Here is a 57,671-nt window from a genome sequence, read left to right as displayed (position 1 = left end):
CTACTAACGATACGAAGCCCGTTGAACGTATTAAAATGTCAAGACGTCGACAGACGATCGCGAAACGTCTAGTGGAGTCTCAGCAAACGGCTGCCATGTTAACAACTTTTAATGAAGTTGATATGTCAGCCGTGATGGATGTTCGTAAAAGACGCAAGGATGCATTTTATGATAAACATGGAGTGAAATTAGGGTTTATGTCTTTTTTCACAAAAGCAGTTATTGGAGCATTAAAAGAATTCCCTTTATTAAACGCAGAAATTCAAGGTGACGAAATTGTTAAAAAGAATTTTTATGATATTGGGGTTGCGGTTTCAACAGATGATGGGCTCGTCGTTCCGGTTGTTCGTGACGCAGATAAGCTTGGCTTCGCTGGTATTGAAAGTGAGATTTCAGAGCTGGGTAAGAAAGCACGCGATAACAAATTAGGACTTTCTGATTTACAAGGTGGTACTTTTACGATAACAAATGGTGGGGTTTTCGGTTCATTATGGTCGACACCAATCTTAAATGCACCTCAAGTCGGAATATTGGGTATGCACAAGATCCAATGGCGTCCAGTCGCGATTGATCAAGAAAACTTCGAAAATCGTCCAATGATGTATATTGCATTGTCTTATGACCACAGAATTGTTGACGGTAAAGAGGCTGTTAGTTTCCTTGTTCGTATTAAGGAAATGCTTGAAGACCCTGAGACGTTATTACTTGAAGGTTAATGTACATGAACAAGGATGCCTTAAACGGCATCCTTGTTTTATGAATATTATAGCGTGGGTGGTGCCACCTTTTCCCATTCATGTTATACTATCGTTGAAACTACGTAAGAAGGAAGTGAAGGTATGATTCATGTGAATTGGTCAGAACGAAAAACGATTAGAAATGTAGAATGTATTCATACGAATGCTAAGAAATATATGGTTGATCGTGCGTTAACAAAAGGGAAAACGTATGAGCTTAAAAATGAAACGGATGAATTTTATTTTGTGATTGATAATACAGGTTCTGTAGGTGGCTATTATAAAGATTATTTCAAAGGTTAGGTTTAAAATGAGAAGGGGGAAATAATATGGGAGAAGATCTCGATATTTGGATAACATTTATTCGACAATGTGGGTACCTTGCCTTATTTATCACACTAATTATCGGGCTTTTCTTGTTCCCTGTTCCTAATGAAGTTTTACTAATGAGCACCGGGTTACTAGCTACTACAACATTACTTTCTCCTCTTCCGACCTTCGCGGTTGTCTTTTCTAGTATTCTCTTTCATGGAAGCTTGTTATATATGATCGGTACGAAGATTCAAAAGGTTTCAACTACGACCCCAGATGAAAAAGCGCAATCGGTTTGGAGGGTAAGGGCTAATAAAGGGAAGGTGTTATTAGATCGGTATGGTTTAAAAGCAGCAAGCTTTAGCTATTTTTTCCCATTTATCCGTCATGCTGTACCACTTGGTATGGGAATGTCTAAAGTGAAATATCGTTGGTTTGCAATAGTTTCGTTTTCGTCAGCATTGATCTGGCAAAGCTGTTACTTTTTAATTGGCTTTTATTTTGGACGAACGATTACCGATTGGACTACTTTCGTTTATACGGTTATCATTGCATTAGCTTCTATATTATTTATCGTTATTGTTATTCGGTTTGGTAAATACCGCTTCAGAAAAAAAAGTCAAAGCCCTAGCTAAATAACTAGAGCTTTACGTCAGAATGATCATTTTTTATGAGAATCTAAATATTCATTATAACTCATTTCCTTGTCAATGAGCCCTTCATCGGTTAATTCAATGATCCGGTTTGCAATGGATTCATTAAATTGGTGGTCATGTGAATTAAAGATCATGGCTCCTTTGAAATTGATCAATCCATTATTTACTGCTGTAATTGATTCTAAATCAAGATGGTTCGTAGGTTCATCTAGCAGGAGAACATTTGCTCCACTTAGCATCATTTTAGAGAGCATACAACGAACTTTTTCTCCTCCAGATAAAACGCTCGCTTTTTTCTTAACTTCATCTCCTGAGAATAGCATTCTTCCGAGAAAGCCTCTTAAGAATGTATCACTATCATCATCAGGTGAGTATTGTCTGAGCCAATCAACTAAGTTTAAGTCGCTTCCTTCGAAATACTCTGAGTTGTCCTTTGGAAAATAGGCTTGTGAAGTTGTAATCCCCCATTTGAATGAACCACTATCAGGATCCATTTCACCTGTTAAAATTTTAAAAAGTGCTGTTTTTGCTAATTCATGATCTCCAACAAGTGCAATTTTATCCTCACGGTTCATCGTGAAGCTGACATTATTTAAAACGCGTTCACCATCAATCGTTTTACTAATTCCTTCAACCATTAATACATCATTACCAATTTCACGTTCAGCTGAAAAGTGAACATATGGGTACTTTCTTGAAGATGGACGGATATCATCAAGTTCAATTTTATCTAAAAGCTTTTTACGCGAAGTCGCTTGTTTGGATTTAGAAGCGTTCGCACTAAATCGTGCAATGAAGCCTTGTAGCTCTTTAATTTTTTCTTCTTTTTTCTTGTTTTGATCTTGAGCCATCTTCAATGCAAGTTGACTTGATTCATACCAAAAATCATAATTTCCGACATAAATTTGAATTTTCCCGAAATCTAAATCGGCGATATGTGTACACACCTTATTTAAGAAGTGTCGATCATGTGAAACGACAATGACGGTATTTTCAAATTGAATCAGGAATTCTTCAAGCCATTCTATAGCTGCTAAATCAAGATGGTTCGTCGGCTCATCTAATAAAAGAACATCTGGTTCTCCAAATAAGGCTTGAGCAAGTAAAACTTTGACCTTTTCGGAACCGGTTAAATCAGCCATTTTCTTTGTGTGTAATTCTTCCTTAATGCCAAGCCCCTTTAAAAGCACGGCTGCTTCTGATTCAGCTTCCCAACCATTTAATTCAGCGAATTCTCCTTCAAGCTCTGCTGCTTTCATACCATCCTCGTCTGAGAAATCTTCCTTCATATAGATCGCATCTTTTTCTTGCATGACTTTATACAAGCGTTGATGGCCCATTATAACGGTAGTTAATACTTCGATTTCTTCATATTCAAAATGGTTTTGTTTCAAAACAGCTAAGCGCTGCCCTGGCTTCAGGTGCACGTCACCCTTTTGTGCTTCAATTTCTCCTGATAAAATTTTCAAAAAAGTTGATTTTCCAGCCCCATTAGCTCCAATTAATCCGTAACAATTTCCAGGGGTGAACTTAATGTTTACATCTTCAAATAACTTTCGATCTCCAAATTGCAATCCAACATTCGTTACTGTAATCATTTATTACGTATCCTCCAATGTCTATATATCGAATGCATTATACCATTCAAAGCGCTAAAGTGATAGTACTTAACAACAATTTAATAAAGATTTCTTGATAATAGAAAATATCGATTGGAGAATTGATGGATGAACGTATCGAACAATGGACGAATATATGCTACGATCTTTACTATAGAAGGTAATAAACGATTAAACTAGCGATTGCTACTCCCATTATCGTTATTAATAGCTTTGACGATTTAATGGTGTAATTAACAATAACCGCTCCTAATAAAATGGCAAAAAATAGTGATAAATCAAGTGGGAATAGTTGATAGGATTCAATAAAAGATGTTCCAGTGAAAAGCCAAATAAAAACAGGAAAGAGCATGAAAAAGCTTAAAACAATAATACAGATTGTATTTAACCGCTGTAAAGATTCATTCATTATGCCACCTCTGTTTTAATTCTTTATAAAGCCTGTTCAAATGGATCCGTTCGCACCGCGTCTACAATACTTTCAAAAAATGTAGTAACTACGCTCATTACTTCGAGGTCATTCAAAAAAGGAATACCAATCCTTTTTGAATAACCTCTTATAAATAAGATAACCAAAAAAATAGAAGCAAATACAAGTTAGATGAAAAAGGAGATAATGATGGAAGCTCTAATGGAATCTGCAAAAAAGAAATTAAAGTTAATATATGGATATGATCAATTCCGTAAAGGACAAGAGGCGATTATCAAATCGGTCTTATCGAAGCAACGCACAATCGGTATCATGCCGACAGGTGGAGGGAAATCCATTTGCTATCAAATACCAGCATATATTTTACCTGGAGTGACAATCGTTATTTCTCCCTTAATATCTCTTATGAAGGATCAGGTGGATGCGTTAGTTGAACTCAATATGGCTGCAACGTATATTAATAGTTCATTGTCTACTCATGAAGAAAGGCTAAGGTATGAAGACATTCGAAACGGTACGTATAAGCTCGTATATGTTGCTCCAGAAAGAATGGAGCATTCCAGCTTTCAAGCACTTGTTGAGCAAGTAGAAGTATCGTTAATTGCTATTGATGAAGCTCATTGTTTGTCTCAATGGGGACATGATTTTCGACCAAGCTATTTATCCATTCCGGAATGGGTGAATGCCTTAAAAGGATCTCCCGCTGTACTTGCTTTGACGGCAACAGCTACAAAGCAAGTACAGGAGGATTTACAGTCATATTTGTCTGTTACGGATGAACATACTGTTATTACAGGGTTTGCTCGTCATAATTTGCGTTTTCAAGTAAAGAAAGGTATCGATAAGAAAGCGTTTCTCCTGTCATATTTGAAAAGCAGGCAAAGTGAATCGGGAATTATATACACATCTACTCGAAAAGAAGTTGAATCCATTTCCGAATGGCTTAGAATGAAGCAGATCAATGTGGCTGCATACCATGGTGGGATGTCTGAGAAACAGCGAATAAAAGCTCAAGAAGATTTTACGTATGACCGATCACCAGTCATAGTAGCAACAAATGCATTTGGAATGGGTATTGATAAATCGAATGTACGGTATGTGATTCATTACAATATGCCACGAACGATAGAGGCTTACTATCAAGAAGCTGGACGTGCTGGACGTGACGGGGAACTAAGCGAATGTATTCTTTTATTTTCTCCACAAGACATTCGGACGCAATCCTTTCTTATTGAACAATCATTATTAAATGAGGAACGAATGAAACATGAGTATGAAAAATTACAACAAATGACGAGTTTTTGCCATACGGAACGATGCCTTCAGCAATATTTGTTAGACTATTTTGGCGATAGTTCAATTGAAACATGTGGACGCTGTTCAAATTGTCTAAAGGAAGGAGAAAAGCTAGATCGGACAAAAGAGGCGCAAATGATTTTTTCATGCATTAAAAGGGTTAGAGAGAAATTTGGGAAAACGATCATTTCACAAATATTAATTGGCTCCTCTAATCAAAAGATTAAGCAATTTCAATTCCAAGAACTACCTACATATGGATTACTAAATAAGTGGAGCCAGAAGCAAGTAGCTCAATTAATTGATTTATTAATTGCTGAAGGGTATATTGCACCAACTGGTAGCTCTTATCCAACATTGAGCTTGACAGAAAAAGTAATACCTGTGTTGAAAGGTGAGAGGAACATTTATGTTTTCGAAGCAAAAGGGAATGATAAGCCTGAAGAACAAAATGATGTGTTTGAAGCAATGCGAGCATTAAGAAAAGCGCTAGCATCAGAACAGAATATTCCTCCATATATGATCTTTTCAGACCGTACGTTAAGGGAAATGAGTCAGTATATCCCGCAAACAAAAGAGGAATTAATGGGTATTAATGGTGTAGGTGAACAAAAGTGGGGAAAGTACGGGCTTGTTTTTTTAGATGAGTTAAAACAATTTGTGGATCGAAAGCCAGATCAGTCCCCTTTGAAAACAAAAGCGAATTCAGGGAAATTAAAGACGAATTATTTAGATACAGCTAATCGTTTCAAGGAACAACCGTCTGTCCCCGATGTAGCTGCCTATTTCTCCTTAACGGAAATGACGATAATCAAACATTTGATTCGTGCGGAACAGGAAGGGGTCCATTTAGAATTAGTTCAGTATGTAGACGATCACAAGCAGAAGCTTATTAGAAAAGCAGCTGAAGAAGTAGGGACTGAAAGGTTGAAACCGATTAAAGAGGTATTACCTGAGTCAATTTCTTATCAAGATATACGTTTCACATTACTGATATAATTTTCATCCGATTTGATGGGTGTCTTATGGTATAGTAATAGTGAGATTATTTGTAAGGAGAGCTTTTATGACGATTAAAATAGTAACAGATTCAACTTGTGATTTAACTAATGATGTTATTCAGACTTATGACATTACGGTTGTACCGTTATCAATTACGTTTCAATCAGAAACTTTTCTCGATGGTGTCGATCTAACGAAGCAGCAGTTCCTCAACAAGCTCAAGGCATCTGAGGAATTACCAAAAACATCGCAACCATCAATGGGTTCATTTTCCGAAGTGTATGAACGGTTATTAAGTGACCCATCAACAACACATGTCATTTCGATTCACATTACCGAAGGCATGAGTGGCACGTATCAATCTGCACGAGCTGCTGCGCAAGAATTTAATGGTGAAGTGACAGTCGTTAATTCATCGTTTATTTCACAAGCGCTTGGTTTTCAAGTCATAGAAGCGGCAGAAAAAGCGAAGCAAGGCTTTTCTGTGAAAGATATAGTCACTCATTTGAATACGATACGTGAACAAACGTCTTTATATATGATGGTTGATACGTTAGACTATTTAGTAAAGGGTGGCAGAATTGGGCGTGGAAGAGCGCTTATAGGCTCATTATTGAAAATTAAACCGATAGCTTCTCTAGATGATGGTGTGTATACTCCTGTTGCTAAAGTAAGAACAGAGCAAAAGATATTAGCATTTTTTAAAAAGAAATTTGAGCAAGAGACTGCAGGGAAAAAAGTGAAAAGAATTGGAATTTCTCAAGTAGATGCTGAAAAACTAGCTATAAAAGTCCGCGATATGATACATTTATTAACAGATGCACCTGTATCAATTGCAGAGACATCACCTATTATAAGTACACACACTGGACCTGGTGCATTAGCATTTATGTATTATTTTAAATAAAAGAGGTGTTTTAGATGAGTGAGAAAGTAAGGGACATACAATCGATGGATGAATGGAAAGAGTTGTTAGCTAGTCATACACCGACGTTAGTTTTGAAGCATAGTACAACATGTCCAATTAGTGCAGAAGCGTATAATCAATTTACTGCTTATGTAAACGATCAAAAAAATGATGAAATCAAGTATGCATTAGTAAAGGTGATTGAACAACGTCCTATATCAAATCAAATCGCTGAAGATTTAAATTTGAAGCATGAATCACCTCAATGTATTTTTGTGAAAGATCAACAGGTCATATGGTCAGCTACACATTGGGCCGTTACGAAAGAGGCTATAACTGAGCAAATAACGTAACAATAAAAGAGTGGTATTTGAAGGTTAGGGAACCTTTAAATACCACTTTTTGTTGCAATAAGATAGACTTGGTGAAAGAATGTACTAATCGTTACCTAAAAGAAATGATTTTGAAACCATTTTCAGTCAACACTCGTTTCATTTATAAAAAAAGAAACGGGGTTGTCAATGATGAAAAATATATTTCTGTTACTCATTACTAGTTTGTTCGTAACCGTTGCTGGTTGTCAAAGCGCTGGAGAGGAATTAGTTGCTGAAGATACTTTAAGCATTGAATATGCTGTTGAGCAGGAAAGCAGTCGTTCTGATAGTGTTGATCAAGTAGAAAGTGCACCTGATGTTGTATCAGGTGAAGGCGCGGCATTTGCAAAGGAACGAATGATTTCTTACCAATCATATATGTCTGTTGATGTAGAAAGCTTAATGGAAAGCATGGGTCATTTACAAGAGAGAGCTACAGAATACAATGGTTATGTAGTTGAATCCACTTTTTTTGAATCAGAAACAAACCCATACGGTACAATGGCCTTTCGTATACCGGAAGAATCATTTGTCCTATTTATGGAAGAGGTGAGTGAGCATGCTCAAAAGGTGAACCATCACGAGACAATTGCTCAGGATGTGACAGAGGAATATGTTGATTTAGAATCGCGCTTATCTTCAAAACAAGCGGTTGAAGAGCGGCTTCTACAATTTCTTGAGGAAGCAGAGAATACAGAGAACTTACTAGCGATTTCACAGGATTTAGCGAATACGCAGGAAGAAATAGAGCAACTCACTGGTCGTATGCAATACCTTGAAAATCAAGTGAGCTATTCTAGCGTTAGTATCGATTTAAAAGAAGATACTGTAAGAGTGGGAACGATTCAAGGTGAGGAAGACTTAAATACTTGGGAAGAGGCCAAGAAATTATTTATCGATACAGTTAATTTCTTAATTACTTCCGTTTCAGCTATAATTGTATGGTTAATAGGCTTAAGTCCACTCTTTATTCCTATTATCGTTATAGCTTTTGTTATTTCGTATAGATTGAGACGTATGAAGAAAAAGAAGACCACTATAGACTAAATGAAGGCATTGAAAATCGAAGTGATTCTGACTATACGATTTATATTTTAGAAGGTTTTCTGTTTTCAGGCGAAGAACTACAGCGTAATGTTATTGTTTGGGTTATGATGGAGACTATTTTACTCGAATTATTATACATGACTCAAAGGTGAACTCTAATGAGCTAAAAGAAACAATTCTTAATCATTCTGAAAATGAGATAAATGAAGTGAATGTTGAAATAGATGGTGCTGATTTTGGACTACGAGAAGAATATATTGCTGAAAATGGGGATGTGACTGCGACCTATCATGCTCTAAAAACGTATGATAATGAAAAATAACTACAATTTACCTTTTTTTACCATTATAAGAATCCTTTCTGAAGGTTATTTTTTCGGAGTATAACCTTATCAGAAATGGGTTCTTTTTTCATTTATTTTATGCATGATGATTTAAAGAAATTGTCCATTTAATAGACGATGTATACGATCATCGATTTTACATGAATAATTCAGGTTTAAATACTTTACACGTTTAAACGAAATCCCTTCTCTGTTCGTAATAAGACATATGCCCTCTAATTCTCATCAACACGATTTATTTCACAACATTATTTTTTAGTTTGAATTAAACTAATCATTTTGTTTCCTTTTTACCCAACCAGACATAATCTAATGATAAAGTGATAAAGGAGATGATAACTGTGTCAAATTTTGGAAAACCATATAAAGGATGCTGTCCGATATATCCGGTTCGAAAACAGCCTCGGAAAAAATGCATCTGTCCACCTGGACCACGGGGCCCAGCCGGCCCAGCGGGAGCAACCGGCCCAGAGGGTCCAGCGGGAGCAACCGGCCCAGAGGGTCCAGCGGGAGCAACCGGCCCAGAGGGTCCAGCGGGAGCAACCGGCCCAGAGGGTCCAGCGGGAGCAACCGGCCCAGAGGGTCCAGCGGGCCCAGCCGGCCCAGAGGGTCCAGCGGGAGCAACCGGCCCAGCGGGTCCAGCGGGCCCAGCCGGCCCAGAGGGTCCAGCGGGAGCAACCGGTCCAGCGGGCCCAGCGGGAGCAACCGGCCCAGAGGGTCCAGAGGGCCCAGCCGGCCCGGCAGGAGGAGTATTAGCCTTTGCAGATTTTTATGCATTGATGCCACCTGATAATGCAGCAACAGTTGCTCCCGGTACAGACGTAAGTTTTCCGCAAGACGGACCTATTAGTGGGACTGATATAACCCGTACTGGTCCTAGTACATTTAACTTGTCTGAAATTGGCACTTATCAGGTCTTGTTTCAGGTAAGTGTAAGCGAAACGGGACAACTGATTTTAACTCTCGATGGAGCTGACCTAGACTATACGGTGGTTGGGCGAGCAACCGGTACTACCCAGATAGTAGGAATGGCTCTTGTAACAACAACAAGCATCAATTCAATACTCACTGTACAAAATCCAGCTGGCAATGCCGCAGCACTAATCATCACTCCTCTCGCTGGAGGAACAAGGCCTGTTTCAGCACACCTTGTTATCACACGACTCCAATAGAGTGGGAAAATAAAATGGTCTATACCAAATTATGAAGTAGACTGGTCTGTTAGGTAGCTTTAGAGCCTCCTAATAACTCATAATTCAATATAAGAAATCATGTTAGGTCTCTGCCGATTGAGTCAATCGGTCATTTGTAGGATTGTAAAGAAAAACTACACCTCGAATGTTAGACATAGTGGAAAAATCGAGGTGTAGTTCAACTGATGTTGACTCTTTTAATAGTTAACTTAAATGTTACGTGTGTACTCCTTTAGTAATATGTTGAGCTCACCATTAACGACATACTCATGCAACAATTTTATTCAGCAAAATGTGAACATGAAACTAATATCTGAATGTTTAGGAGATATCACTAACCAGTCTGTAAAATGAGGTTATCAAGTACTTGATTGGTAGGGACAGAACAAATTAAAAGAACAAAATAACCGGCTGATCAATTTAGTAATATATAGATATTAAGCTTTAATAATACAACAAGAAGCAGTCAAACTTTTGATACCAACTTTTAAGTTAATATTATGACCCAAATTATGATCAGCTAAAATACAAAGAGGCTGGGACAAAAGTGGTTTAACTAAAAGAAAAGCCGAACAATGATAGATGGTGGACGTAAACCGCTCCTGAAATATACTTCGCTTTCCGCGTGAAGCCGGTGAGCCTCCTCGTGCTTCGCACTGCGGGGTCTCACCCTTGGCTTTTCATCCCGCAGGAGTCTACGTATATTTCATCCGCTACGTTCATCTTTTGTTCGGGTTTCCAGATAGACACTTTAGTTATGTCCCAGCCTCTGACAAACAATTGATCCATTTTGATTTTCATAATCAACCTCAACATCAAAATCATGCTTCTCGTAAAAATGGATGAGTCTATCAAGATGGCCCCAATCTCGTTTAGCAAGGTCGCCTTTAATACTATGAATATTCTGTTCTTTGGCATGCTCCTTTAAATAATCCATACAGATAGAACCGAAACCTTTATTTTCTTCTCCTTTTATATCGCCTATAAAAAGGCTGAAATCATCTGTATATTTAGCCTGGAGCATAAAGTCCCAATGTCCGCGGTAGGCAGAGTTGCACTCATGGATCATAATATGACATGAATGCCCATCATCTATCATGGATACAATCACCCATTTTTCGTTTTTGGATTGTTCAATTCCAATCACTTGCTTGCCTTTTGCTATTTCTTTTACATTTTGTTGTAATCGAAATAGTTGAAATTCTACGTCATCACATGTCGATTGCTTTTCATCCGTGCGTGGCTCGGTTAAAAGCACATAACCACTCCTTTTCTTTTTTTCTATGAAAATGCCTCTTTACAAATATCATAGTATACAAGAGAAAGGATGAATGTTCAAGTTGAGTTTATAGTCATAAAAAATGTCCATCTATTGCATGAAATAGATGGACATATGTAGTACTAATATATAGAATATTAAAATGCAAACCGGTATGTCCAGAAACGTTCTGTTTGTAACCAAGCCAATGCTTCAGGATCTCCCTTTTTCCATTTGGGTTCCATTTCTTCTAACATCCAAGCCGTTTGTGAAAGGTGTGCTCGTAATGCGTTTCGTTTCACTTCTGCAAAGGGTTCAATGTTAACAATAATATCAGGTTCACCGATATCATTAAGGTGATTGTTGGAAAAAGCAATACAATGGACTTTCGGCCGATCAGCTACTGGTAGGGACTGTACAGCTTGAGTAACAGCACGTCCAGTAGCATCATGATCTGGATGAACAGAATGGCCAGGATAAAAGGTAATGACCAATGAAGGCTTCAACTCAGCAATTAAATGAAGGACAACGGCTTGTAATTCTTCCTCTGGTTCAAATTCAATCGTTTTATCACGATAGCCTAACATACGTAAATCGTCTATGCCCATTACTTCTGCCGCTTGCTCTAATTCTTTCTTTCTTATAAGTGGTAATGATTCACGTGTTGCGAAAGGTGGGTTTCCTAAATTTCGTCCCATTTCACCTAATGTTAAACATGCGTACGTAATGGGGGTACCTTGCTTAGCGTGCATGGCAATCGTTCCTGCTGCTCCAAATGTTTCATCATCCGGGTGAGGGAATACGACTAATACATGTCTTTCTGTTTCCATAATTATTCTCTCCTTTCTTATGTAAATGGGTTTTCACTAATTTGTAGAGCTACTGCTAATTTCCCATCAGCCCCATGCCCCGCAAGTAACAAGCGATTTTCTGCATCAATTTCATAATGCGTTAACCCTTCAGCATAAATCCATCCGATTTCTAGTTTTAATCCTACTCGATACGGACCTTCTCCAGCTACTTTTCCATGTGAATAGATAACTTGTGCATTACGAATGAATGCTCCCGCAGAAAAAAAAGATTCGTCATTATGGGAAGCATAGGCACCATTCGTCGTTTCTAAATGGATGTATACAGGTTTGTTGCAATTTGAGTTTAATGTATGTTGAACTTCTTCAACGAGAATGCTTTCCATGAGTAAACCTCCTAAACTTACTAACTTATTCTATTATATAGTAAATGCCACATAGCAAACAATCAAACCGTCTACAGATTTACGTTATCGCTTTTTTTTTGATAAAATAAAGTGATGAAGCTACAAAGAAGAGTAGGTGAGCAGTAGATGAAGAAATTGGATAAGTCAGGTGAAGATTCATTTGAAGAGCCATCCGCTGAAGATTTTCTGATGGAAGAACAAGAAACAGAAGAAGAGAAAAAAGGAAAGAAACGTAGGAAACGCCTTTTTCAATTCATTGGATTATTCGTTGCTTTATTGTTAGTCGCTCAAATATTTAATATATGGCTCGATTTATTTTCACCTCAATCAAGAGAATTAGCGCGAGTTTCGGAAGAGTTGAGCACGATTGAACATATGGAATCCTATAAGGAGGCTGTAGCAGTCATTGTTGGAAGCGACAGCCGGGGAACAGGGTTTATCATATCTCCTGATGGGTACATGCTAACAAATCATCATGTGATTGAACAAAATGAGCCGTTTTATGTGAGCTTACCAAATGGAGAAGTGTACGAAGCAGAAGTAATCAAGTCAATTGAAACGCCAGATCTCGCATTGTTAAAAGTAGAAGGAGATCAACTACCATTTTTATCGTTAAGAGAGTATGGAGCTACAGAGCATGAGGAAATATACGTGATTGGGAACCCCGGATTACAATCTTCTATTGTGAATGAAGGGGAAATTGAAAGCTCAGAGGGTACATACCAACGTATGAAGATTACAAACACTATTTTACCTGGTCATAGTGGGAGTCCAGTATTATCGAAAGAAGGGGAAGTTGTGGGCGTTGTGTACGCACGAACAATCGGAAGTGAAGCTGGTTATGGATTAGCCATACCTCTTGAACGCGTGTACGAACACTTTCCAGAGTTAAAAGAACTTTAAGATAATATAGAAAGTTAAGTCTTTTCAGTGTGCTAGTCGTTGGAAATTTGACGAATTAGACAGTATACCTCGCTTCCCACAGGAGACTGGTATCCTGTGGGAAGCTACCTTCATGTAGAGAAAACAAATTCTTTAACAAATGAGATGATTCGTTTTTACTTATTCAGGCAGGACTTCTTCTAAATCCTTTTCGTAAAATAATCGGAATAGAATATCTTGGTTGTAATTTCCAAATCCTGATCCAAAAAGTGTTACTCCACCAATATGTTCTGCATCATCATGAATAGCAATTCTAAACGTCCACTGTTTTGCTTCAATATCGATGTCATTAATCGAGTAGCCTGATAATTTTATCCCATCAAGAAATGTTCCGTTTTCAGTTACTCGAATACATTTCAATAATCCGTATTGATTTATGACTCTTGGCCACCAGTCTGGTGTATACTTGCCTAGGCTATCACCGAAATCACCAGGGCTTGTCCAAGTTCCAAGCTCAATTCCATTAAAAATGAAGGAAATGTCAGAAGGCCAATGTTCATTCGTTAAAGGTGCTTCAGACGAAAGTTCCATTGATATTTCTAATGCTTTCGGTGTTTCATTTGATAAAAGGAAATTGGGTGCTTTGTATTCAATAAATCCTTTTCCAAACCAAAGAATTTTGGCATTAAAACGTTCAGGGTCTAAAAAATATCGAATATCGTCAAATTGTCCAATGATCATTTTTTCAGTAGCAAGGCCACAAGTAGGCTCGATCGAAAAATCAGTGAAATGTCCGACTGATAGTGTTGTTTGATGAAAAGCAAGAGATTGACTTTGCTTAACTGGAAAAATAATATCAATTTCATCTACATTTAAGATACATAGCTTTTGTATACCTGCTCGACCAGGTACCATTTCAGTGCGGATAATTCCTGCTTTTTCAAGCTTCTTAATATGCATCGTCATAATAGCACTACTTAACCCAACTGCTTCAGCTAATTCTCGTATATTTGAAGATTTCTTTGATAGAATTTGAATAATAGAAAGGCGTACATTACTTGCAAGAGCTTCAAAGACGGGCAATGATTTGTTTGAAATATCGAGTTGCATCTCGTTCCTCCAACTTTTTATTGATTGCGTTTACATGAAATATTTTCTTTTTAATTATACATATAAGGTTTCTTTTAATCAAATAGAGCTCATTTACAGTAGTTGAAGATTGTCATTGTATTCATTGCTTTTTATTTATAAAATAAGAACATGGTGATTTGAAAGGAGAAAAAGATGAAAGAATTACATATTGAACAAGCAGATACAAGAAAAGAAATCCCTAAAACAGATGAACTAGTATTTGGTCGACACTATTCAGATCATATGTTTGTCATGGATTATAAAGATGGAAAAGGTTGGTTTAATCCTCGGATTGTTCCATATAACCCAATTACTTTAGACCCTGCTGCGATGATTTTTCATTACGGACAAACTGTGTTTGAAGGCTTAAAAGCTTATCGTACTTCGGATGATCAAGTTTTGATGTTTCGACCGGAAGAAAATTTCAAAAGGCTCAATCGATCTAGTGAGCGCTTGAGCATGCCAAAGGTTCATGTAGATGAGATGATTGAATACTTAAAACAGTTACTTAAGGTAGATAAAGAGTGGATTCCAAAAGAAGCGGGCTATTCGTTATATATACGTCCATTTATTATCTCGACCGAATCTAATTTAAGTTTAGCCCCTTCAAAAACGTACACATGTATGATGATTTTATCTCCAGTTGGTTCCTATTATAAAGAGGGGATCAAACCAGTCGGGATACATGTGGAGGAAAATTACACACGTGCTGTAAAAGGAGGAACGGGCACAGCCAAAACAGCAGGGAATTACTCTGCAGCATACAAAGCTCAAGAGAAGGCAACAGAAGAAGGCTACTCTCAAGTGTTATGGCTAGATGGGATTGAAAAGAAATATATTGAGGAAGTTGGAAGTATGAATGTCTTTTTTAAGATAAATGGAGAAGTTGTTACACCTAAGTTAAATGGGAGTATTCTTGAAGGGATTACACGTAAATCTATTATTGAACTATTACACAGATGGGGAATAGTTGTGAACGAACGCCAAATCTCTATCGATGAGCTATTTGCAGCATACGAGCGTGGAGAACTTGAGGAGGCATTTGGTACAGGTACTGCTGCGGTCATCTCTCCGGTTGGAGAATTGAAATGGAATGACCGTCAAATGGTGATTAATAATCGTGAAACGGGTCATTTAGCGCAAAAGCTATATACAACTTTAACAAGTATTCAAACGGGTAAAGAAGAGGATCCGTTTGGATGGGTTGTGCATGTATAAGAGTAACGATATAAATGATGAAATAGATTGGGATCAATAAGACTAAAGCTTGCAATAACACTATTGGCGTGTAAAAGAAAAACGGTTTACATCTTCTGAACCAAACGGTAATCTATATGTAGAATATTAATGATGAAGTAGCTAGGGGGAGCAAGGATGTTAAAGGCGATTTTTTTTGACTTAGATGATACGCTTCTTTGGGATCAAAAAAGTGTTGCAAAGGCGTTTGAAGAGACGTGTAAGGTAGCGCAAGATCAATACGGTGTCAATGCAAAAGCATTAGAAGAGGCTGTTAGAGAAGAAGCAAGAAAGTTATATTCTTCATACGAAACGCATGAGTTTACTCAAATGATTGGAATTAACCCTTTTGAAGGCTTATGGGGGAACTTTTTAGATGATCATGAACATTTTAAAAAGATGAGTGAAATTGTCCCAGCCTATCGAAGGGATGCGTGGACGAACGGTTTGAAATCGTTGGGGATAGATAAACCAAAACTTGGACAGAAGCTTGCCGAACGTTTTCCAGAGGAACGTCGTAAACACCCTTTCGTTTACGAAGAAACTTTTTCAGTGTTAGATAAATTGAAAGGCTCATATAAGCTATTATTACTAACGAACGGATCGCCTGATTTACAGCAAACGAAATTATCTATTACACCAGAGATTGCTCCATATTTTGATGAAATTATTATTTCTGGTGGCTTCGGTAAAGGCAAACCAGATCCATCCATTTTTGAACATGCACTTGCACGAGTAAATGCTCAAAAGAATGAAGCAATAATGGTAGGAGATAACTTAATGACGGATATTTTAGGAGCGAATCGAGTAGGAATTCCTTCAGTTTGGATTAACCGACACGAAAAAGAACGTAACGAAGTCACTCCTTCTTATGAAATTACGCACCTAAATGATTTAATCACACTAATTGAACAAATTGAAAAAAAATAATTGATCATAATGGAGAGGCTGGGCAAAAGAGTTTGATAAATGAACGTCCGAACCAATATATGTGTCGCCCAATGTTCGGATTCTTAGTTAATCACTTTCGTTTTGTTCCAGACTCCTTCTGCGTAAATAAATTTCGATATCGAAATACTTTACATTGAAATAAAAAATTTGTACAATATATGTATGGAATGAGACTACACTAAAGAATGAATAACCGAATGAAATAAATACTAGGAGTGAATACTGATGGAATTAAAACCATTAAAAGGTCAACACCATGTTTCAGCTATCACTGGACAAGCAGAAAAAAACTATCGTTTCTATACAGACATAATGGGTATGAGGTTAGTTAAGAAAACGGTGAATCAAGATGATACGTCAGTATATCATTTGTTTTATGCCGATGAACGAGGAAATCCAGGAACTGATTTAACATTTTTTGAGTTACCTTATGCTGGACAAACACATCGTGGTACGAATAGTATCTCATTAACGAGCTTACGAGTACCTTCAGATGAGTCTCTCTCCTACTGGAAGGATCGTTTCGAACAATTTAATATTACTCATGATGAGGTAGAAAATTATACAGGAAGAAAGACATTGAAATTTGAGGATTTTGAAGGGCAACGCTTGCAGTTAGTATCAGATGAAACGAACAGTGGTGTTGCAGGAGGGACTCCTTGGGAAGAAAGTCCTGTACCTGAAAGCTATGCGATTTTAGGATTAGGGCCAGTGCAATTAACAGTCTCAACATTCGAGCATACAGCAATGATATTAACGGATGTCATGGGCTACCGAGAAACACGATCATATCCGTCACCAGTTGAAGGTCAAAAGGATATTCGCGTTTTTGAAACGGGTGAAGGGGGCTCAGGTGCGGAAGTGCATGTAGAAGAGCGTTCTGATTTGCCGCGTGAACGCCCAGGGCGTGGAAGTGTTCACCATGTAGCTTTTCGTGTTGAAAGTGAAGAGGAATTAAAAAAGTGGGTTGAACGCTTGAAACAACTTCGACTACCTAGTTCAGGCTTTGTGGAACGTTATTACTTCCGTTCTTTATATTTTCGTGAACCGAACGGCATCTTATTCGAATTAGCAACGGACGGTCCTGGGTTTGAGGGGGATGAATCTTTTGAAACGTTAGGTGAAACGTTAGCCCTCCCTCCGTACTTAGAGAGTCAACGAGAACAAATTGAAGCAACGATTAAGCCATTAAATACGAAACGTTAGGAGAATGCTTTATGAAGTATCTATTCCGAGAAGGAAAAGGTAGTAACGGATTGACCTTTTTATTGTTGCATGGAACTGGAGGAAACGAAGAGGACCTGTTACCGATTGCTGCTTTAATTGACTCTGAAGCGAATATATTAAGTGTTAGAGGGAATGTGTTGGAAAATGGTATGCCTCGTTTTTTTAGAAGAGTAGCTGAAGGAGTGTTTGATGAAGAGGATTTAATCTTTCGAACGAAAGAACTATATTCATTTGTGAAAGAGAAAGCTGATGAATACGGTTTTGATGCACAGAAAGTCGTTGCTATTGGTTATTCCAATGGGGCAAATATTGCTGCAAGCTTACTGTTTCATTACGAAAATGCGTTAAAAGGGGCAATTTTATATCATGCGATGGTACCTCTTAAAGGATTAACACTACCTGATTTGTCTAACAGCTCTATTTTTATAGGTGCTGGTAAACAAGATCCGCTAATTCCGGCAGCGGAAACCGAAGAGCTGATTACATTACTACAAGGTTCCCACGCTAATGTCACAAGCTTTTGGCAGGAAGGTGGCCATCAACTGACACGCGATGAGGTTGAAGAGAGTAAGCGTTGGTTCATCCAAACATTTAAATAATCGGTATAAAAAAAGAGAGTTAGCAAGCGTTATATTGCTAGAATCCTTAAGCCTGTCGACTGTCTCGCTATTGCGAGACAGTCGACAGGCTCATTGTGATTAAAGAGCATCGTCATGGTAAGTCTCATCGAATCTGCTCCCGGGATAGGGGGCACGCTTTCCGCGGAAAGCGAAGTATATTTCAGGAGCGGTTTATTTGCACCGCTTGTCCTAGCTTCTTTTTTTAGAAATGATGAAGTTAAATGGATTTAAACTTTCTCTTTGTTTAGTAAAATGCTCACTAAGGTATAGATTTTACAGGTGTGATATATGATAATGAAAGCTACCGGTTAATAAGGAGTGACGTGTCTAAATGAATATTAGTCAGACAGACATAGTATATGAGCAAAAAAGAGTAAATAAAGTGATTGCATATATAGAACAACACATGAATCAATTAGAAGGTCAAATTGCAACAAGAGGTAACGATGTAACCTTTATAAAAAAGAATTTTTGGGAGGATGTTACTGTAAACCTGGATAATGATGAAGAGGCTGCTGAAACGTTTTCCAGTATCAAACAACAAGCAGAATTATTATCGGAACGTGAACGTTCACAAATGCATGATACGAGTCAATTAAAAAAGCTGGAACGTTTAAAGGATTCACCATATTTTGGGCGCATTGATTTTGTCGAAAAAGGTGAGTCTGATGTGGGTCAAATTTATATTGGGATTGCTTCACTTACGAATGAAGAAGGCTATGATTTTTACATCTATGATTGGCGTGCCCCTATAGCAAGTATGTATTATGATTTTGGTCCTGGTGAAGCATTCTATGAAACCCCTTTAGAGAAGGTTACGGGAGAGATAACTTTAAAGAAACAAATGCTTATTAGACAAGGGACAGTTAGACATGTCTTTGAAACAGGAATGACGATTGGAGATGATGTCTTACAGGAAGTATTGGGAAGTCAATCATCTGCGCAAATGAAAAGTATCGTATCCACGATTCAGCAGGAACAAAATCAAATCATTCGTAATGAGAGAAGTAAAATTTTGATTGTGAATGGTGTAGCAGGCAGTGGCAAAACATCGGTTGCAATGCAACGTGTCGCTTATCTTCTATATCGCTATCGTGAACAGATAAATGCTGACCAAGTTATCTTATTTTCACCAAATGCTTTGTTCAATCAATATGTGTCAGAAGTATTGCCAGAGCTCGGTGAGGAAAATATGCAACAAACGACATTTCAAGCGTATTTACATCATCGGTTAGGAAAACGCTGGAAGATAGAAGACCCCTATGACCAACTTGAATATGTTTTAACGAAGAAGGATGAAAACGATTATCTTCAAAGACTAGAATCTATTGACATGAAATCATCATACACATTCATGAAGGAAATGGACCGATTTATTCATACATTACGATCAGTTGGATTACCATTTCATCATGTTTATTTTCGCGGGGAGGTTCTATTTCAATCGAAATGGATTAGTGAACATTTTGATAAAACCGATTCATCATTATCGATTCCTAATCGACTAGAGCTATTAATTGAGACTCTTTTGAAGCACTTAGATATCTTTGAAAAGGAAGAACGAAAGCGAAATTGGGTATTAGATGAGATTGAACAGCTTTCTGATAGTGTCATTCAAACGGTTTATGAACGTATCGAACGTGAAAGTGATGGCTATGTAGATTCTGTTCGAGAGGAGTCATTGCTACGTGCGTTAATCGTTAAGAGAAAATTAAAGCCAATACGTGCGATGATTCGTCAGTTCGCATTTATTAATTTTCCTTTGTTATATGAACAGTATTTAAAATCGTTAAACCCTAAATTTTTCCCACAATATTTATATTTTAATGAAATGATTGAGACGACTGTTGCTCGATTAAAAAAACGGAAGTTGGTCTATGAGGATATGACACCATTCCTTTATTTGAGAAGTATGATTGAGGGCTTTGAAGTTAATATGACAATGAGGCATGTGTTTGTAGATGAGGCACAGGATTACTCACCATTTCAATTTGCATATCTAATAAAATTATTTCCAAAGGCTCGATTTACCATATTAGGTGATCTTCATCAATCAATTTATGCTCATTCCTATCGCATGGATTCGTTTCAGTTGTTTCACGAAACATCATTTTCAGAAAAAGTAGAATCATACTCGTTAACCAAAAGTTATCGTTCTACTAGACAAATTATTGATCTTGCTAGTGAAATCATTGACTCAGGAATTATTCCCTTTAATCGTTCTGGTGTAAAGCCAATGCTTATTCAAGTAAAGAATGAGGAAGAACGTCGTCAAAGAATCATTCAAGAAGCAAATCGTTTACAGAGAGAGCATAAAGGAAAGGTTGCAATTATTTGTAAATCTGATGAGCAAACGTATTTAGCTTACCATCAACTAAGCAGTGATTTAGATATTACCTATGTAAAGAAAGATACGTCAGAAATAAAAAGCTCGATTCAAGTGATTCCCGTGTACTTAGCAAAAGGGATGGAATATGATTGTGTCATTATTTATGATGCATCTCTACTTTCTTATTCAGAAGAAAAGGAACGAAACCTACTCTATACAGCCTGTACAAGAGCAATGCATTCTTTAACATTATATTATGAAGATACGCTCAGTCCTTTGTTACCAAAAAACAAAGATCTTTATACATGACAATGACTTAATACGTCATGTATAGTAAAAAAAGAAAGCGATTTCGTTTTATAGAGGGAGGCAAATGATGAAGTATAAACAATTAGGTAGTACGGATTTAAAGATAAGTGAATTAAGCTTTGGGACCTGGGCGATTGGTGGTGCTTGGGGACAATCTGACGATCAAGAAGCGATACAAGGATTACATCGAGCGATCGACTTGGGCGTTAATTTTTTTGATACAGCAGACGTATATGGTGATGGACATAGTGAAGAGTTAATCGCTAAAGCAACAAAAGGTAAAGAGAATGATATTTATATCGCTACAAAGTTTTGTCGCTCCGGTGATATTCATGACATTAATACGTATTCGCCTGAACAGGTTCGTGCCTATTGTGAAGCAAGCCTAAAACGATTAGAGAGGGAGCGAATTGATCTGTTTCAAGTCCACTGTCCTCCTTTTGAGATCATAAAAGAAGGTAGTGTCTTTCAAGTATTAGATGAATTACAACAAGAAGGGAAGATTCGTTATTATGGTGTAAGTGTTGAAACGGTTGAAGAAGGCTTGTATTGTATGGAAAACTATTCGAATGTGAGGGCATTACAAGTCATTTTTAATGTATTACGTCAAAAGCCATTAGAACAATTATTACCAAAAGCTATTGAAAAGCAAATTGGGATATTAGCTAGGGTTCCATTAGCAAGTGGGTTATTGACAGGGAAGTTTTCAAAAGATTCATCATTTTCAAGTGATGATCATCGTCATTTTAATCGCGATGGTACCGCATTTAATGTTGGGGAAACCTTTTCAGGTCTTCCGTTTGAAAAAGGTGTAGAGTTAAGTGAAAAAGTTAATTGGATGAAGGAAGGGCGAGGTTCATTAACACAAGCAGCCCTAAGATGGATTCTCGATCAAGAGGGAATAACTTGTGCAATCCCTGGATTTAAAACGGTCAAGCAAATTGAGGATAACCTTAAAGCCATTAACGTTTCCCCATTTACAAAACAAGAAATTGAAAAGCTTAGCTCGTTCTACAAAGAAGAAGTTCATCAACATATAAGAGGGGTTTATTAAAAAAAAGAGGCTCGATCAACATAGTTTTAGCAAAAACAAATGCTCATTCCTTTTCTCCAATAATTTTTGAATTTGATAGTTAACTATTAGAACTTTATATGTTGAATTTGTCCATATATTTGTTGCGAATGAAAAGCTTTAATCGAAGGTAATCGCTATGTATTGATTTAGATGAGGAAGGCAAACTAAGGAAGAAAAGACTTCTAGTGGAGGGATCCTTACATGAAAAGATTACGCCTGAGTTTTTTAGTCGCAATGGCTTTTGTCATTTGCCTTCCTTGCTTTGCTAATGCAGAAATGCAGACATTTAATGAACCACCTTTCTCACATTATAAAGTTTCGAGTGGAGACAGTTTTTGGTTTATTGCACAACGTTATGGTTTAGACTATCGTGAGCTAATGAGATTGAATCCTGATGTAGAGCCTTTAAATATGCATGTGGGAGAAGTCATTCGTTTAAAGCCAGAAGCATCGCATCATAGTACGTTTGAGGATCAAGTGGTTGCATTAGTCAATCAAGAACGAGCAAAAGTCGGTTTGCGTTCATTACAGCATAGGCAAGACCTAAAACATGTCGCCCATAAAAAAGCAGAGGATTTAATTAACTCAAATTATTTTTCTCATACTAGCCCTAACTACGGCTCACCATTCGATATGCTCCGTTCATTTGGTATTAGTTACCGAACCGCAGGAGAAAATATCGCTAAAGGTCAAACGACACCTGAGCAAGTAATGCAAGACTGGATGAATTCTCCTGGCCACCGAGAAAATATTCTTAAGCCGGAATATGACGCAATTGGGGTAGGATTTTATCATAGTGCATGGGTGCAAATGTTTATTCAAACACGGTAATGAATCAATTGCATACTCCAAAAGGGATTTCCGAAAGAATCATTATGATTTTCTGGAAATCTCTTTTTGTTTCGCTTCATATAGATTAACACAAGCTCTTTTAATGACGAAAACATACCATTCTCTTTTAACTTTCGCCCAATCAGAAAAAGCTATTTCTTCATACGTTAGTGAGTGTGAAGCAGGGATGCTTTAACAAAGAATGAAGGAGGATTTAAATGAGCACTTCAGGTTATTCTGGCGGTTTTGCGTTAATCGTTGTTTTATTTATATTGCTTGTGATCGTTGGTGCAAGCTGGTTAGGTACTGAATATGGTGGTTCTCCGTCATATGGTTATGGTGGTTATGGATTTTAATTGATGACAATCAATGAATCTGACTTATTTTAGACAGATCAAAACATTGTGTGAAGTCGCTACGGTTGTTAAAACCCTTAAAGGAGTAATTTTCTCCTTTAAGGGAAAGTAGCGGTTATTGTTAGCCATGTCCCCTGCTATTAAAACAGTCCAACATCCGTTTATTTTACCAGAAAAACAATGATGCTAGCGCGAGTCCTGCTATAAAGCCGAAAGCAATTGGATAGCCTCCCCATCCCCAGTAACCATAATTGAATCCACCAAATTCAGAGCTATCAGGTTGAATAAAGACATGGGTGTTTGTGACATGCGTAATGGTACCGACATGTTTTCTTCCGCATTTATCAGTAATGCAAACTCGTTGACCTTTATATTTACAACACATTTCATAATAGGACATGATCGTTTCCCCTTTCAAGTAAGTGTCTCCATGTATCCTATTACACAGCTGTCACATTGCTTGTGAGTAAGCCTATTTGTCATGTGAAATGTACAAAAGCCTTTGGTTATATATAAATGAAAAAGTTAGAGGAGGATACGATGAATTATCACGATTTGTTAAAAAAAATCTCGATTAATAGTGCACATCCAGGGGGTATAAATAGTACAAAAAGACTAGTGGGAAAAGAATCGATATCTAAAGAGAATTCGGTGTTAGAAATTGGGTGTGGTACAGGTGTGAGTGCTTCATTTATTTATAATAGAAGTCATAGTAATATAACTGTTATTGATCAAGATGAGGAAATGCTCCTGAGTGCAAAGGAAAGATTCCAATTGGAAAATCAATCTATTGAAGCTATACATGCTTCAGTTGAATCAATGCCATTTCGAGATGAGACGTTTGACTTTGTGTTCTCAGAGTCAGTTTTAGCTTTTGCTGATAAGCAGGCTATTTCTGAATGCTTTCGTGTTTTAAAAAAAGGAGGAAGGTTCATCCTGCATGAAATGATCATAACTGAACAAATGACAGACGAGGAGTTAATACAATTACAAAGTTTTTATCGATTTAAGCAATTTAATCAAAAAATTGATTGGTTCAATATCCTTCAAGAATCGGGGTTTACTCATATTGAAGAAGAATCACTAGATGGAACTCAATATAGTGTTAGTGATTTTCAACTAACAGATGAGATCGATAAGGAATCATGGGATATACTAGAACAGCACGTGAAATTGGTAACGAAATTTCGTTCTAAAATGACCAGTGCTATTTGGCGTTGTCAGAAAGAGTAAAAGTATAAATTTTCAGAAATCTCTTGACTATTCACGTTAGTCGGTTTATCATTTTTTGAATAATAATGAATTCTTAGACATAAAAAAACTTAATCATGACAAATAGAATGATTTTTAACAGAAGGGTGGAGGAAAGACCGTATAATTATGATTAAATCATTGATAATCTATATGTGAGCTTGGTTATTAAGGGTATGAAGTGGAATATGAAAAATCAGAATAGTTGATTTTTCATAGTAAAGTGCGATACATTTAAATACAGATCAAAAAGAGTCCTAAAGAAAAAGAGAGGCAAAATAATGGAATCAAATTACCCTAAAACGACAATGGTTATTTTTGGAGCGACAGGAGATTTAGCGAAAAGAAAGCTTTTCCCATCCATTTTCAGGCTTTTTAAAGCTGGCAAAATCTCAAATGAATTTGCAGTAGTTGGAGTCGCTCGTAGACAGTGGTCTGATGAAACGTTACGAGAAGTGATTAGTGAATCTTTAAAGGATGAAGATCCGAAGTTAGTGGAAGAGTTTAGTTCTCATTTTTATTATTTAGCATTTGACGTAACAAATAAAGAATCGTATCAAAAGTTAGATTTAATGCTTTCAAAACTTGAAGTGAAATACAACATACCAGGTAACCGTATTTTCTATATGGCTATGTCACCGCAATATTTTGGCACGATTGCCGTTAATTTGAAGCAAGAAAAAGTAACGAACACGAATGGTTGGACAAGATTAATGATTGAAAAACCATTTGGTCATGATTTACCATCTGCTCAGAAATTAAATAATGAAATAAGAGAAGCGTTCTCTGAAAATGAAATATATCGAATCGATCATTATTTGGGCAAAGAGATGGTGCAAAATATTGAAGTGATTCGCTTTGCGAATGCGATCTTTGAACCATTGTGGAACAATCAGTACATATCTAATGTACAAGTCACTTCAAGTGAAGTGCTTGGTGTTGAGGATCGTGGTGGCTATTATGAGCACTCTGGCGCATTGCGTGACATGGTACAAAATCATATGCTTCAAATGGTTTCACTTCTTGCAATGGATCCGCCGATTCGTTTAACGACTAACGAAATTCGTAGTGAGAAGATTAAGGTATTCCGTGCTTTACGCAAACTATCACTTGATCAAATTCAAGATTACGTTGTACGTGGACAGTACGGACCTGGTAAAGTTAATGGAAAAGAAGTAACAGGTTATCGTAGTGAAAAGAATGTTGATCCTGATTCAAATACGGAAACATTTGTCGCAGCTAAGCTTCTTATTGATAATCATCGTTGGGCAGGTGTACCATTTTATATTCGAACAGGAAAACGAATGAAGGCGAAGTCAACGAAAATTGTCATTGAATTTAAAAATCGTCCAATGAAACTATACTATAGTGAAAATGATGAATTGAAAGCGAACCTACTTGAAATTAATATCCAACCAGATGAGGGGATTACATTGCATTTGAATGGGAAAAAAGTAGGGAGCTCTGGAAGATCTATTCCAGTGGAATTAACATACAGCAATGATAGCGATGCGTCAACTAATACTCCAGAAGCATATGAACGATTAATTTATGATTGTATGCTAGGAGATGCAACAAACTTTGCCCATTGGGATGAGGTTGACTTATCTTGGACGTATATCGATACCATTTCCCAATCTTGGTCAAATGGTCACAGTGATTTAGCTATTTATGAATCAGGAACGATGGGGCCACAGGCTTCTGATGATTTACTATCTAAGGATGGATTCCAATGGTGGCCAGTCGTTGATGATGTTGACTAGAGTAAAGGACAATGCTCTAAGGGTTAATATAATCCTTAGAGCATTATTTTGCTTAAATTAAAAAGAAGGAGAAATGAGATGAGACCAAAAGTAATGCTTGTGGATGGAATGGCTCTTTTATTTAGGTCATTTTTTGCAACAGCAATGTCAGGATATTATATGATTAATAGTCAAGGGACACCAACAAATGCTATTCATGGAAGTCTGAAGCATTTGTTTATGGCCATTAATGAATTTAGTCCAACTCATGTGATCTGTTGTTGGGATATGGGAAGTAAAACATTCCGATCGGAAATTTATGAGCCTTATAAAGCAAATCGTGGAGAGCCTCCATTGGAATTAATTCCTCAGTTTGAATTAATAAAAGAAGTCATGTCAGAATTAACGATTCCAAACATTGGCTTAGAAGGATATGAAGCAGATGATTGTATTGGAACATTGGCAAAACAGTTGAAAGAAGAAAATGATGTGCTCATATTAACAGGAGATCAAGATATTCTACAGCTACTAGATGACCATGTCTCGGTCGTATTGTTAAAAAAAGGATACGGTAATTATCACACGTATACAAAGGAATCTTTCATTTTAGAGAAAGGCATCGCACCGATACAATTAATTGAGTTAAAAGCATTAATGGGGGATACGAGTGATAACTATCCTGGAGTGAAGGGGATTGGAGAGAAAACCGCTCTGCAATTATTATTAAAATACGATCATGTTGAGGGAATTAAAGAACAAGTCGCTTCATTAACACCAGCTCAACGAAAAAAAATTGAAGCAGATCATGAAATGATTGATATTTGTTATAAATTAGCGGCCATACATTGTGAAGTACCGATAGAATGTCAATTAGAAGAAGCGTACCTTGATATTGATCGTAATCGAGCAATGGATATGATAACAAAACTTGAGCTAAAAGGAATTGACCATTTTCTAAAATAAATGATGAGGCTAGGACAAAGGTGTTTTGGTAAATGAAAATCGAAAAAATATAGAACGGTGTACATAAATCGCTCCTGAAAGATACTTGGCTTTCCTCGGGAATCTGCGGACCGATTTTCCAGATATCGTTATCTATACATGCTAGTCTCAAAGATCCAGGCTACTTTAAAAGAATAAACGAAAATAACCATTTATCTGAAAAAATATTATGATAGATGGTTATTTTTAGCGCTTACGATGAGACATAGGAAAAGTTTTCCTCTTGGCATGAAGGTGAAGGGAGGCCGCTGAAAAAGTGTGATTTTCACTTTTTCAGCGGCCTCAGGGGAAGGGCAGATTGAAATCCACCGGCGCAGCCGGTTCGTTCAACGCCCGCCTGCGGAAAGCGTGCCCCATCCCGGGAGCGAGGGCAAAGCTCCCTTTCAAGTCCGAAGTAAACGAGCACTTTTTCAGTGGCCACAGGATAGGGCTAGTAGAAATCCACTAGCGTAGCGAGTTAGGTTTGTGGCTGCCTACAGGGAGCGAGTTCTCATTCTAGTAGAGTTGTTTTTTTAACTTCCCTAAAATAAGTAATAGTATTGAGCTTATCTAGGTATAAACTATTTGACTTATAATGGATATGAAAGTAGGCTAGTGGAATTCCTCTTTTACTTAGAGAATTAAAACTTTTACTGTATAAATTGAAGAATTTCTAGAAAGCAAGGTTGTAGCGTTGAAATCTTTAGTAAAATGTAACCGTTATCAAGAAAAAAGAGGAGTGTAGTGTATGTTTGGGCAATCCTATATTGAATACGAGTCATCTTCTAATAATGTGAAGATTATCTCGAGAGAAGAAAAGATATCCGTGCTTCTGTCTGAAAATGATTATCCAGGAGTCATAAGAGCTACAGCTGATTGGCAAGTTGATGTGGAAAAAGTAAACTCTGTTTATCCTATTAGAGTTGAAGAAGAAGCTGAATTGTTTGGAAAAGTAGTAATCATTGGTACAATGGGGAAAAATGATGTCATTGATCAATTAATAGCTGCAGAAAAGCTTAATTGTCAGGATTTAGTTGGTAAATGGGAGTCATTTGTCATTCAAACAATTGACAATCCATTTCCTAACGTGGATCAAGCATTGGTTATTGCAGGAAGCGACAAACGTGGGACCATATTTGGAATATATGACTTTTCTGAGAAAATGGGTGTTTCCCCTTGGTATTGGTGGGCTGATATGCCTATTGTTAAGCATGAAACAATATATGTAAAGAAAGGAGTACATAAACAAGGAGAACCATCTGTTAAGTACCGTGGTATTTTTCTAAACGATGAAGGTCCTTCGTTAATGGAATGGGTGCGCACAAATTACATAGATTTCACACATGAGTTTTACGAGAAAATTTTTGAATTAACCTTACGCTTAAAAGCAAATTATCACTGGCCGGCAATGTGGGACAATACGTTTTATGAAGATGACCCACTTAATGCTGAAATCGCTGATTATTATGGGGTTGTGATGGGAACATCTCATCATGAACCAATGCTCAGGCCTCATGGTGATTGGAAAGTACATAATAAAGGCCCTTGGGATTATGCATTGAATGAAGAATATCTTTATCAATTTTGGGAGGAAGGTATCAAAAGAAGCAAGCACTATGAGAGCGTTGTAACACTAGGGATGCGTGGTGATGGAGATGAAGCTATGGGAGGAGATCTTTCTTTCCAAGGGAAAATTGAATTGTTACAAAAAATTGTAGCTGATCAAAGAAAGATGATTGCTGAACATATGAATGAAGATGTTACTAAAGTACCTCAGTTGTGGGCTCTTTATAAAGAAGTTCAAGATTATTATGAGAATGGAATGCGAGTTCCAGATGACATAACGTTATTATGGGCTGATGATAACTTTGGTAATTTGCGCCGCGTTCCTACAGAAGAGGAACGGCAACGAAAAGGTGGAGCAGGTATTTATTATCATTTGGATTATGTAGGTGGTCCTCGATCGTATAAATGGGTGAACTCTGTTCCACTTCAAAAGATTTGGGAGCAAATGCATAAAGCGTATCATTATGGAGCTAATCAAATTTGGATATTAAATGTTGGTGATCTAAAACCAATGGAATTTCAACTCGAATATTTCCTACGCATGGCATGGAATATGAATGATTTTAATCGAGATTACAGTTGGGAATATAGTGTTGAGTGGGTGAAGAGACATTTTGGAGAGGAGTATGCAGATGATATTGCTTATATTATTAATCGATACTCAAAGTTTAATGGACGGTTAAAGCCAGAACAATTAAACAATGTAGAGCTATATAGTCTGCTAAACTATGATGAAGCAGAAAGGGTAATGGAGGATTTTCAGGAAATAACCGACTTAGCTGAACAAATTTATGAAAAGCTACCAGAATCGTTAAAGGATCCATTCTTTCAAATTGTCTTATATCCGACGAAGGCTTCTAAACAAGTTCTAGAGCTGCATATTAAAGCTGAGATCAGTAAATTATACGCGAAGCAAGAGCGAATTGCGACTAACATTGCAGCAAGAGAAGCGGAGTTATTGTTTGAACAGGATCACTTATTGTCCTTTGATTACAATAAAAGAACGTCTCTCGGTAAATGGAATCATATGATGGATCAAACACATATAGGGTATACGTATTGGCAACAGCCTGAACAAAATACGATGCCGACTGTAAAACGAATGAAACCCCAAATGGAAGGGGAAATGGGGATTGCTGATTACGATGCTCTTCACTTTAATTCCTTTACGAGGCAATGTCGTGTGATTGATATTTATAACAAAGGTACAGCTCCGTTTTTGTACAATGTAAAAGCCAACGTAAACTGGCTAAAAATCGATTCCGAAGAAGGAGTCATTATCCAGGAAAAGAAAATAGTCGTAGATATTGATTGGGAGAATGCACCAAAAGGTCACGATGTAGAGTCATTTATAACGGTAACAGGTTCAGAAGGTTCTGCTGTTCAATTACGCGTAACTCTATTTAATCCAATTGAGCCGAATCGTGAGTCACTTGTTGGGTTTATGGAAACAGATGGGTATATTTCGATTGAAGCGGAGCATTACACGAATAAAATAGATAGTCAGGAAGCGCGTTGGGATGTGATCCCTGATTATGGACGGACATTATCATCTATGGCTGTCTTTCCTGTAACTACACCAAGTGTGCATCCTCCTCACAATTCACCTTGTTTAGAATATCAAGTTTATTTAACGAACCCTGGGAAATTAGACGTTCACACATTCATTGCGCCTACGTTAAATTTCATTTCAGACCAAGGTTTACGATTTGGAATTTCATTTGATGATCAGCCAATACAGATTGTCGATGCGATAAAGTACAAAGATACGGGATTTGATGAAGGGGATTGGGCTCAAAGTGTAATAGTTAATGTTAGAAAAAGCACAACAACCCACTGCATTGAAAAGATGGGGTATCATACGCTTAAAATATGGATGGTTGACCCAATCGTTGTTCTTCAAAAACTTGTCATTGACACAGGTGGGCTTAAAAAAAGTTATTTAGGACCACCTGAAAGCTATTACGGAGGGAAAATAGATACAATTCAAGCAAATCGTCACTCTATTGATTCTTATATCATTCCAGGTAGATTAGAAAAAATAGATAAAGTTTTTCATTTTTATAAATCTGTTGATCTATTCGTTGAAAAGGATGGGGCGTATGAAATGGAATTAAATACGGTTGGTATTGGATCTATAAAATTAGTAATAGGTGATGAGGAATATGAAATCGTTTCTACCGAGAATCAGGAACAAAGGAAATTCAAAATGTATTTGAAAGCAGGCTATTGTAAAATGAATGAAGTTGAGGTTAAGGGTGATGTTTCAGTTCAGAACATAAAAGCGAAATTAGAAGATGAAGATGTTATTAAAATAAAACCAACTATTCGAATCGATCCGGAGCAGGATGATCAAATAATTGTACAAACATCATTATACAATTCTGATCACTATTCTCATTTATATACACTAAGAGTAGAACTAAAGAATCAAAATAGTCAGTCATTAGGGGTTTCTGTACTTAAAGGAAGATTAGCTAGATCAGCAAAGGAAATGCATAATCTTATATTTGACCGCCAACAACACACACAATTTCAATTGAAAATCACTTTGCTTGATCAAAAGAGTAAAAAGGAATATCAATTCAATAAAAACTTTGTCCTATCATAAAATATACTTCGCCTTTCGCGGAAAGCTAAAACTTCCTCATGCTACGCAAGGGCACTGAAAAAGTTTGGTTCTCAACTTTTTTGGTGTCCCTTAAGCAATGTTCGAAACCGCTGTCTGTTTTGAAAGCTTGATGCGAGTGGGCTTCTTGTATCAAGCGCGCAACGTGTGAAGCCATTGATAGTCCAACCAAAGATACGTAAAAATTCGAAGTGGACTCCCTTTCATCCAGCAGGATTTTGCGTATCTTTCAGCTTCTTTAAAAGGTGAAACTCTTTCTAGTAGAAGTGAGATTTTACATTCTTATCCGAGTGAAGACGTTGACGTGTAAGCGAAAATATGGTAAAAAAACATTAGTGTTAGCACTCTATGTATTCGAGTGCTAATAGACAACTGAAAGGGGTAATGAATAATGGCAAAGAAACAGTTTCAAGCAGAATCAAAACGTCTGTTAGAAATGATGATTAATTCTATTTACACGCAAAAAGAAATTTTTCTTCGGGAATTAATTTCGAACGCAAGTGATGCTATTGATAAGATGTATTATAAAGCATTAACGGATGAATCTATTCGATTTGAACAGGAAGATTATTACATAAAGGTTGAATTTAATAAAGACGAACGAACATTAACAGTAACGGATACTGGAATTGGTATGACTGAGGATGAGCTTGAGACTCATTTAGGAACGATTGCTAAGAGTGGTTCTTTAGCATTTAAAAGTGAAAACGAAATTAAAGATGGCCATGATATTATTGGTCAGTTTGGTGTTGGGTTTTATTCGGCCTTCATGGTAGCTGATAAATTAACGGTCATTAGTAAATCAATTGATAGTGATCAAGCTTACAAATGGGAATCAGACGGTGTAGATGGTTACACAATTGCGCCAGCGGAAAAAGATTCAATCGGGACAGTTATTACGTTAACGATTAAAGAAAATACAGAGGAAGAAAATTACGATGAGTTTCTTGAAGAGTATCGTTTAAAGTCAATTATTAAGAAATATTCTGATTTTATCCGTTACCCAATTAAAATGGACATTATTGAACGACATAAAAAAGAAGATAGTGAAGATGAATGGGAAGAGTATTCAGAAGAAAAAACGGTTAATAGCATGGTTCCAATTTGGCGCAAAAATAAAAGCGAATTAACTGATGAGGATTATGAAAACTTTTATCAAGAGAAGCATTATGGTTTTGATAAGCCTTTGAAGCACATTCATATTAGTGTAGATGGTGCTGTTCGATACCATTCAATTTTATATATTCCAGAAACGATTCCATTTGATTTTTACTCTAAAGAATTTGAAAAAGGGCTAGAGTTATATTCAAGTGGTGTGCTTATAATGGATAAATGCTCTGATTTACTCCCAGACTATTTTAGTTTTGTAAAAGGGATGGTTGACTCTGAGGATTTATCTCTCAATATTTCTCGTGAAATTTTGCAGCATGATCGCCAATTAAAGCTCATTGCCAAAAATATAAAAAATAAAATTAAGAGTCAGCTGCTAACGTTGTTGAAAAATGATCGTGAAAAGTATGAGAAGTTTTATGAGTCATTTGGCCGACAATTAAAATATGGCGTATATTCGGATTATGGAGCAAATAAAGAAGTGCTACAGGACTTATTAATGTTCTATTCTTCTATAGAAAAAAAGCAGGTGACGTTGGATGAGTATGTTTCACGAATGCCTGAGGAGCAGAAATATATATATTATGCAACAGGTGAATCCTATGATCGGATTGAGAAATTACCGCAAATAGAAGCTGTGAAGGATAAAGGGTATGAAGTATTATACTTTACGGAAGATGTGGATGAATTTGCGATTAAAATGTTAGCGAGCTATAAAGAAAAAGAGTTTAAATCCGTTGCTAGTGGTGATCTAGGCATTGAAGATGAAGAGTCAAATAAGTCAGAAGAGAATGAGCAAAATCATAAAGAATTATTCGATAAAATGAAATCATTGCTTTCTAGTAAAGTAAAGGATGTACGTGTCTCAAAACGTCTAAGAACGCATCCAGTGTGCTTTGCTACTGAAGGTGAACTGTCAATCGAAATGGAAAAAGTATTAAAGTCGATGCCCGATAATAACCAAAATATTGAAGCGGATAAAGTGTTAGAAATCAATGTTAATCATGATGTCTTTCATTCATTACAAAAGGCATTTGAGCAAGATGAGGAAAAACTAAAGCTATACACGAATTTACTATATAATCAAGCACTTTTAATTGAGGGATTACCTGTTCAAGATCCAGTAGAATTCACGAACGACATGTGTAAAGTAATGGTATAAATGACGGAGAAAAAGTAGCAAAAGCAAGGGCACTGAAAAAGTTTGTTTTTTAACTTTTTCGGTGCCCTTTTAAGAAATGTACGAAACGGTTGCCTATTTTGAAATGTTTGCTACGGGTGGATTTATCGTACCACTGAAAAAGTTGATTTGTATTTTTAGTGGCTACGTAAAAGCTGATTTTTCTTTTTAGGTTAATGATTTAAAACTTATATTTTGCATTTAACTGTCACAGGTTAAGCTCCTACGAACATAGGCTATGGTGGAAAGACATAAGTGAGGATAGGAGGAATTTAGTGTGTATGTAAATGGCTACAATCCTTATGCTTACCCAGTTGTTCAATACGAACCAATGAGACATTCATATTCTCCATATCGTCATCTACCACAGCATCAATTCAGCAATAGTTGGAGGGAGCAAACGATTTCAGGTGATGCGACTTGGACAAATGGAGGGCCAACAACTCAATGTGGTTTACCGTGGACTATGAATCAATCTATGACAGCTGCAGTAAGTGAACAATCAACTTATCGATGTGGAGATACATTAAGAGTTCGTAATCGAAATAACCAACGTGAGTTAACGGTCATAATAGTCGATACAGTACCGAATTTCCCGTCAAATCGAATTAATTTACATCGTCAAGCATTTGAAGCATTAGGAGCACAATTGGACGAAGGTCTTATCCCTGTAGACATAACGTCAATAACTCCTATAGAAGAGGATCCATGGAGCCCGTATTTGCAAAGAATTGTTCAAAGTGCTTTTCCAAACTACCAAATAATCAACGAGGAATTAATGGAGGAAGAAGCGATCGATACATCTCATGTTAGGAGAACCTATGAATTAATGTTACAATCGCCTCAGGAATCAATACGAGTACAAGCAAAAGTCAATTATAATCCGACAACAAATCGTGTGATATCGTTCGATCTTCAAGAGTTAAATGAATAAGCTCAATATATCATTGTGTGAACACTGAGAAGGTATTATTTCCCTTTATCAGTGTTTTAATTTAGCATGAAAATAATGAAATCATCATTGTTTATGATTGACAAAATTTTCATTGTTCGTTAATATAGATTCGAATACATATTAGAGAGGAAGTGATCGTTCGAAAGGAAGGCTTGTATTTGTAGAGGAGGGGTGAGATTAAGTAGAATTGTGACAGCACATATTTTCATAAGCAAGTTATTTTTTATACTTTCTAATTGAGAATAATAATCGATATCGGGATTCGTATGCTGCAATGCGAACTTTTTTTGTAGGTGTTATTGAGAATAATAATCAATAGCAACAATCGAGGAAAAGGAGAAAGAGAATGCCATTAAAAAAGATTTCTATGAAACTACTATTGTTGCTTACATTCATCGCTTTGTTCATGATTCCGTTCCAAGTATTTGCATCTCCTGATCTTGAGGATGGTACATATACGATTGGGTACACGGTTTTACATGCTGATAATGATTCTGCTTCAATAGCAAACGATTATTGGGAGAAACCAGCAGCACTCTATGTTGAGAATGGACAAATGAAACTTGAGATGACACTAAACCATAGCTCATGGATTACTGAATTTAAGACACCGGTAAGCGGTAGCTATCAGGATGTAAATGTTATCCGAACAGACGATGCAGCCGATAAACGAGTTGTACAATTTCCCGTTGATGACCTATCAAGTCCATTAGCCTCACACATTCATGTTATTGTAGAGGACATCAATTATGACCATAGCTACACAGTTCGTTTTGATTTTGATTTGAATCAAATCAATCCGGCAAGTGTACAAAGCGAATCAGAAGGTGAGCAAGAAGAAAATAATGGATCAGTAGCTCAGACAGAGGATGACGATGAAAATGGAGCTCAAGGGGGAGCAACGAATCAAGAAGCAAATCCACAAACGAGTGATCAGTCATTTATTTGGTTATATGTACTCGTTACAATCGTATTCGGTTTCATTTTAGTTAAAAGAGTCCATGCTTTAGGAAGACCATAAAGGAGTTAAAAAATAATGAAATTAAAATTCAAACAATTGACCATTCTTAGTTTAATATTTTTATTGATTTTCTCATCATTTAGTTCGATCGCAGTTGCTGAAACTGAAGGTCAAACACTTCAAAATGGTGAGTACGAGATTCATTTTTCAGTTTTAAAAGATGGAACAGATGAAACTTCTGTTATGGACGGATATACTGAAAAGCCAGCTTCATTATATGTCAGTGACGATGAATTAACGGTTGATTTGACACTTACGAGTAGTGATTGGATTAAAGTGTTCCAAACAGATATAAACGGAACTTTTACAGACGCGGAAGTCATTTCAGAAAATGAGGAAGAGGATACTCGTGTCGTTCGTTTCCCTGTTACCAATTTATCATCAAAGCTTGATGTATTTACACATGTAGTTATTCCATTCATCAATTATGACAATGAATATGTTGTTCAAATCACTTTTGATGAAGATTCACTTGAGGTTGTTGAATTAGAGGAGTTACCTGAGCCTGTACCTGCACTTGAATTAGCAGATGGGACATATACGATTGATTTTGAAGCTCTACATGCAACGGAAGACCGTGCATCAGCAATGGCAGGGTATTTAACGAACCCCGCAACTCTCTCAGTAGCAGGAGAGAATGTGTCCTTAACACTTGAAATTCAAGAGAGAGAAGGACAAGAATTAACGGATGTACGCTTGCTGCATAACGGAGAGTTCAAAAGTGGGACAGTAGAAAGTGAGAATGAAGAAGAGCTATCAAGAGTTGTAACGTATGATATAAATGCGGTAGCTGAGATAGCAGCAGAAGTAGATATGTATGTAGCTGCAGCAAACTATAGCAATACCCAATCATTCCGTATCGTATTAGATGAGGAGTCCGCACAACTGCTTCAAGAAGATGAAGGGAGCAATGAAGACGAAGAGTCTAATGAAGAAGAATCAAATGAAAATGAAGGTGATGAAGCAAACGACCTTCAATTAGCAGATGGGACATATACGATTGATTTTGAAGCTCTACATGCAACGGAAGACCGTGCATCAGCAATGGCAGGGTATTTAACGAACCCCGCAACTCTCTCAGTAGCAGGAGAGAATGTGTCCTTAACACTTGAAATTCAAGAGAGAGAAGGACAAGAATTAACGGATGTACGCTTGCTGCATAACGGAGAGTTCAAAAGTGGGACAGTAGAAAGTGAGAATGAAGAAGAGCTATCAAGAGTTGTAACGTATGATATAAATGCGGTAACTGAGATAGCAGCAGAAGTAGATATGTATGTAGCTGCAGCAAACTATAGCAATACCCAATCGTTCCGTATCGTGTTAGATGAGGAGTCCGCACAATTAGTTCAAAATCATGAAGAAGAAAATGAAGAGTCTAATGAAGAAGAAATAGATGAAAATGAAGACGGCAATCATGATGATGGTGTGATCGAAAACGAAGATGATGAGTTTGATGAAGGCACATATACAATTGACTTTACTGTTTACAAAAATCAAACAACAGATATTTCTGTCATGGATGAGTATACAGTGAAGCCAGCTCACCTAATGATCGAAGGAGATACACAAACAGTTGAAATGACTTTAACACATAGTGATTGGATTAAAGTATTTCAAACAGAAAAGAATGGTAACTATGTTGATGTAGAAGTTGTTTCAGAAGATTCAAGTGAAAATACGAGAACCGTACAATTTGAAGTAGAGGATTTATCGCAGTTATTACATGCGTATACAGAGGTCTATTTTGAAGAACCATTTTTATATGATGGTAAATATGAGGTTCAAATTGCCTTCGACCTAGAGAGTATGGAAGTATTTGATGAGAATACATCGAATGAAGACGATACGAACGGAGAAAACGAACATAACAATAACAATAACAATAACAATAATTCAACTAATAAGGATGTTGACGATTTAACGATTAATCGTGATGGGCAAGATCACGACAATGATAAGAATGATCCATCAACAAATCAAGAAACCAACGCGAAAACTGCAGACAGAGCTATGATTGGTGGGTTGATACTGTTAATGTTAACGTCAGGAATTTGGCTTTTCCGTAAGTATCGTCTCGGAACATTGTAACATATTATCTATTGAAAAGCGTTAGATTGAAAGCTTGATAGCTTAAGAGAGTGGAGGTATTGCAAAAGAATAAAATCATTCTTTTGATAATGCCTCTCTTTCATTTCAAAGGTTTATGAATAGAGGTGGAAAGAATCGTGAAAAACATGAAATGGTTTGTAATGATAGCAACACTACTTATGGTTGTTGGCTGCGCAAATGAAGAACCACCAAATGAAGAACACACAAAATCTGATCAGACGATGACAGCGTCCAAAGAAATAGATGAACAGATCGAAGAGGTGCATCGCATTGTTTCCACAACTGTTGCAGCAACTGAAATTTTTGATGCATTGGAAATTGATTTAGTTGGAATTCCAACTAGCTATAAAGATCTTCCTGGAAGATATGATGGAGTACAGCAGGTAGGAAATCCGATGAATCCAGATATGGAATTAGTTAAGTCACTGCAGCCGACTGATGTTATGTCTGTAACAACATTACAAACAGATTTAGAAGATATATTTGAAGCTGTGGATCTTCCTGTAACCTTTTTAAATTTTCAAAGTGTTGATGAGATGCTCTCAGAAATTCAATTTATCGCTGAACGTTTTAATAGAGAGGAAGAAGCGACTGAGCTGATTTCAACGATTCATGATCAGTTTCAGGTCATTGAAGAGAAAGCACAAGGTAACGAGGAACAAACCGTATTAATTTTAATGGGGGTACCTGGAAGTTATTTAGTTGCTACTGAACATTCTTACATAGGTGACTTAGTGAAGAGAGCTGGGGGAGTAAATATTGTTGAGGGTGAGGATGTCGAGTATTTAGCTTCTAATACAGAATATCTCCAACAAGCAAACCCAGATATCATTTTACGAGCTGCTCACGGAATGCCAGATGAGGTTGTTGAAATGTTTGATGAAGAATTTGCAACAAATGATATTTGGAAGCATTTTAAAGCAGTCCAAGACGATCGAGTATATGACTTAGAAGAAGAGTTGTTTCCAACAACAGGTAACTTAGCTGTCATTGAAGCTATGGATGTTCTCTATGACATGTTATATCCAGAATAAAATGAGGTAGAATCGTATGATGAGAAAAAAAATAGTCAGCATGATCTTAGTAACTGTATTGCTCTTAGTGGTCGCAATTTATTCCGCTATTACGGGTAGTATTCAGGTGGGAATGAATGAACTCATTAGTGGATTGATTTCTGGTACAAATGAAGAAGTACAGGTAATAAAAGACCTTAGATTACCTCGCATTATTATTGCTATGTTTGCAGGTGCTGCATTAGCTGTAGCAGGTACTCTACTACAGGCTGTTATGAGAAATCCACTAGCTGATTCTGGCATCATCGGAATATCTGCAGGTGCGGGGTTTACCTCGATATTAGCTGTTAGTTTCTTTCCAACGCTTTACTTTTGGTCACCACTATTTGCATTTATAGGAGGTGCTATAGCTTGTATTCTCGTGTATCTCTTTTCATGGAAATCGGGTTTAAGTCCTGTGCGCATGATTCTAGTTGGTGTCGCGATTAATGCCGTCTTTAGTGGGTTAAGTGATACGTTTAATTATCGAGGTAGCTATACAGTAACAAGTATTAGTCCGACAACAACCTCGACTTTAGCGATGAGAACATGGCGCGATGTTGAAATGATGGTTAGTTTTGGATCAATTGGCCTTGTATGTGCTGTAGTGCTTTTTGCAACATGTAATGTATTAGCTTTACAAGATAAAACGGTAAAGAATTTAGGAGTTTCGGTGATTCGATCAAGAGTGTTTGTTTCAGCTGTAGCTGTTCTTCTAGCTGCTGCTTCTACTGCAGTAGCTGGCTTGATTGCTTTCATTGGTTTACTTATCCCACACATATCAAGATATTTTGTCGGATCAGACCATAAATGGCTCATTCCATTTTCAGCTGTAGCTGGTGCATTATTGTTACTTCTTGCTGATACGTTAGGGAGAACGATTATTGCGCCAAATGAAATACCCGCTTCAATTATAATGGCGATTATTGGTGGGCCATTTTTAATCTTTCTGTTAAGAAGGAGTGACCACATTCATGGAAATTCGTAATGTTGACTACTCATATCAACAGCGTATTAAAACGTTAAGTGACATATCTATGACAGTACCAAAAGGACAAATCACGACTATCATTGGTCCAAATGGTTCTGGGAAATCAACATTACTACAATTGATGTCACGGCATTTAACACCGGGGAAAGGTGAAATGCTATTAGACGGAAAGAACATCTCACTATACTCAACAAAAGAATTTGCTCGTAAAATTGCTGTTGTTCATCAACAAAATGATGCTCCTAACGATATGACAGTAGAGCGTTTGATAGAATATGGTCGTCTTCCATATAAAAAGCTACTGCAAATGAAGCAAAAGGAAGATTACGATATCATCGCTTGGGCTTTAAAATGCACGAATTTAGAGGATAAAAAGGATGTTGTACTAAATCGATTATCAGGAGGAGAGAGACAAAGAGTTTGGATTGCAATGGCTCTAGCACAAAAAACAAATTATTTATTTTTAGATGAACCGACAACTTATTTAGATTTATTTCATCAGTATGAAATTCTAGAATTAATTACTCAATTGAATCAATTAAATAGCATGACGATTGTTATGGTTTTACATGATTTGAATCAAGCTATTAAATATAGTGATCAACTAATTATCATGAAAGATGGAGCCATTGTTAAACATGGTAAACCTGCTGAAGTGATGAATGAGCAAATCATTAAGGAAATTTATAGATTAGATGTACTAATGAAATCGGATAAAGATGCAGGGCTCTATATCGTACCAATAGGAGTTTAAAGAGAAAGAGGTTGAGTCAGTGAATAAGATCCAAAAAGTGATTCAACGGTGTATCACGATCCTATGTATCGCCGTGTTTACCTTTGCAATGTATCAATTAATAACAATTGTCTATGATTATGGGAACAACCGGCATGTATTAGCACAAATTCAAGATGTGTATGAAGTGGATGAGAATGGGTTAGGTGATGATCGTGATCAGATTCAAATGTCGTTTGATCCACTCTTAGAAATAAATGAAAATATCGTTGGATGGATAACGATTGATGGCACTCGAATTGATTATCCTATATTACAAGCGGAAGATAACGAATATTATTTAAACCGCAACTATTTACATGATGAGACGAGAGCAGGGAGTTTATTTTTAGATTATCGTAATGATGTTAATGAAGAAAATAGTCATACGATCATTTATGGGCATCGAATGAGAGATGGTTCGATGTTTGGGCAATTACCACGATTTTTAGAGCAAGAATTTTATGATGAAAATTCGACCATGTTGTGGGATACATTATATGAACAATATGATGTTGAAATCTTTTCTGCCTATATTACTACGACAGACTTTTACTATATTGAAACAGATTTTCGTGATGATCAACATTATGTATCATTTCTAGAGGATATCCAGGAACGTTCAGTCATTCATTCTAATGTGACGGTTCATTCAGATGATCAGATTATCACATTATCCACCTGTGATTATCAGCTTGATCGTGATGAGGGGAGACTAGTCGTTCACGGTAAATTAACTTTAAGAGAACAATAACAAGAACCTGCTACACTGAAATAAGGTAGCAGGTTCTTATCTATATAAATTATTGTGCAGCTTGGTCGATAGACGGATCAGTACCATTTAATGGATTTCGAACGACTTTTACATCATAGAAGGAAATGTCATTCTCAATAATGTATTCTGGAATTTCCCTTTTTTGATGAGATTCACGGAAAGCATCGCTTTTCGTCCAATTCTTAAAATCATCCTTCGAATCCCAACGAGTAACAACGGACACCTCATCATAATCTTTTGTATTTTGTGTAAAATGAACTTCAAGTCCAAGAAAACCTTCCATAAATTCGACTTTTCCAACTTTCTTGAAACGTTCAATTAACTTCTCACCATTTCCTTTAGTAATTTTTGAGCGATTTGTAACAATAACCATTGTAATTCCTCCTTGTTTTTAATAAATGTTAAGCATGCATTCGTCTATTGAATGGTTGTTTTTTTAACGGAATAATCAGTGGATAGTCGTCTTCATACATCACTTTCGCATCTATATGATAAACTTCTTTCAAAAATTGTGAGCTTAATAATGAATCTGGTTCACCCGAGTGTATTAATTTTCCTTGCTTCATTGCTAACAAATAATCACAATAGGCAGCGGCATGTTGAAGCTCATGTAGTACCATAATAATGGTTGTCTTTTCATGACGATTAATCTCTTCTAAAATATTCAGTACTTCTAATTGATGAGCGATATCTAAATACGTTGTAGGTTCATCTAAAAGCAATACAGGTGTTCTTTGAGTTAACGCTAATGCAATACGTACTTTTTGCTGTTCACCTCCAGATAAAGTATAAAACATTCGTTCAGCATACTTTGTAATATTCGTGATTCGCATAGCCCATTCAATGATGTCTTGATCCTCATCGTTTATTCGATCAAACCATTTCTTATATGGAGCTCTACCAAAATGGATAAGCTCCTTTACGGTGAGATTCGGTAGCGATTGTTTTGATTGAGGCATCATAGCAAGCTTTTGAGCGAATATTTTTGGGTGTAGCCCTCTAATCGATTGCCCTTCTAGGTAAATATTACCGCTTTCTTGTTTGAGAAGTTGAGCGATCGTTTTTAATAATGTTGATTTTCCAGAGCCGTTTGATCCGACGATGGCTGTAAGCTTCCCTTTTGGAATATGTAATGAAATATCAGATAAACAAAAGGAACCGATGTTCAATTGAATGTGTTCTGTTTGAATAGCATTCATTAAATCAAGCCTCGTTTCTTCAAAAGAATGAGAAAGAATGGTGCACCTAGAGCGGCAAGCAAGATGCCAACTGGTAGTTCAATCGGATCAAACCATGTACGGGCAATCGTATCAGCAACGACAACGAGTATGGCTCCATACATTGCAGAAAGAGGTAAGAGAAATCTGTAATCCTCACCAATTAAAATACGGATGATATGAGGGACAATGAGTCCAACAAATCCAATTAATCCTGCAACACTCACAGCTGCTCCCGCTAAAAATGCAGCTAAGGAAATGAGTAAAAATCGTTGCCATTCTACGCGTTGGCCGAGTAGTTTGGCAGAATCATCTCCTAGTAATAATAAATTGGCAGGTTTAATAGCTAATAGTGATAGCAGTAAGCCGATAAGCGCATAAGGGAACATAAATTCTAAATGGTACCAACTTCGTCCATTAAGACCACCAGCTAACCAAGGAAGGACGGATTGGACACGATCGCTATAAATGATCATGACACCGTTTTGAACAGCTCCTAATAATGCATTAATCGCAACACCTGCCAATATGATTTTCAAAGGCGAAGCTCCTTTATCCCAAGCGAGAAAATAAATCATCATGGCTGTTACGAAGGCGCCAATGAAAGCTGATATTGGTAGAAGGTAGCTAAATTGCGGTAAAATAAGCATCGTTAAACTAGCCATTAGTCCACCACCAGCTGTAACACCAATAATACCTGGATCTGCTAAAGGATTCTTCATGACACCTTGTAATAAGGCACCTGACACAGCCAAGCAAGCACCAACTAGTAGCGCAATTAAGACTCGTGGAAGTCGCAAGTCGAAAATAATAGTGTGATTGAGAGAACCTTCATCTGAAAAAAATACCATTAAAATTTCTTGAAGTGATATGGTGACCGATCCATATGTCAAACCGAAAAAAAGCGATAGTAAAAGAAGGAGAGGCGCTAAAGAAATCGCTATCGTTCTTCTTTTTTGGCGTTCTTTAATGTTCATGATTGCTCCTCATTGAAATAGAACAAATCGACTAATAAATCGAGTGCCTCTATAATTCTCGTACCAGGGTTGGAGCCAAATAAATCATTTGGTAATACATCAACAGCGTTGTTTTGTACTGCGGTTATTTGATTCCAAGCCGCATTTTGCTCTATTTCTTTTATAAAGCCTTCTTTGACAGCTTCCGAATCGCCATGACTCATTAGTAAAATATAGTGCGGATCAGCTTCAACAATTCGTTCGGTATTTAATTGAGCATATTGAGGAAAGGCTTCTAAGCTAGGAAAATCACTAGCCACATTATGAGCACCAACTAACTCAAGCATATGACCACTTAGTGAATTAGGTAAGGCGGCCATATATGTACCAGGCGCTCCGTAAATAAGTAATACACGTATTTCTTCAGTACTTTCTTGTAGTTGAGCGATTTCTGCAACCTTCTCATCGATAGAGTTAATAAGTTCACTTGCTTTACCTTCTTGTTGAAGCATCTCTCCAAACAGGAGAAGTTGTTCCTGAATATCTGTAACAGATCGGGCATGAGATAAAACCATTTTTGCACCGAGTGATTCAATAGTTGGGCGATCACCGAGGTTCATTTGAGTATGTCCTATGACGATTTCAGGTTGTACATATGTGACTTTTTCCAGATCTATTTCATGAGTAGAACCAATTTGCTCAACATCTGTCAGCTCTAGTAGAGACTCAGGTAATAATGCAGTAGGTCTTCCGACAACCTGCCCTCCAAGTGCCGTAATCATATCTAAATCACCGGTGCTTAACGCAACAATTCGTTCTGGAACACCATTAAAGGAGATCGATTCGTTTGAAAAGTCTGTAATCATATGTGTCACTTCATCACTACGATCTTCTGTTTCATTTATTTCGACATTGGAGCAGGAGATAATGATTGGTATAAGCATTATTAATAAAACAAAGGTAAGCTGTTCTTTCATAGGTGTCCTCCTTACAACACTTTACTGATAATGAATATCGATTTCACTATAAATGATAATGAATATCACTATTGATGTCAATGATAATTACTAAAATTTTCTTTTAAACCTCCTTTTTCTATTAACAAGAAAATGAGTATTACAATGAAAAGTAGACGAGGTGAGTTCTAACGATATGAGTTGAATAATTAAGTTCTATAAATCGACAGGTTGTTAAGTTGAAAGTCGGATTTATCTACCAAATATATGATTTTTCATACCGATTTTTGATACTGCTCATGTTACGATACTACAAATGGTCTGATGTCATAGGAGGAGAAATAGATGGATCAAGTATATTTACTAGAAGGATTGTTTAAACAATCAGAAACAATAGGAAAGGAATATTTACTTTACTTAGATATTGATCGATTATTGGCTCCGTGCTATGAAGCTGTCTCGAAGCAACCAAGAAAACCACGGTACGGTGGGTGGGAGTCCACGGGTATAAGTGGGCATTCAGTTGGTCATTGGTTATCAGCTATGGGGCAAATGTATGAGGCTACGAAGGATGAGTCTCTAAAAGATAAAGTTATGTATACGATTGATGAACTTGCTCTTATTCAAAGTTATGATACAGATGGTTATGTAGGAGGGTTTCCACGAAAATGCTTTGATCTGACGTTTTCAGGTGACTTTGAAGTAGAGAATTTCAGTTTAGCTGGTCAATGGGTGCCTTGGTATAGTTTACATAAATTGTTTGCTGGATGCATTGATGTTTATCGCTTAATGGGGTTGAACAAGGCTCTTGAAGTAGTAGTAACGTTAGCGAATTGGGCAAAAAAAGGCACTGATTTATTAACAGATGAACAATTTCAACGAATGCTAATATGTGAACATGGTGGAATGAATGAAGCGATGGCAGACTTGTATGACATAACAGGTAACAAAGACTTTCTTGAATTAGCGATTCGATTTTGCCATGAAGAGGTTCTAGAACCGTTGGCACAACGAATAGATCAATTGGAGGGTAAGCACGCTAATACACAAATCCCGAAAGTAATCGGAGCTGCTAAATTGTATAATTTGACAGGCGAAAAAAAATATAAGGATATGGCTATATTCTTTTGGAATGAAGTAACCACACATCGTTCATATGTCATTGGTGGTAATAGTATTAATGAGCACTTTGGGCCGTTAAATAGTGAAAAATTAGGCGTTCAATCAGCAGAAACGTGTAACACGTACAATATGCTCAAACTAACAGAGCTGTTATTTGGATGGGATCAAAAAAGTGAGTACTTTGATTTTTATGAAAAAGCATTATATAACCATATATTAGCGTCACAAGACCCCGATAGCGGGATGAAAACATACTTTGTTTCAACTCAACCAGGACATTTCAAAGTATATTGCTCTGCTGAGAATTCATTTTGGTGCTGTACTGGGACAGGAATGGAGAACCCAGCTAGATATTCTAGGGGGATATACTATTCAGATCAAAACAATTTGTTTGTCAACCTGTTTATTTCGTCTCGCTTTAAGTCTGAGTCTAATTCCATTTCAATTAAGCAAGAAACTGAGTTTCCGCTTTCAGATCGTGCTAACCTCTTCATCGAACATACACCCGTAGATGAATGGAACTTACATATTCGTGTTCCGTATTGGGTGAATGGTCAAGTCATTGTCGATGTCAATGGTCAAAAAGAGGATGTAGCTATTTTAGATTCGGGATACATTTGCATTCGACGTAAATGGAAGCAAGGTGATAAGGTAACTGTTCAATTGCCGATGAACTTACATATGTACGTAGCAAAGGATGATCAGAACAAGATTGGTTTTATGTATGGACCAATCGTTTTAGCAGGCGCTTTAGGAAAGGAACAGTTTCCTAAAACAGATATATTAGAAAACCACTTGTCGCTTAATAATCATCCGTTAATAGATGTTCCAACACTAGTAACAGAACGTGATCAAATTCTTGATCAAATCTATTTAATTGATGAGAAGTCATTAACCTTTGAAACAGAAGAGATTGGACAACCCGGTCAAAAGAAATTAAAGCTGATCCCATTTTATCAATTACATCACCAGAGATATACATTATATTGGCATGTAATGAATGAGGCTTCCTACAATCATTTTATTGACGATGAAAAAGAAACGCTCAAGAAATTGAGAGAACGGACGATAGATGAAGTACAACCGCATGAACAGCAACCAGAAGTTGAACACCAGTTAAAGAAACATAATTCTCGTTCGGGCTACTTTAATGTCATGCAAAAAGGTTGGCGTGATTGCTATGCTGGAGGATATTTCAGTTATGAGCTAAAAGTATCTCCTAATGAAAAAATGGCTTTACAAGTCATGTATGTTAATAATGAATCGCGCATCCATATAGATGGGGGTTGGTATAAACGTCAATTTACAATTGAAATTGATGGCACGACTCTTTCAGAGATTAAAATAAATAACTCAGAAAATGATGAGAAATTATTTGTAGAGGAATGTTTAATCCCGTTTGAACTCACAAAAGGGAAAGAAACAATTGAAGTAAAATTTACAACCGATGAAACAGAAGCTACTGGACGTATTTATGAAGTTAGAACAGTTCGTAGTTAAATGTTTAGAGGTGCTCACATTACGGGCACCTCTTTTCGGTTCGATGCAGTTAAACATTATTCATTGGCATACGAAAATACGCTTTTCGAAATTCAGTAGGGGTCATCTGCTCGTATTTTTTAAATAATCGCATAAAATACTTCTCGTCATTTAGACCTAGGGTGATAGCGATTCCTTTAACGGTTACATTAGTATTCATGAGAAGTTCTTTAGCTTTAGAAATCTTCATTCGATGAATGTATTCTTGAATGTTATAACCGGTTGCCTGTTTAAAGATGCGAGATAAATAGTCACTATTATATTGGAATTCCTCGGCTATCATCGTTACGGAGACTTTCTTGAATACGTGAATTCGAATCCACTCTTTTATCATTTCTACTTTTCGCTCAGCTGCTGTATCCAATAAAACCGTTTTATAATGATAGATCGTTTGTTCAGATATTTCAATGAGTAGTGAAGTGGCTAAATAGTGTGTATTATACGTATTGTAGTAATTAGCTTTCACAACATCAAATAATTGCTTACACAAAATATGAATTCGTTCAACTTCGCGAGGCTTAGTATGGATTGGTAATAAAACAGTTGAACACGAATGATTATTAATGGGTATCAGATTTGAACGCATGGATGTTACTTCACTATCCATCATTTTACGTGTGAGTAATGAATAGTTGTAAGGAAATGTGAAATGAAACCAATAATAGGAAGTGCCTATTGGTGAAGGGTTAAATCCTACATGAAGCTGTCCAGGAACTAAAAAAAGGATTTCCCCAGGTAAGACGGTGTACCGTTGATCATTCTGTTCAATGTAAAGCGTTTCATTCAAATTTATAATGACAACAAATATATCAATATTGCGTTTCATATGGGTCCAATTCTCCGTCGTAATAAATTGACCTCCAGAATGAAAGTTGATTGGCTGTTCAACGGACGATTTAATGAATTCGTTCATCCTCATCCTCCTCATTGGTATAGTGAATTCAGTCGGATTAATCTACCCTTTATAAATAATTCGCTACCGACAAATCCAATTCCTTTCTATAAGATAAATTTATACACACATTAATCAAAATCAAATAACAAATATGAATTTCAAATTATGTAAGCGTATTCTTTTTGTTTATTTGATTGATAAGAAGGGGGGGTTTCATTTAATTCCGCTTTAAAATCATGATGATTGAAGTTTAAATTTGAATTCATTGGGGGGAATCAGATGAAAAAGTTCAGTTTGATCGTTTTCATATGCAGTTTGATGGTCATCTTGTTTACTGGTTGTAGCAATAATGAAACAAGCCAAGAGGAGGCCGAAGACGGAGTTGTTCATTTGACTGGTATTATTTTGAAACATCCGCTCACGAAAGATGTTAACGATATTGAATGGCTTAAAGAGGCTGAAGATAGAGCTGGTGTCTCAATTGAATGGGAAGAGGTCACGGCTGATTGGGATCAGAAAAAGGGAGCGATGTTGGCTGGGAGTGACATACCTGATTTAATTGTGGGGCCTAATGCGATAACAGATGCTGATTTCGCTCGATTTACTGGGTTATTTCAAGATTTAACAGAATTGATTGATGACCACGCACCAAACGTTCAAAAAATGTTTGACGAGAAACCTGAGACAAAAATTATTGCTACCCAATTGGATGAAAACATTTATGGTTTACCTAAATATCAACGTTTTTGGCCAGATACGGGTACGAGACAATTTATTAATCAAGAATGGCTCGACAATCTAGGATTAGACATGCCAACCAATTGGGATGAACTTCATGAAGTGTTACTTGCTTTTAAAGAGCAAGATGCCAACGGTAGTGGTAATCCTAATGATGAAATTCCAATGGATTTTGCTCCTGTTGGAACAGGGGGCTTCGGTTTCTTCCATCCAACTGTTTTACTAGGCAGTACAGGAATGACGATCTCTGGTGGTGGAGGTCAAGGGTATTTCGTGGAAGATTCTGAAGTGAAGAACTTTTTTGTTGATGAGCGCTATAAGGAGCATGTTCAATTTTTGAACCGTTTATGGGCAGATGGGTTAATTAATTCTGAAGTATTTACTCAAGAGTATACAACTTACCAATCATTAGGTCGAGGTGATGGATCGACTGCGAAGGTAGGTTTTACATTTGGCTGGGAAAAAACAGATCGATTTGGGAATGAATTAGCGTCCCAGTATACGTCGATGCCACAAATTGCAGCATCAGCAAATCAAACAGAAGATCTTTCATGGACATATGATTATAACGAGTTAAATTATGGCGTTAACATGGTGCAAATGTCTTCAGCAACTGAAAATAAAGAAGCTGCTATGAGATTTATTAATGAATTATATGATCCCGCAGTTAGTATGCAAGTATTATTTGGATCGCTTGGAACGAACATTGAAGATAATGGAGATGGCTCTTACACTGTACTTCCTCCAGAAGATGAGCAAATGGATCCTGGAACGTGGAAATGGACGACAACCTGGGCAGATAATGGCCCAATGTATATCTCCGATTCTCTCGATTTAATATTAGGAGAAGATATGCAAGATGTTTTAGGACAAACGGAACCTCTTAATGATGTATTATCAAATATTGATACTTTGACTGATGTGTATCCAGGAATTTTCATTAAGTATAGCGATGAAGATAATAATCAAATGAGTTTAATTAATACAGACTTTATGAACTTAGCAATGGCCAAATATTCACAGTGGATCACAGAAGGTGGCATTGAAAATGAATGGGATGCTTACGTTGCGGAAATAGAAAGAATCGGACTGCAAACAAACCTCGACATTATGCAACGTTATTACGATGACTACATTCAATCAATAGAATAGGAAACTATGTGGGGGGTTCATATACTAGACCCTCCAAAAAAGGGGAGTTGTTCATGGCTCTGATTCAAACGAATAGGAATACCACTCAGTCAACGGCACAAGTTGAACTTAATAAAAAGCCAACCGTTTTTAACACGTTTAAACGTGATTATCAGCTTTGGTTACTCCTACTTCCAGCTGTTCTGTGTGTGATCATCTTTAACTACGTACCCATGTATGGAATCCAGTTAGCTTTTCGTGAGTATGACTTTGCTGCTGGGCTAACAGGTGGAGAATTCGTTGGTTTTAAATATTTCCAGCAGTTTATAGACAGTCATCTATTTACTGATTTAATCAGAAACACAATCGTTATTAGCCTGACGACGATACTTGTCGGTTTTCCTGCACCAATTATTTTGGCTTTATTAATTAATCAGATTCGCTTTAAACGTACAAAGAAACTATTACAAACAACGGTCTATTTGCCACACTTTATTTCGATAGTCGTTATTGTCGGGATGATTAATGTATTATTGTCTCCTAATTCAGGTGTTGTTGGACACTTTATGAGTGCTATAGGATTAGGTCACATTAATTTGCTTGCTTCTACCCAAACATTCGTACCTGTCTACGTATTATCCGATGTATGGCAACATGTTGGATGGAATAGCATCATTTACTTGGCTGCTTTAGCTAGTGTTGATCCACAACTATACGACTCTGCCAAAATGGACGGAGCAAGTAGGTGGCAAATCATAAGAAATGTAGAGTTACCAGCGATTGTTCCAACAATCATCATTTTACTCATTTTAAATATGGGGACGATTATTAGTACTGGCTTCGAGAAGATTTATTTAATGCAAAACCCATTAAACCTTCCTGTTTCAGAAGTAATAGAAACATACGTTTACAAAGTAGGGATCATGTCAAGTCAGTTTAGTTATGCTGCAGCCATTGGTCTATTTAATACGGTCATTAATTTTTCGCTGCTTGTTCTAATGAATTATATCGCCAATCGTACATCGAAAATAAGTTTATGGTGATTTAACAGGAGGTTTTTACGATGGGGAAATTCAAATATGAGAAACGATCTGATTTACTTTTTGATATAATGGTTTATGTGATATGTGTACTTGTTTTTCTAGTCGTTGCTTATCCTCTATACTTTGTCGTCATTGCTTCTGTCAGTGATTCAACACTCGTTTCAACCGGGCAAGTTCTACTATTCCCTAAAGGTATTAGTTTATTTGGTTATCAAGAAATATTTTCTGATTCTCGTATATGGACTGGGTATAAAAATACGATTATCTATGCTACGTTAGGGACACTTATTAGTTTAATATTTACTTTACCAGCTGCATATGTGTTATCACGTTATGAATTTAAAGCACGGCGGTTTTTTATGTTTTTCTTTGTCTTTACAATGTTTTTCAATGGTGGCTTAATCCCAACCTATTTGTTAATGAGAGATTTAAACTTAGTGAATACGATGTGGGTTTTTATTTTTAATCCTGCGACTGTTAATATATTTAATTTAATTATTACAAGGACTTTTTTTGAACATACGATTCCAAAAGAAATGCATGAAGCAGCATCGATTGATGGCTGTAATCATTTTCGCTTCTTCATAAGTATTGTTCTACCTTTATCAAAGGCAGTTATTTCAGTAATTGGTTTATATTATTTAGTGTTCCACTGGAATAACTTTTTTACTGGTTTAATTTATGTACGTGATTACAGTTTACAGCCTTTACAAATTGTATTAAGGGATATATTGATCTCTAATCAAGTTTTTGCTGAAGGAGCTGGTAGCGGTGGAACAGCAGGAGGGTATGCCCAAAGATACGCTGATCAGATTAAATATGGTGTTATTATTGTTTCAACCTTACCTGTATTAATTATTTATCCTTTTATACAAAAATATTTTGAAAAAGGTGTAATGATTGGATCAGTTAAAGGATAGAATATGTGAAGTTGTATGAAGAAGCAGCTCAACACGGGAATTCGCTGTTATTGTTGAGCTGCTTTTAATTATGTCTAAATTTAAGTGGTGAATGTTTTTATGCTGGCTGCTTGTTATGTGGAAATGATAAAGAGGCAATTTTCATAATGAGCAGGGCCATTAAACTGACACCGAATACCGGAATTAATCCTGGTATTTTTAAAAATAAAAAGAATATCGCTGCAACACCCAAGAGTAACATAATAGAGTGTAGGGGGCGTCCAATTGTAATAAAAACAGCATATTGGAAATATCTCCACACTTTTAAATCATAATGAATGAGAACTGGAAAAATCATTAGTGCACTTAATGAAAAAATTAAACAAATTAATAAAGTAATAACAGTCAATGATAAATGAAAAAATGTATAATCGAGTTGTTGCAATATATATAGGTTAACAAATAAGAGTATACCTACGAAAGAAAAGATGTAACCAATTAAGTTTGCTCGAAGGAATTCTTTTTTAAATGAGTGTAGAAATGGTTTGAAAATAGCACTTTGATCAGTTTTTAATATAAAATCTCTAGTAACAGAAAACAGTGCTGCGGTTGCAGGGAAGATCGTAATAACGACGAGACCTAATACAGTGAATAAAAGCCACAATATGTTGAGAAGAAAAAGGTTGAGTGCCATATTACCTAAACGAATGTACCATTCTGAAACCCCTTTCAAAAAAACACCTCCATAAAAAAGTTCGTATGTATATTTTACGAAATAGTAATAGAAATGTAAATTGATTTTTTGTAACATTACAATTCAATTTATAAGTCGTTTCATGCCAGTATAAACAGTAAATTGTGTTGCTATTGATGAAACAGAAATCTTGTTTGAAATGATGCATGTAATCATTACATATGACATTTGTCATATGTATCCTTTGACGTTCATGACTTCTTATGTTTTGGGTTATCCTTTAAAATGTAGTAAAAGTACTCGTTTTAGGGAGGCGTCAATATGAGTAATCAAAAACTGGCTCAGCTTAGAAAGAAAGTTGTACCTTTTGAAAATTCTGATCAAAACTCTAGTTTGAAACAAATCGTTAACACAATTCCTCCGTTTTTTATTTTATGGGGTCTAGCTTATATGAGTTTAACTTTATCTATTTGGTTAACGTTATTTTTCTCCATTATTGCAGCGGGATTTGCTGTTCGAATTTTTATTATCTTCCATGATTGCTGTCATGGCTCATTTCTGAAAAATAAAAAAATGAACACGCTACTAGGAACGATAACAGGTATTATGACGATGTTCCCTTTTGAAAAATGGAAATGGGAGCATTCAATGCATCATGCAAGTAGTGGCAATCTGGATAAGCGCGGGATTGGTGATATGTGGGTGATGACTGTGGACGAGTATGTTAATGCTTCGTTTAAGGAACGTTTGGCGTATCGCTTATATCGTAATCCGCTAGTTATGTTTGGATTAGGACCTGCTTATCTCTTTCTAATTACAAACCGAATAAATCGTAAGAAGGCTAGAAAAAAAGAACGCTTAAATTTATACGTGACAAACATATCAATCGTTCTTATATATGCATTCATGATTTGGCTAATCGGCTGGCAAGCCTTCTTCATTATCCAAGGAACGGTCATGTTTGTATCCGGAATGTTAGGTATTTGGTTATTTTATATTCAACATCAATTTGAGGATTCATATTTTGAAGATGAGCAAGAGTGGGATTATGTAAAAGCGGCTATAGATGGAAGTTCATATTATAAGCTGCCGAAAGTGTTACAGTGGATAACGGGTAATATCGGTTATCATCACGTTCATCATTTAAGTCCTCGTGTTCCTAATTATCATTTACAAACGGTGCATGAAACGGTTACACCACTCCAGAAGGCAACAACTGTTTCGATTAAAACAAGTCTACAAGCTATTCGATTTAGGTTGTATGATGAAGAATCAAAAACATTCGTGACATTTAAAGATATTAAGCAAGAGCTTCAAAAAAATAAAAAGACAATTCAATTAGAAAAGAGAAGGCTAGGCTTACAAGGGAAGTAAAAGAAGAAAAACCGTTCAATGACGATTGAATGGTTTTTCTTTACAATTAAGGTATAAAATCAAGTATAATAAAAGGAAGGCTTATGACTAGAAATGAGGTTCGTATGCAGAAGTGGTACAATATTTTTCCTAAAAACACAGGATTAAGCATTTATGTTTGGATTATTTTTTGCCTTTTGCCCTTTTACTTTATTTTTAGAACGTCCTCAGCTTTTGAAATTATTTTTGGTTTTGTCATGATTCTATTCTTTTTTACAGCGTATCGTCTTTCGTTTATTTCAAAGGGGAAGCTTGTTTATCTTTGTGTAGCTATCGAAATGATAATTAGCGTTACGATGACATTGCTTTATGGTTATGTATATTTTGCTTTATTTTTGGCGTTTTTTATCGGAAATATTAAAAGCAAAGTTGGCTTTTTTACACTCTATGTCATTCATTTAATTACAACGATTATTTCGGTATGTATTTGTTTTTTCATTGAAAGAGAATTGTTTATGTCTCAGTTTCCTTTTATCGTCATGTCCGTTATAGGTGTAATTTTGATGCCTTTTAATTCATATAACCGCAATAAGCAGGAGCAGCTTGAGAATCAATTAGAGGACGCAAATCAGAGAATATCAAAGCTAATGGTCATCGAAGAGAGACAGCGTATTGCTCGTGACCTTCATGATACTCTCGGGCAAAAATTATCATTGATCGGATTAAAAAGTGATTTAGCTAGAAGGCTTGTAGATGTTCAAGCATCTCAGGCGAAGAATGAATTGTTGGATATCCATCAAACGGCAAGAACAGCATTGAAGGAAGTACGAGAGATGGTTTCGAATATGCGCGGAATTAAATTAGAAGAAGAGGTTGAACATGTGCAACAGCTACTATTAGTTGCAGATATTGACTTTTCTTTAGAAGGCGAAACAAACTTAAAGCATACGCCGTTGCTAGTTGAAAATGTCATAAGTATGTGTGTGAAAGAAGCTGTTACCAACATTGTCAAGCATAGTCAGGCGACATTATGCCAAATAAGTATTCAAGAAACGAATGAGGAGTTACGGATTCTCATTCACGATAATGGAATTGGTTTTCAAATGGAAGCTGAAGCAACAGGAAACGGGTTAAGGGGCATTAAGGAACGTTTAGAGTTTGTAAATGGTAGTGTTGACATTCGAAATGAAGATGGTTCAACTCTCGATATATATGTACCGAATATTATTAAGTGATGACCGGGGGAGGGGGTAACATGATACGAATTGTTATCGCAGAAGACCAAGGAATGCTATTAGGAGCATTAGGAGCACTTCTTGATTTGGAAGAGGATATGATTGTTGTTGGAAAGGCCCGAAACGGTGAAGAAGCCATACAATTAGTTGAAGAGAAAGAGCCGGACATTTGTATTATGGATATTGAAATGCCCGTGATGAGTGGTCTAGATGCTGCAGAAAGATTAATCAAACAACCCTGTAAAGTGATTATCCTAACGACTTTTGCTCGTTCAGGTTATTTCGAGCGAGCTCGCCAGGCTAATGTATGTGGATATTTACTAAAGGATAGTCCAAGTGAGGAACTGGCGAGTGCGATTAGAACGATTATGAAAGGAAGAAAAATATACTCACCAGAATTGGTTGACCTTGTGTTTGAAGCAGATAATCCTTTAACCGAAAGAGAGAGGCAAGTCATCGAATTAATGGCAGACGGAAAAAGCACAAAGGAAATTGCAAGTGAGCTTTTTTTAACGAATGGCACAGTACGTAATTATATTTCAGTCATTCTTGATAAATTGGATGTCAGTAATCGTATAGAAGCGATTGCGAAGATTAAAGAAAAAGGTTGGTTTAAGTAAGCATTCAAATGAGGGGGATTCTTTTGATCGTTTGAATTCTTATGTTTACTGTATGTAAGCGTTTAGCTAACTGGTTTTGTTCTCCTCATTCATATATGAAAATCTATTAAGAATATTGACAGCATACTGTTTTCTTCATAAGATAAGCATAGTCGACAAAATTCTTCAAATTTTTATACAATTTCATTCTATGTTTCTAATTGATAAAAAGGAAGGTTTGTTTTGACGAAAAAATAGAAATGAGTGGGGGATAATAAGTTGAAAAAGGTATTAACTGTGCTAATGTTGCTTCTATTATTACTTGCAGCATGTGGAACGAATGATAATGACGAAGGTCAAGATGATAGTGTATCAGGTGATGAAGACGAACAAACACAAGAGACAGCTTCTGATTTGAAAATAGCATTAATTTTACCAGAAAGAATTGGTGTGAATCCATTTTTTCAGCAAATGGAAGATGGAGCGATGCAAGCAGGAGAAGATTTCGGTATTGATGTAACATCAGTGGAGTCTACTGACTATTCAGTCATTGAAGAAAACCTTCGAGTCGCTGTTGCGGAAGGGTATGATTTAATTATTACAGCTGCATTTGAAGCTGAGGACCCTTTAACAAATGTTGCAACTGATCACCCTGATCAAGCGTTTGCGATTATTGATACCGTTGTAGATTTACCGAATGTGAGTAGTGTGAATTTTGATGAGCACGAAGCTGCATACTTATTAGGAGCGGCAGCTGGCTTAATAACTGAAACGAATGTTGTCGGTATGGTAGCAGCAATGGATATTCCTTTACTTTCAAAATGGACAGTAGGCTTTGAAGATGGGTTGCAAGCTACGAATCCAGATGCAGAATTTGTTCTGAATTTCGTAAATGACTTTGCAGATCCAGCTCGAGCTAAGGAATTAGCTATGTTACAGGCTTCTCAAGGTGCAGACTTTATCGCGGGAGCGGCAGCGGTTGGTGACCTAGGTGTGTTTGAAGCAGCTGAGGAAGCTGGCTTCTTAACAGCTGGACAAGATGTCGATCGAACTGTTATCGATCCTGACCATATTGTGCTTTCACAAATCAAAGGTACTGATGCAGCTGCATACGAGACGATTAGATCCTTTGTAGAAGGTAGTCTTGAGGCTGGTGTCGTAAGCTACGGTCTTGCAGATGATGGTGTTGGTTTAACATATGTGACTCATGAGAGTGAGACGCCACTAAGTGATAAGGTAGGAGAAGACGTTATTGAGCAAGTGAAAGAAATAAAGGATGAAATTGTTTCAGGTTCTTTAGAGGTTCCTAACCCTCTTCACGCAGAGTGATGCTTGGCCAGTCGTGTGTAAAGATACGTAAGAAGAAGGGTTCCTTTCTTTTTACATAGGTACTGAAAAAGGTTGTTGATTTTTAACATTTTTGGTGACCTACAGTTTGGTGACTCCTACGTATTAACCCTTTCAATTAGGTTAATGAATTTAGTGAGTCACCTTTTCCTTGTTTTTAAAGGTTCTATTATTAAAACAAACGTCCGTTAAGGAGGGATAACCTCATGTCGACTATTTTGGAAATGAAACATATGTCTAAGAAATACGGTGATTTCTATGCAAATAAGGATATATCATTTTCATTAAATAAAGGACAAGTTCATGCCATCATTGGTGAAAATGGTGCTGGTAAGACGACTTTAATGAGAATGTTATATGGAATGGAAACTCCTACAACAGGTGAGATTTGGATGAATGGGAAGAGTGTTGTCTTTTCAAGCCCATCCGATGCAATTCATCATGGAATTGGGATGGTTCATCAACATTTTATGTTG

General features: G+C 36.7%; 50 protein-coding genes and 1 pseudogene (2 of these 51 running past the window's edge). 38 read left to right on the top strand and 13 right to left on the bottom strand.

The genetic code is table 11. The features are described 5' to 3' along the window. The 3 genes from odhB to ACERJO_RS02910 all read left to right on the top strand — a co-directional run. A protein-coding gene (gene odhB / locus ACERJO_RS02920) for a 2-oxoglutarate dehydrogenase complex dihydrolipoyllysine-residue succinyltransferase (protein ID WP_373646493.1) crosses the window boundary here: on the top strand, positions 1–716 show its 3' portion. 535 nt of this gene lie to the left of the window's left edge; 716 of the gene's 1,251 nt are visible here — the last part of the coding sequence; its start codon lies beyond the left edge, outside the window; the stop codon is at positions 714–716. 123 nt (positions 717–839) lie between these two features. Continuing rightward, positions 840–1,040: a DUF6501 family protein gene (locus tag ACERJO_RS02915; protein ID WP_247105425.1), complete on the top strand. Its 201-nt coding sequence runs from the start codon at positions 840–842 to the stop codon at positions 1,038–1,040. 26 nt (positions 1,041–1,066) lie between these two features. Continuing rightward, on the top strand, positions 1,067–1,684 hold the full coding sequence (locus tag ACERJO_RS02910) for a DedA family protein (protein ID WP_247105426.1): 618 nt from the start codon (positions 1,067–1,069) through the stop codon (positions 1,682–1,684). 26 nt (positions 1,685–1,710) lie between these two features. Here ACERJO_RS02910 and ACERJO_RS02905 read toward each other — a convergent pair whose 3' ends face one another. Both ACERJO_RS02905 and ACERJO_RS02900 read right to left on the bottom strand, forming a co-directional pair. Further along, positions 1,711–3,303: an ABC-F family ATP-binding cassette domain-containing protein gene (locus ACERJO_RS02905; protein WP_373646492.1), complete on the bottom strand. Its 1,593-nt coding sequence runs from the start codon at positions 3,301–3,303 to the stop codon at positions 1,711–1,713. Between the two features lie 172 nt (positions 3,304–3,475). Further along, positions 3,476–3,733 (bottom strand): hypothetical protein, encoded by a 258-nt coding sequence (locus ACERJO_RS02900; RefSeq protein ID WP_247105428.1) that lies wholly within the window; start codon positions 3,731–3,733, stop codon positions 3,476–3,478. A 210-nt stretch (positions 3,734–3,943) separates the two neighbouring features. Between ACERJO_RS02900 and recQ the strand changes: the two genes are divergently transcribed. The 5 genes from recQ to ACERJO_RS02875 all read left to right on the top strand — a co-directional run bounded on the left by recQ (position 3,944) and on the right by ACERJO_RS02875 (position 9,895). Next, positions 3,944–6,049 (top strand): DNA helicase RecQ, encoded by a 2,106-nt coding sequence (recQ, locus tag ACERJO_RS02895; RefSeq protein ID WP_373646491.1) that lies wholly within the window; start codon positions 3,944–3,946, stop codon positions 6,047–6,049. A 67-nt stretch (positions 6,050–6,116) separates the two neighbouring features. Beyond that, positions 6,117–6,959 (top strand): DegV family protein, encoded by an 843-nt coding sequence (locus ACERJO_RS02890; protein ID WP_373646490.1) that lies wholly within the window; start codon positions 6,117–6,119, stop codon positions 6,957–6,959. 14 nt (positions 6,960–6,973) lie between these two features. Continuing rightward, complete coding sequence (ytxJ, locus tag ACERJO_RS02885; RefSeq protein ID WP_373646489.1) at positions 6,974–7,312, top strand: bacillithiol system redox-active protein YtxJ; 339 nt, start codon at positions 6,974–6,976, stop codon at positions 7,310–7,312. A gap of 171 nt (positions 7,313–7,483) precedes the next feature. After that, complete coding sequence (locus ACERJO_RS02880; protein ID WP_373646488.1) at positions 7,484–8,380, top strand: DUF4349 domain-containing protein; 897 nt, start codon at positions 7,484–7,486, stop codon at positions 8,378–8,380. A gap of 684 nt (positions 8,381–9,064) precedes the next feature. Beyond that, complete coding sequence (locus ACERJO_RS02875) at positions 9,065–9,895, top strand: collagen-like protein (protein ID WP_373646487.1); 831 nt, start codon at positions 9,065–9,067, stop codon at positions 9,893–9,895. Positions 9,896–10,667: 772 nt separating this feature from the next. On the opposite strand, the gene ACERJO_RS02870 is transcribed toward ACERJO_RS02875, so the two are convergent. The 3 genes from ACERJO_RS02870 to ACERJO_RS02860 form a co-directional block, all read right to left on the bottom strand. Next, positions 10,668–11,174, bottom strand: coding sequence for a GNAT family protein (locus ACERJO_RS02870; RefSeq protein ID WP_373646486.1), 507 nt, complete (start codon positions 11,172–11,174; stop codon positions 10,668–10,670). Between the two features lie 158 nt (positions 11,175–11,332). Next, positions 11,333–12,004 carry a bacillithiol biosynthesis deacetylase BshB2 gene (gene bshB2 / locus ACERJO_RS02865; RefSeq protein ID WP_247105436.1) on the bottom strand — a complete coding sequence of 224 codons (672 nt, stop codon included), beginning with the start codon at positions 12,002–12,004 and terminating at the stop codon, positions 11,333–11,335. 17 nt (positions 12,005–12,021) lie between these two features. Continuing rightward, a complete protein-coding gene (locus tag ACERJO_RS02860; RefSeq protein ID WP_247105437.1) occupies positions 12,022–12,369 on the bottom strand; it encodes a YojF family protein in 348 nt (115 codons plus the stop codon). Between the two features lie 147 nt (positions 12,370–12,516). Between ACERJO_RS02860 and ACERJO_RS02855 the strand changes: the two genes are divergently transcribed. Further along, positions 12,517–13,293: a S1C family serine protease gene (locus tag ACERJO_RS02855; protein WP_247105438.1), complete on the top strand. Its 777-nt coding sequence runs from the start codon at positions 12,517–12,519 to the stop codon at positions 13,291–13,293. A 159-nt stretch (positions 13,294–13,452) separates the two neighbouring features. Here ACERJO_RS02855 and ACERJO_RS02850 read toward each other — a convergent pair whose 3' ends face one another. Further along, positions 13,453–14,382 (bottom strand): ArsR/SmtB family transcription factor, encoded by a 930-nt coding sequence (locus ACERJO_RS02850; protein WP_247105439.1) that lies wholly within the window; start codon positions 14,380–14,382, stop codon positions 13,453–13,455. Positions 14,383–14,556: 174 nt separating this feature from the next. Here ACERJO_RS02850 and ACERJO_RS02845 point away from each other — a divergent pair, with 174 nt between their 5' ends. The 8 genes and pseudogenes from ACERJO_RS02845 to ACERJO_RS02810 form a co-directional block, all read left to right on the top strand. Continuing rightward, positions 14,557–15,621, top strand: coding sequence for a branched-chain amino acid aminotransferase (locus ACERJO_RS02845; protein ID WP_373646485.1), 1,065 nt, complete (start codon positions 14,557–14,559; stop codon positions 15,619–15,621). Positions 15,622–15,777: 156 nt separating this feature from the next. Next, a complete protein-coding gene (locus ACERJO_RS02840; protein ID WP_373646484.1) occupies positions 15,778–16,569 on the top strand; it encodes an HAD family hydrolase in 792 nt (263 codons plus the stop codon). A gap of 246 nt (positions 16,570–16,815) precedes the next feature. After that, entirely contained in the window at positions 16,816–17,796 is a 981-nt protein-coding gene (locus tag ACERJO_RS02835) for a ring-cleaving dioxygenase (RefSeq protein ID WP_247105442.1), read from the top strand. Positions 17,797–17,807: 11 nt separating this feature from the next. After that, positions 17,808–18,416: an alpha/beta hydrolase gene (locus ACERJO_RS02830; protein WP_373646483.1), complete on the top strand. Its 609-nt coding sequence runs from the start codon at positions 17,808–17,810 to the stop codon at positions 18,414–18,416. Between the two features lie 352 nt (positions 18,417–18,768). Beyond that, positions 18,769–21,075: an RNA polymerase recycling motor HelD gene (helD, locus tag ACERJO_RS02825; RefSeq protein ID WP_373646482.1), complete on the top strand. Its 2,307-nt coding sequence runs from the start codon at positions 18,769–18,771 to the stop codon at positions 21,073–21,075. 67 nt (positions 21,076–21,142) lie between these two features. Continuing rightward, positions 21,143–22,129, top strand: a complete 987-nt coding sequence (locus ACERJO_RS02820; protein ID WP_373646481.1) for an aldo/keto reductase — start codon at positions 21,143–21,145, stop codon at positions 22,127–22,129. Between the two features lie 222 nt (positions 22,130–22,351). Next, complete coding sequence (locus ACERJO_RS02815; RefSeq protein WP_373646480.1) at positions 22,352–22,981, top strand: CAP domain-containing protein; 630 nt, start codon at positions 22,352–22,354, stop codon at positions 22,979–22,981. 218 nt (positions 22,982–23,199) lie between these two features. Further along, positions 23,200–23,274, top strand: a pseudogene (locus tag ACERJO_RS02810) (YjcZ family sporulation protein); the annotation flags it as partial. 229 nt (positions 23,275–23,503) lie between these two features. Here ACERJO_RS02810 and ACERJO_RS02805 read toward each other — a convergent pair. Beyond that, positions 23,504–23,737: a hypothetical protein gene (locus ACERJO_RS02805; protein WP_252120741.1), complete on the bottom strand. Its 234-nt coding sequence runs from the start codon at positions 23,735–23,737 to the stop codon at positions 23,504–23,506. 140 nt (positions 23,738–23,877) lie between these two features. Here ACERJO_RS02805 and ACERJO_RS02800 point away from each other — a divergent pair, with 140 nt between their 5' ends. From ACERJO_RS02800 to srtB, 12 genes are all read left to right on the top strand, one after another. After that, the gene (locus ACERJO_RS02800) at positions 23,878–24,570 is read left to right on the top strand and encodes a class I SAM-dependent methyltransferase (protein WP_373646479.1); all 693 of its coding nucleotides are present in this window, start codon (positions 23,878–23,880) and stop codon (positions 24,568–24,570) included. A 299-nt stretch (positions 24,571–24,869) separates the two neighbouring features. After that, positions 24,870–26,351 (top strand): glucose-6-phosphate dehydrogenase, encoded by a 1,482-nt coding sequence (gene zwf / locus ACERJO_RS02795; RefSeq protein ID WP_247105449.1) that lies wholly within the window; start codon positions 24,870–24,872, stop codon positions 26,349–26,351. 78 nt (positions 26,352–26,429) lie between these two features. Next, a complete protein-coding gene (locus ACERJO_RS02790) occupies positions 26,430–27,293 on the top strand; it encodes a 5'-3' exonuclease (RefSeq protein WP_247105450.1) in 864 nt (287 codons plus the stop codon). A gap of 766 nt (positions 27,294–28,059) precedes the next feature. Continuing rightward, positions 28,060–31,488, top strand: a complete 3,429-nt coding sequence (locus tag ACERJO_RS02785; RefSeq protein WP_373646478.1) for a glycosyl hydrolase 115 family protein — start codon at positions 28,060–28,062, stop codon at positions 31,486–31,488. Between the two features lie 409 nt (positions 31,489–31,897). Continuing rightward, positions 31,898–33,778: a molecular chaperone HtpG gene (gene htpG, locus ACERJO_RS02780; protein WP_373646477.1), complete on the top strand. Its 1,881-nt coding sequence runs from the start codon at positions 31,898–31,900 to the stop codon at positions 33,776–33,778. Positions 33,779–34,073: 295 nt separating this feature from the next. Next, on the top strand, positions 34,074–34,730 hold the full coding sequence (locus ACERJO_RS02775; RefSeq protein ID WP_373646476.1) for an RlpA-like double-psi beta-barrel domain-containing protein: 657 nt from the start codon (positions 34,074–34,076) through the stop codon (positions 34,728–34,730). A gap of 367 nt (positions 34,731–35,097) precedes the next feature. Continuing rightward, positions 35,098–35,772, top strand: a complete 675-nt coding sequence (gene isdC / locus ACERJO_RS02770; protein WP_373646475.1) for a heme uptake protein IsdC — start codon at positions 35,098–35,100, stop codon at positions 35,770–35,772. A gap of 15 nt (positions 35,773–35,787) precedes the next feature. Beyond that, positions 35,788–37,860 carry an NEAT domain-containing protein gene (locus ACERJO_RS02765; protein WP_373646474.1) on the top strand — a complete coding sequence of 691 codons (2,073 nt, stop codon included), beginning with the start codon at positions 35,788–35,790 and terminating at the stop codon, positions 37,858–37,860. Positions 37,861–37,997: 137 nt separating this feature from the next. Then, positions 37,998–38,915 (top strand): heme ABC transporter substrate-binding protein IsdE, encoded by a 918-nt coding sequence (isdE, locus tag ACERJO_RS02760; protein WP_373646473.1) that lies wholly within the window; start codon positions 37,998–38,000, stop codon positions 38,913–38,915. Positions 38,916–38,934: 19 nt separating this feature from the next. After that, positions 38,935–39,921 (top strand): FecCD family ABC transporter permease, encoded by a 987-nt coding sequence (locus tag ACERJO_RS02755; protein ID WP_247105490.1) that lies wholly within the window; start codon positions 38,935–38,937, stop codon positions 39,919–39,921. After that, positions 39,908–40,678, top strand: a complete 771-nt coding sequence (locus ACERJO_RS02750) for an ABC transporter ATP-binding protein (protein WP_247105456.1) — start codon at positions 39,908–39,910, stop codon at positions 40,676–40,678. Before ACERJO_RS02755 ends, ACERJO_RS02750 begins: the two co-directional genes overlap by 14 nt. A gap of 19 nt (positions 40,679–40,697) precedes the next feature. Next, positions 40,698–41,450: a class B sortase gene (gene srtB, locus ACERJO_RS02745; RefSeq protein ID WP_308446086.1), complete on the top strand. Its 753-nt coding sequence runs from the start codon at positions 40,698–40,700 to the stop codon at positions 41,448–41,450. 49 nt (positions 41,451–41,499) lie between these two features. Here srtB and isdG read toward each other — a convergent pair whose 3' ends face one another. The 4 genes from isdG to ACERJO_RS02725 are packed head-to-tail and all read right to left on the bottom strand — an operon-like array spanning position 41,500 to position 44,621. Next, positions 41,500–41,844 carry a heme oxygenase gene (gene isdG / locus ACERJO_RS02740; protein ID WP_247105457.1) on the bottom strand — a complete coding sequence of 115 codons (345 nt, stop codon included), beginning with the start codon at positions 41,842–41,844 and terminating at the stop codon, positions 41,500–41,502. Between the two features lie 28 nt (positions 41,845–41,872). After that, positions 41,873–42,670 (bottom strand): ABC transporter ATP-binding protein, encoded by a 798-nt coding sequence (locus ACERJO_RS02735; protein WP_373646472.1) that lies wholly within the window; start codon positions 42,668–42,670, stop codon positions 41,873–41,875. Further along, positions 42,670–43,665, bottom strand: a complete 996-nt coding sequence (locus ACERJO_RS02730) for a FecCD family ABC transporter permease (RefSeq protein WP_373646471.1) — start codon at positions 43,663–43,665, stop codon at positions 42,670–42,672. The genes ACERJO_RS02735 and ACERJO_RS02730 overlap by 1 nt, the downstream gene beginning before the upstream one ends. Then, on the bottom strand, positions 43,662–44,621 hold the full coding sequence (locus ACERJO_RS02725) for an ABC transporter substrate-binding protein (RefSeq protein WP_373646470.1): 960 nt from the start codon (positions 44,619–44,621) through the stop codon (positions 43,662–43,664). The genes ACERJO_RS02730 and ACERJO_RS02725 overlap by 4 nt, the downstream gene beginning before the upstream one ends. Positions 44,622–44,945: 324 nt before the next feature. Here ACERJO_RS02725 and ACERJO_RS02720 point away from each other — a divergent pair, with 324 nt between their 5' ends. Next, complete coding sequence (locus ACERJO_RS02720) at positions 44,946–47,222, top strand: beta-L-arabinofuranosidase domain-containing protein (protein ID WP_373646469.1); 2,277 nt, start codon at positions 44,946–44,948, stop codon at positions 47,220–47,222. Between the two features lie 49 nt (positions 47,223–47,271). On the opposite strand, the gene ACERJO_RS02715 is transcribed toward ACERJO_RS02720, so the two are convergent. After that, positions 47,272–48,174, bottom strand: a complete 903-nt coding sequence (locus ACERJO_RS02715) for a helix-turn-helix domain-containing protein (protein WP_373646468.1) — start codon at positions 48,172–48,174, stop codon at positions 47,272–47,274. Positions 48,175–48,435: 261 nt separating this feature from the next. On the opposite strand from ACERJO_RS02715, the gene ACERJO_RS02710 reads away from it, so the two are divergent. Genes ACERJO_RS02710 through ACERJO_RS02700 form a run of 3 tightly spaced genes read left to right on the top strand, consistent with a single transcriptional unit; the run spans position 48,436 to position 51,988 of the window. Further along, positions 48,436–50,046 carry an extracellular solute-binding protein gene (locus ACERJO_RS02710; RefSeq protein ID WP_373646467.1) on the top strand — a complete coding sequence of 537 codons (1,611 nt, stop codon included), beginning with the start codon at positions 48,436–48,438 and terminating at the stop codon, positions 50,044–50,046. Between the two features lie 53 nt (positions 50,047–50,099). After that, positions 50,100–51,068: an ABC transporter permease gene (locus tag ACERJO_RS02705; protein WP_247105464.1), complete on the top strand. Its 969-nt coding sequence runs from the start codon at positions 50,100–50,102 to the stop codon at positions 51,066–51,068. A 20-nt stretch (positions 51,069–51,088) separates the two neighbouring features. Beyond that, positions 51,089–51,988: a carbohydrate ABC transporter permease gene (locus ACERJO_RS02700; RefSeq protein ID WP_247105465.1), complete on the top strand. Its 900-nt coding sequence runs from the start codon at positions 51,089–51,091 to the stop codon at positions 51,986–51,988. Between the two features lie 97 nt (positions 51,989–52,085). Here the strand turns inward: ACERJO_RS02700 and ACERJO_RS02695 are convergent, their stop codons facing one another. After that, positions 52,086–52,700, bottom strand: coding sequence for a YesL family protein (locus ACERJO_RS02695; RefSeq protein WP_247105466.1), 615 nt, complete (start codon positions 52,698–52,700; stop codon positions 52,086–52,088). Positions 52,701–52,982: 282 nt separating this feature from the next. Between ACERJO_RS02695 and desA the strand changes: the two genes are divergently transcribed. From desA to ACERJO_RS02670, 5 genes are all read left to right on the top strand, one after another. Continuing rightward, the gene (desA, locus tag ACERJO_RS02690; protein ID WP_247105467.1) at positions 52,983–54,035 is read left to right on the top strand and encodes a Delta(5) desaturase DesA; all 1,053 of its coding nucleotides are present in this window, start codon (positions 52,983–52,985) and stop codon (positions 54,033–54,035) included. A gap of 104 nt (positions 54,036–54,139) precedes the next feature. Next, positions 54,140–55,249, top strand: coding sequence for a sensor histidine kinase (locus ACERJO_RS02685; RefSeq protein ID WP_373646466.1), 1,110 nt, complete (start codon positions 54,140–54,142; stop codon positions 55,247–55,249). 20 nt (positions 55,250–55,269) lie between these two features. Further along, positions 55,270–55,869, top strand: a complete 600-nt coding sequence (locus tag ACERJO_RS02680; protein WP_247105469.1) for a response regulator transcription factor — start codon at positions 55,270–55,272, stop codon at positions 55,867–55,869. A gap of 258 nt (positions 55,870–56,127) precedes the next feature. Next, positions 56,128–57,177 carry a BMP family lipoprotein gene (locus ACERJO_RS02675; protein ID WP_247105470.1) on the top strand — a complete coding sequence of 350 codons (1,050 nt, stop codon included), beginning with the start codon at positions 56,128–56,130 and terminating at the stop codon, positions 57,175–57,177. A gap of 224 nt (positions 57,178–57,401) precedes the next feature. Beyond that, on the top strand, positions 57,402–57,671 hold the 5' end (the start) of the coding sequence (locus tag ACERJO_RS02670) for an ABC transporter ATP-binding protein (protein ID WP_247105471.1). The gene runs 1,257 nt beyond the window's last position; the window shows 270 of its 1,527 coding nt (coding positions 1–270); its start codon is at positions 57,402–57,404; its stop codon lies beyond the right edge, outside the window.

The sequence above is a fragment of the Halalkalibacter sp. AB-rgal2 genome (assembly GCF_041821005.1).
Classification (GTDB): domain Bacteria; phylum Bacillota; class Bacilli; order Bacillales; family Bacillaceae_D; genus Halalkalibacter.
The sequence above is the reverse complement of the archived record's forward strand: the minus strand, read 5'-3'. Positions and strand labels throughout refer to the sequence as shown.

What these genes read in the sequence shown, in the direction of transcription:
- ACERJO_RS02850 (WP_247105439.1), bottom strand. Translation starts at nt 14,382, where the DNA reads ATGCAACTCGATATTTCAAACAAATCATTGCCCGTCTTTGAAGCTCTT.
- helD (WP_373646482.1), top strand. Translation starts at nt 18,769, where the DNA reads ATGAATATTAGTCAGACAGACATAGTATATGAGCAAAAAAGAGTAAAT.
- ACERJO_RS02855 (WP_247105438.1), top strand. Translation starts at nt 12,517, where the DNA reads ATGAAGAAATTGGATAAGTCAGGTGAAGATTCATTTGAAGAGCCATCC.
- ACERJO_RS02840 (WP_373646484.1), top strand. Translation starts at nt 15,778, where the DNA reads ATGTTAAAGGCGATTTTTTTTGACTTAGATGATACGCTTCTTTGGGAT.
- ACERJO_RS02710 (WP_373646467.1), top strand. Translation starts at nt 48,436, where the DNA reads ATGAAAAAGTTCAGTTTGATCGTTTTCATATGCAGTTTGATGGTCATC.
- ytxJ (WP_373646489.1), top strand. Translation starts at nt 6,974, where the DNA reads ATGAGTGAGAAAGTAAGGGACATACAATCGATGGATGAATGGAAAGAG.
- ACERJO_RS02800 (WP_373646479.1), top strand. Translation starts at nt 23,878, where the DNA reads ATGAATTATCACGATTTGTTAAAAAAAATCTCGATTAATAGTGCACAT.
- ACERJO_RS02730 (WP_373646471.1), bottom strand. Translation starts at nt 43,665, where the DNA reads ATGAACATTAAAGAACGCCAAAAAAGAAGAACGATAGCGATTTCTTTA.
- ACERJO_RS02705 (WP_247105464.1), top strand. Translation starts at nt 50,100, where the DNA reads ATGGCTCTGATTCAAACGAATAGGAATACCACTCAGTCAACGGCACAA.
- ACERJO_RS02835 (WP_247105442.1), top strand. Translation starts at nt 16,816, where the DNA reads ATGGAATTAAAACCATTAAAAGGTCAACACCATGTTTCAGCTATCACT.
- ACERJO_RS02900 (WP_247105428.1), bottom strand. Translation starts at nt 3,733, where the DNA reads ATGAATGAATCTTTACAGCGGTTAAATACAATCTGTATTATTGTTTTA.
- ACERJO_RS02905 (WP_373646492.1), bottom strand. Translation starts at nt 3,303, where the DNA reads ATGATTACAGTAACGAATGTTGGATTGCAATTTGGAGATCGAAAGTTA.
- isdC (WP_373646475.1), top strand. Translation starts at nt 35,098, where the DNA reads ATGCCATTAAAAAAGATTTCTATGAAACTACTATTGTTGCTTACATTC.
- ACERJO_RS02830 (WP_373646483.1), top strand. Translation starts at nt 17,808, where the DNA reads ATGAAGTATCTATTCCGAGAAGGAAAAGGTAGTAACGGATTGACCTTT.
- htpG (WP_373646477.1), top strand. Translation starts at nt 31,898, where the DNA reads ATGGCAAAGAAACAGTTTCAAGCAGAATCAAAACGTCTGTTAGAAATG.
- ACERJO_RS02910 (WP_247105426.1), top strand. Translation starts at nt 1,067, where the DNA reads ATGGGAGAAGATCTCGATATTTGGATAACATTTATTCGACAATGTGGG.
- ACERJO_RS02680 (WP_247105469.1), top strand. Translation starts at nt 55,270, where the DNA reads ATGATACGAATTGTTATCGCAGAAGACCAAGGAATGCTATTAGGAGCA.
- ACERJO_RS02880 (WP_373646488.1), top strand. Translation starts at nt 7,484, where the DNA reads ATGAAAAATATATTTCTGTTACTCATTACTAGTTTGTTCGTAACCGTT.
- ACERJO_RS02790 (WP_247105450.1), top strand. Translation starts at nt 26,430, where the DNA reads ATGAGACCAAAAGTAATGCTTGTGGATGGAATGGCTCTTTTATTTAGG.
- isdG (WP_247105457.1), bottom strand. Translation starts at nt 41,844, where the DNA reads ATGGTTATTGTTACAAATCGCTCAAAAATTACTAAAGGAAATGGTGAG.
- ACERJO_RS02700 (WP_247105465.1), top strand. Translation starts at nt 51,089, where the DNA reads ATGGGGAAATTCAAATATGAGAAACGATCTGATTTACTTTTTGATATA.
- ACERJO_RS02915 (WP_247105425.1), top strand. Translation starts at nt 840, where the DNA reads ATGATTCATGTGAATTGGTCAGAACGAAAAACGATTAGAAATGTAGAA.
- ACERJO_RS02750 (WP_247105456.1), top strand. Translation starts at nt 39,908, where the DNA reads ATGGAAATTCGTAATGTTGACTACTCATATCAACAGCGTATTAAAACG.
- recQ (WP_373646491.1), top strand. Translation starts at nt 3,944, where the DNA reads ATGGAAGCTCTAATGGAATCTGCAAAAAAGAAATTAAAGTTAATATAT.
- ACERJO_RS02860 (WP_247105437.1), bottom strand. Translation starts at nt 12,369, where the DNA reads ATGGAAAGCATTCTCGTTGAAGAAGTTCAACATACATTAAACTCAAAT.
- ACERJO_RS02735 (WP_373646472.1), bottom strand. Translation starts at nt 42,670, where the DNA reads ATGAATGCTATTCAAACAGAACACATTCAATTGAACATCGGTTCCTTT.
- bshB2 (WP_247105436.1), bottom strand. Translation starts at nt 12,004, where the DNA reads ATGGAAACAGAAAGACATGTATTAGTCGTATTCCCTCACCCGGATGAT.
- ACERJO_RS02685 (WP_373646466.1), top strand. Translation starts at nt 54,140, where the DNA reads ATGCAGAAGTGGTACAATATTTTTCCTAAAAACACAGGATTAAGCATT.
- ACERJO_RS02820 (WP_373646481.1), top strand. Translation starts at nt 21,143, where the DNA reads ATGAAGTATAAACAATTAGGTAGTACGGATTTAAAGATAAGTGAATTA.
- ACERJO_RS02890 (WP_373646490.1), top strand. Translation starts at nt 6,117, where the DNA reads ATGACGATTAAAATAGTAACAGATTCAACTTGTGATTTAACTAATGAT.
- ACERJO_RS02715 (WP_373646468.1), bottom strand. Translation starts at nt 48,174, where the DNA reads ATGAACGAATTCATTAAATCGTCCGTTGAACAGCCAATCAACTTTCAT.
- ACERJO_RS02720 (WP_373646469.1), top strand. Translation starts at nt 44,946, where the DNA reads ATGGATCAAGTATATTTACTAGAAGGATTGTTTAAACAATCAGAAACA.
- ACERJO_RS02815 (WP_373646480.1), top strand. Translation starts at nt 22,352, where the DNA reads ATGAAAAGATTACGCCTGAGTTTTTTAGTCGCAATGGCTTTTGTCATT.
- ACERJO_RS02755 (WP_247105490.1), top strand. Translation starts at nt 38,935, where the DNA reads ATGAGAAAAAAAATAGTCAGCATGATCTTAGTAACTGTATTGCTCTTA.
- ACERJO_RS02765 (WP_373646474.1), top strand. Translation starts at nt 35,788, where the DNA reads ATGAAATTAAAATTCAAACAATTGACCATTCTTAGTTTAATATTTTTA.
- ACERJO_RS02785 (WP_373646478.1), top strand. Translation starts at nt 28,060, where the DNA reads ATGTTTGGGCAATCCTATATTGAATACGAGTCATCTTCTAATAATGTG.
- desA (WP_247105467.1), top strand. Translation starts at nt 52,983, where the DNA reads ATGAGTAATCAAAAACTGGCTCAGCTTAGAAAGAAAGTTGTACCTTTT.
- zwf (WP_247105449.1), top strand. Translation starts at nt 24,870, where the DNA reads ATGGAATCAAATTACCCTAAAACGACAATGGTTATTTTTGGAGCGACA.
- ACERJO_RS02805 (WP_252120741.1), bottom strand. Translation starts at nt 23,737, where the DNA reads ATGTCCTATTATGAAATGTGTTGTAAATATAAAGGTCAACGAGTTTGC.
- ACERJO_RS02845 (WP_373646485.1), top strand. Translation starts at nt 14,557, where the DNA reads ATGAAAGAATTACATATTGAACAAGCAGATACAAGAAAAGAAATCCCT.
- ACERJO_RS02725 (WP_373646470.1), bottom strand. Translation starts at nt 44,621, where the DNA reads ATGAAAGAACAGCTTACCTTTGTTTTATTAATAATGCTTATACCAATC.